This window comes from Streptosporangium sp. NPDC020072 (genome assembly GCF_040631445.1).
In the GTDB taxonomy this organism is placed as follows: Bacteria; Actinomycetota; Actinomycetes; order Streptosporangiales; family Streptosporangiaceae; genus Streptosporangium.
In genome coordinates this window covers 504,027-561,697 of sequence record NZ_JBEYAB010000001.1, presented here as the reverse complement: position 1 = coordinate 561,697, position 57,671 = coordinate 504,027, and the positions used below count along the sequence as shown (strand labels likewise).

Here is a 57,671-nt window from a genome sequence, read left to right as displayed (position 1 = left end):
GTGAGAGCCCTCGACGTGGCGGACGGGCGCCGCAGATGGGACTCCCCCCTCCCCTCCGGGTGCCTCGGGCAGACAGGCGGGGCGGACCGGTGGGTCGTCGCGATGCTGATCTCCTGCGGGCGGGAGACCCGTCTGCGTGTGCTGAGCGCCTCCACCGGCAGGTGGCTCTGGGAGCAGGAGGTCTTTCCCCTGGGCAATCCCCTGGTCGTGGTCGCCGACGGGGTGGTGGGCCTGGAGAGCGACAACGCGTTGAACGTCTACGACGCCGACGGCCGGCAACTCTACGAGCACGTCGCCGAACACGCCTGCCCGTGCTCTCTCGTCGCCACGGCCACCGGTGTGCTGGTCGTGGGGCAGGACGACTACAGAAACTCCTTGTTGACGGCGATCGTGGACCGGCGATCCGGCCGCGTCATCGAGAGCGAGGACGAGAGCGTCTCCTTCATGGCGGTTCAGGCGCTCGACGGGCGGATCTACGCGACGAGGCGGCTCGGTGAGCTTCAGAGCTCCATCGTCGTGACGGTGGATCCGGTGACGGGAGAGCAGACGCCCGTCGTCGCCTTTCCCGCTCCCGTCAGCCTGCTTGGCATGAGCCGGTACACGTTGCTGTTCGCCTCCGTGTCCACCTCGTCGCTGGCCGCTTACACGACGGTTCCGCCGTCGGCAGACCCCGGCGCCACGGCGCGCGGAGGCGTCGGTCGTGAGAGGTGGCGTGACGCGTGTGCCCTGATCCCGGCCTCCACGCTGAGGGCCGAGTTCCCGGAGGCTCACTACACTCCTGTCGCCCGGCCGGGGCCGCCGGAACTCGCCCTGGACACGCCCGTCGGCTGCGACCTGGTTCCCGGCGACGCGAGGCATCCCGTCATCACGATCGACATCAGATGGGCGGGAACGGACAAGGACGAGACAGAGGACGTTCTTCAGGATCTGATGGCGAGGTTCGACGAGAAAAAACCCATCCCTCTCGGGCATGGCGCGCAGATGTACACCAACAGTGCGGTGCGCGATGTCGCAATCCTACGGGCGGGTGACACGGTGGTCCGCATGGACGGCGCGGGCGGCCACGAGGTCACCGTGAGACTCGCCCGCCAGGTGGTTCGTGGCCTTCGGGCGACGAGATGACCCGTCATCCGCCTGAGACCGAGCCGGTCGAGCAGCCCGCCGCCGCCCCGAGCCTGCACCATGCGACGGTTGGCGGGAACAACGTCCAGATCACGTCCGCCAGGGACGTGACGGTTGTCTCCGAGTCTGCGGGAAGACCCGTCCGGCGGCGTTCACCGGTGTGGCTGTTCGTCGTAGGCGTCGTCCTGGCGGTCGGCGCGGTAGCGTTCGGCGAACGCTCCACTCTGGCCGACGTGGCTCAGGACGCTCTCGGCGCGCCGGTCCTGACCGCCGTCACCACATCGATAGTCAACGTCGGAGACTCCTTCGCGATGCCGGACGAGTTCTCGACCGCCGAGCACGCCCTTCTGCTGCGCGCTCCGAGTTACCGGCAGCTGACGGAGACGCTGTTCCGTCACCATGCGGCTCGGCTGGGGACGATGAACGTGGTCACCGTTCTCCGGGGCCGGCGCCACGGCGCCGTCAGGATCATCGACGTCCGGCCGTACATCGTCAGGTCCGGGCCCCCTCCCACGGGCACCTGTCTCACCATCCCCGCCCAGGGAGGTGGTGAGGAGTACAAGGTCAAGGCGGACCTCGACCACCTGAACCCCAGAGGCGGTCAGTCGAGGTTCCTGCCCAAGAGCATCGATCTGGCATATGGGGAGCGTGTGACGGTCGAGTTCACGGTGCATGCCAAGAACCGCTGGTACGAATGGGGTATCGAGGTGGTTTACGCCTACAAGGACAGTGGAGAAACCGAGAGCGCGTTCTTCCAACAGGCCAACGGACAGCCGTTCAGAGTCACAGGAGAGGCACCGAGATACTCGGTCGTCTACAACGACCCCAGCAGTTTCGGTGTGGGTTACCGGATCACCGGTAGGAATCAGCCGTGCGGAAGGCGATGAGAACACGGCTGCTGGCGGTCCTTCTGGTGCTGGTCCTGCCCTTGCCCCTGGCGGACGCACCGGCGGCCGCCCAGCCACGAGCGCGTCTCGTCCCTCTCTGGCACAGGGACGTCTCGATCCCCCAGGGGGAGTACGGGTACGCCCTCACGTCACGTGACTTTCTCGTGTACACCGCACGCGGTGTGCTCGCACTCGGCCTGGACGACGGACGGCCAAGGTGGAGACACCACCTCTCCACGGCGACGGCCGTGGGCTGGAGCATCGCCTCCGGCGTTTTCGTCGTCGACTACTACCAGCCGTTCGCCCAGGTGAACAGGCGGCACCAGCTGATCGCGGTGTCGAGCGTCACCGGAAAGGAACTGTGGCGCAGACGGGGGCTGTCCCTCCCGCCCCGGGGACGGAGGTCGGCGGCCCTGCAGGACCGCTCGCCGGTCTTCCTCACCAGGAAGTCGGAGAAAGGAGGGCTGATCGCCGTTTCGCCGGGCACGGCGCGTGATCTGTGGAGTTTCCGCCCTCCCGCCGGGTGCGACGTCTCCCAATCGGCGGTTCGTGCCGCCGACGTGGTGCTCCTCCTCACCTGTGGCCGGTCGCCGCGCATGCTTCTCCTGGACGTGGCCACCGGTGCGACGCGCCGGTCGGTCCGGCTTCCCACGGGGGCGGTCTCGGACTTCCAGGTCGCCGATCACGTGATCGCGCTCTTCGGTGACGGTGCGATGACCTTGTACGACGACGAGGGGCGGGCGGTGCTCCGGCGCGGGGAGTGCTGGCCGCGATGCGCGATGACGTACGAACAGGGCCTCGTGCTGACGACCTACCACAGTGGTGAGGAGGATGTCATGGAGGCGGCCTCCTGGCCCGGAGGCGCCCCTGTGTGGCAGGTGAGACCGGCGCCGGCGTACACCGGCCTGGTCGAGGGAGGCGTCGGAATCCGGGCGACGGAGGAGGAAGGCCTTCCGGTCGTCGACCTGGTCGAGCCCGGGACCGGCGAGGTGACCTCCTACGGCCTTCCGACGCCCGGCAGGCCGCTGGCGTCGGCCGGTGAGCGTCTCTACGCAGGAAGCGTCATGAGCGCGGTGGGGCAGACGCCGAGCGTACGCATCGCGGCCCTGCGACGTGGCCAGGGCGGAGGGACGCCGCTGCTCGCGGGTGTGGACCCGGGCCGCTGGCCGGACGCCTGCGCGCTTTCCCCGGGGAGGACGTTCTCCGCCGGGACGCCCCGGACCACCCTGTCCGGTTACACCATGCCCAGCCCTGTCGCCTGCCGCTACACCGATCGGAACGGCGGCCACCTCGTCGTACGTGTCCTGTGGGTCGCCGACGATCCGGGCGAGGCCGTCGGCACGATCGAGACGCTGCGGGACGTCTACGCGTACAGACCGGTCACCGGCATCGGAGACCAGGCCGTCGCGGACGCGACCCTGCCGAGCACCGTTGTCCTCAGGGCCGGTTCGGTGGTGGTCTCCGTCGTGTCGGGTGACATCTCCGTGCGGCGCCGGCTGACGGAACTCTCCGGATCCGTCGCCGACCGGCTGCGCGAAACCGATGTCGTCAGCGAGGCGCGGGCCGTCCCCGCTCCCGCGCCACCACGGCGGTTCAGGCTGCTCCGCCTGCCGGGAACGCGAACGGTGGTGGCCGAGGATGCCACGACCTCCCCCTGGCTGGGCGCCTATCTGTCCGGTGAAGACCTCTACGTCCGGGTGAAGGGAGTCTTCGCCCGGTTTGACGGGACGGTGAGGGCCCTTTCGCCGACCGGTGCCTGGGGGGCCGGGACCACGGAGAGCTACCCGGCGCAGGGCCGGGACCCTGTGACGATCGTGGACACCGCGACGGGGAAGGTCCGCGAGGTGCCGACGGTCAAGGCGCCCATGGGTGTGGTCCGCCCCGTCTGGTCGCCGGACGGACGTCTGCTGTTGACCGCCCGCACCCAGGAGGAGATCACCGGTTTTGTGATCGTCGACGTGGCCACGATGAGTTCCCGGTTCGTCCGCGTCGCCCATGGCGGCCGTTACTCAGGAGGATTCCGCTGGGGGGCGGACTTCAAGACGGTGGCCGTTCAGACCGGGCTCGAACGCGACGAGGAGGACGCCCACCGTGACGTCACGTTCTTCGACCTCCACGGTGCGGTGCGACACCGCTTCAAGAAGGTCGGGAAACTGATGGGAGAGCAGAACTGGATGTCCCCCTCCGGGAGGGTCTTCGCCACCCGTTGCGCCGGGCAGGCCGGTCAGCTCTGCCTCTGGCGAACGGCGGACGGCGCGCAGGCGGCCCGGGTTCCGGTGGATTCAGGCCGTTTCATCGCCTGGTACGGCGAGGACCGCTTCCTCGGCCGGCACACCCTGTCCTCGGGGGAACGGGTGGTCGGGATCACCGACCTTCTCGGCCGGTTGCGCGCTCAGCTCGCCACGACCCCCAAGGGTGAGGAACTGGAACCGGTCGTCGTTTCCCAGGCCGGAGCCTGATCTCCGGACGGTCTCCGTCCGGAAGATGTGAGTTCCGGTAACCGTGATGGAGAAGCCGGGTGTAGGCCCGTGTCCTTTATGGAGGGTTTCTCGGAACCTCTTCGTGCGGGAGCGGCCCGGCTGAGGCACGATGAGGGGACAGGCCGGAAGGAGCCGCATGGGAGCGACCGAGGGTGACCGCCTTGGCCCGTACCACCTGCTGTCCACGCTCGGCGCCGGAGGTTTCGGCGAGGTCCACCTGGCGCTCGACCCCGACGGGCGGACGGTCGCGGTAAAGATCCTGCATCCGCACGTCGCGGCCGACGCCACGGCCCTGGCCCGCCTCTCCCGCGAGGTCGAGACCATGCGGCGGGTCCAGGGGCCGCACGTCGCCGAGGTCCTGGACGCCTCCATGGAGGGCGCCCGCCCCTACCTGGTCACCCGCTACGTGCAGGGCCGCCCGCTCAGCGCGCTGATCTCCGCCGAGGGCGCGGTCCCCGGCGACGATCTCGTACGGCTGGCGCACGGCCTGGCGCGGGCGCTGGCGGCCGTACACGCCGCGGGGGTCGTCCACCGCGACCTCAAGCCGGCCAACGTCATCATGGCCGACGGAGAGCCGGTCGTGATCGACTTCGGTATCGCCTCGGCCCTCGACGCCGCCTCCGTCACGGCGTCGGGGACGGTCATCGGCACTCCCGGATACCTGGCGCCCGAGGTCATCGAGGGCGCGGCGGCGGGCCCGGCGGCCGACCTGTTCTCCTTCGGCGCCACACTCGCCCACGCCGCGACGGGACGGCACCCGTACGGCACCGGCCCGGCCTCGGCGGTCGGCTACCGCGTCGTCCACCACGATCCCGACCTTGAGGGGGTTCCCGGCTGGCTTGAGCCGGTGCTGCGCGAGTGCATGCGGCGTGACCCGGCCGCCAGGCCCACGGCGGCGGAGGTGCTCGGACGCCTCGGGGCCGAGGCCCCGGAGGTCGGCGAGCCGCTCGCACGGCCCCGGCGGGCCTTCGCGGTGCCGGGAGTCTCCACAGGTTCCACGGACTCCTCAGGCGGCGGGGCGGTGGAGACCGGGGTGCACGCGCTGACCACCCGGCAGTGGCGTCCGGGGCGGCGCCCGCCGCAGGGCAGGCTCTCGGCTGAGGAGGCCCTGCGGCGCCGCAGGGTCGTGGTGCACCGTCGCTGGGTCGTCGGCACGGGGCTGCTGACCGCGCTGGCGGCGGCGACGGCGCGCGGCCCGCTGCCGGAGCTGTCGCTGCTGTTGCTGACGGCCTACGGCCTGACGGTGCTCGTGGACGGGGGAGTCGCCCTCCTCGCCCGTAAGGACCGGGGCCGGGCGATCGTCGATCTGGCGGGTGGCGCGGGAGCCGTCATACTCTGGGCCGTTCTGGGCACCTTCTTCAGCACCCTTTCACTCGCGCTCGCGTTGGGTACGGTCCTGTTCGTTCTGGTGGCCATCCTCGTGTCGAGCTGAGCTATGGGACCCGGCCACGATTTCCGGAACATAGTTCGGTATGGTGGGGGTGTGTGACTGGTCGGCCAGCCCTGGCCGTCGGCGTCAGCCGTACGACCCGGGTAGGCTACCGATCGGTAACATGGTGCCGGAGGGCAGGGACGGGACATCCCGGCCGTGCCGTCCGCTGCCGTTCCGCCCACGGGGACCCGGCAGTCTTGGCATCGCGTGCACGTACCCCGCGTGCGCGTAGGGAGCATTCGGCGCTAACCGCAGCGACGCGGTGGCGCACGCGAACACGGGAGGTCGGCCACCGGCCATGAACATCGTCGTCTGCGTGAAGCAAGTCCCCGACACGGCGACCGAGCGCAAGCTGCGGTCCGATGACAAGACGATCGACCGCGACGCCGCCGACGGCGTCATCAACGAGCTGTGCGAGTACGCGGTCGAGGAGGCGCTGCGCCTGAAGGAGGCGCACGGGGGTGAGGTGACCGTCCTCACCATGGGCCCCGACAAGGCGAGCGACACCATCCGCAAGGCCCTGGCCATGGGCGCGGACAAGGCGGTCCACCTGGTCGACGACGCGCTGCACGGCTCCGACGCGCTGGGCACCTCCTACGCCCTGGCGCAGACGCTCAGGAAGATCGGGTTCGACCTGGTCGTGCTCGGCTCCGAGTCGACCGACGCCCGTACCGGAGTGCTCGCCGCCATGCTGGCCGAGCGTCTCGGCGTCCCGCAGCTCACCTTCGCCAACAAGGTCGAGGTGGGCAAGGGCACGATCACCGTCCAGCGCGTCACCGACTACGGCTACGACAGGGTCGAGGCCTCGCTGCCCGCCGTCGTCTCCGTCGTCGAGAAGATCAACGAGCCGCGTTACCCCTCTTTCAAGGGCATCATGGCCGCCAAGAAGAAGCCGGTGGAGAAGCTCGGAGTCGCCGACGCCGAGATCGACGCCGCCCAGGTCGGCCTGGCGGGCTCCTGGAGCGAGGTGACCGACTTCGCCGCGGCTCCGCCGCGCGCGGCGGGCACGATCGTCAAGGACGAGGGCGACGGCGGTGTGAAGGCCGCCGACTTCCTCGCGTCGAAGAAGTTCGTCTGAGAACGGGGGTTGCCTGATATGTCTGAGATTCTCGTTCTGGTCGAGCACGTCGAAGGTCAGGTCAAGAAGGTCACGCTGGAGCTGCTGACGCTCGCCCGAGGGCTGGGCTCGCCGTCGGCGGTCTGGGCCGGGCCCGGATACTCCGCGGAGGCCCAGGCGAAGCTGGCCGAGCACGGCGCCGAGAAGATCTACGTCGCCGACTCCGCCGAGGTCGCTGACTACGTCGTGGCCCCCAAGGCCGAGCTGCTCGCCCAGCTCGTCTCGGAGAAGGCTCCGGCCGCGGTGCTCGTCGCCGCGACGGCCGAGGCCAAGGAGATCGCGGGCAGGCTGGCCATCAAGATCGACTCCGGTGTGCTGACCGACGCGGTCGGTGTGGGGGACGGCCTCGTGGCCGACCAGTCGATCTTCGGTGGCGGGGTCAACGTCCACTCGCGCGTCACGAAGGGCACCCCGATCATCGCGGTCCGCCCCAACGCCACCCCGGTCGAGGCCGCGGCGGGCGCGGGCGCCGAGGAGCGCGTCTCCGTCACGATCTCCGAGGCCGCCAAGGCCGCCAGGATCGTGGAGCGGGTCAAGGAGGAGAAGGGGGCCCGTCCCGAGCTGACCGAGGCCGCGATCGTGGTCTCCGGTGGCCGTGGCGTGGGCTCGGCGGAGAACTTCTCGGTCATCGAGGGGCTCGCCGACTCCCTCGGCGCCGCCGTCGGCGCCTCCCGCGCCGCGACCGACGCGGGCTGGTACCCGCACCAGTTCCAGGTGGGTCAGACCGGCAAGACCGTCTCCCCGCAGCTCTACATCGCCGCGGGCATCTCCGGCGCCATCCAGCACCGGGCCGGGATGCAGACGGCCAAGACGATCGTCGCCATCAACAAGGACCCCGAGGCGCCGATCTTCGAGCTCGCGGACTACGGCGTCGTGGGTGACCTGCACCAGGTCGTCCCGCAGCTGACCGACGAGATCACCAAGCGCAAGTAGTTCACAGGACCACGGAAAACGGCGTCGCGCCCGGGTGCGGCGCCGTTTCCCGTGTGACCGTCCGGCGGCGGGCCCGCCGCCGGACGGCGCTGTCCTCACTCAGGGAGTCCCCAGGCGTCCCCCGACGGTCTGGACCTCCCGTTCACCACGGGTCGTGTGCCCTACGGCACGGTCACCTCACGCACCAGGTGCGAGCTCCACGGGCACCAGGTGTTGCCGGGAAGGAACGCGCCGCCCACCTCGGACAGGTGCTCCTCGACGTAGCCGATCGAGGCGTCGCACACCTCGGTCGCGACGTCGAAGAAGTCGACCGTGGCGGGGTCGTAGTGGTAGCTCCAGGACGGGTTGTAGCTTTCGGTGCCGGTGACGATCTTGCCGATGACGCTGCGCCTGTCGGTGGACAGGCCGCTCAGCAGATCCCTGGCGTGCCGGATCTTGGAGGTGTCGGTGAGCTTGAAGACGAACGTGTCGCTGCCGGCGTCGGCGAACTCGAAGTAGGCCACGGGTCCCAGGGAGGCCTTGGAGGCCGGGCCGGTCTGCTGCGCCTGGGCGGTACCGGCCAGGGCGAGCGTCGAGGCCAAGGCGAGTGCGGTGACCACCGGAAGGACGGGTCGCATGAGCATCTCCTGTTCTGACGGATCGTGAATACGACGTACTTGACAGGCAGTGCACTACCAGTCAGAACTGTAGATCAACGATCAACGACACGTACAGAGGGTTTTCTGCCTTGGTCTCTTATTTGGATGTTGTTCGCATTTAAGACATATATGTCCGGCCTTCCGCGGAATGCGGAAGGCCGGAAAGACGACCTGGTCAGGCGGCCATGGACAGCTCCCGCTCCCGCGTCTCCTCCACGGCGGCCGGTACGGCGGGGCGGGGCAGGAACCGGGCGGCCAGCGCGATCAGCAGCCCCAGGACGACGGCCAGGAAGAGCGCGGTCCTGAGGGTGGTCACATGCGAGACGAACCCGATGATCACCGGGCCGAGCAGCAGTCCCGCGTAGCCCATCGCACCGGTCTGGGCGATGGCCGGACCGGGGTTGGCCGTCGCGCCGCCCGCCAGGGACAGGGCCATCGGGGAGACCGTGGCGACCGCGACGCCGACCAGGAGCATGGCGCCCACGGCGACCGGGGCGGTCGGCGCGCTCAGCACCGCGCCGAAGGTGGCCGCGGTCGCGAGACCCGCGGTGACGATCATGCCTCGGGCGCCGAAGCGGGCCCTGACCCGGTCGCCGGTGAGCCTGCCGAGCAACATGCCCGCCTCGAAGACCGGGTAGCCCAGCGCGGCCACGGCCTCGGCCGCGCCCAGGGTGTCGCGCAGGTACAGGCCGTTCCAGTCGGCGATCGTGCCCTCGACCATGAACGCGCAGAAGGCGATCACACCGAGCAGGTAGACCACCGGAGGCATCCGGCGGCGGCCGGCCGCGGCGGCCTTCTCCGACAGGACGGGGTCGGGCAGGTAGGAACGGCTGATGACGACCAGTACGGGAAGGGAGACGAGCGCCACCAGGATCAGGTGGGCGGTGAACGACAGGCCCGCCGCGATGGCCGCCGTGCCGAGGAGACCCGCGGAGATCGCGCCCACGCACCAGCCCGCGTGCATGCCGTTCATCAGCGGCCTGCCGTAGGCGCGCTCGACCGTCGAGCCCTGCGCGTTCATGGCGACGTCGACCGCGCCGAACGCCATGCCGAACAGCGCCGCGGCGACGAGCAGCAGGGGATAGGTCGGCGCCAGGGCCAGCAGGGCCAGGGTGACCGCGCACAGGGGAGCGCCGACCCGCAGGACGCTCCGGCTGCCAAGCCGTGCCATCACCCCGCGCATCGACTGCATGGTGACCAGCGCGCCCAGCCCCCACACGAGGAGCGTGACGCCGATCGACGCCTCGGAGAGGCCGAGTTTGTCGGACAGCGCCGGGATACGCACGGTCATCGACCCACAGAGCAGGCCGGCCAGCACGAATGTGAGAACTGCCCCGGTTCGGGCTGTCCTCAGGTCGCGGGTCATCACTAAATCCCTTCACAAAAGGTTGTTTCAACGGTGAACGAACGGGGACACACGAGTCGGTCGCTTCCGCACGCGGAAGCGACCGCCAGTGTTCTTGGGGGAGCGCGAGCGCCGTGGGCGGCGCGGGAGGCCCGGCCGTCAGGCGGGCAGCAAGGCCAGCAGACGCCGCTTCAGCTCGGCGTGGCGCTCGTCGTCGTAGAGGGCGGGGTCGTGGGTGGCCACGTCCCACAGCCCCTCACAGGCGAGCCGCACGATCTGGGCGGTCGTGGGGTCGGGCTCGGTGTCGAGCCCCTCACGGTGCCAGCGGGCCATCGCCTCACGCAGGGGGGCGAGCAGATAGGGGTTGCCCGAGGCGCCGGTGACCACGGCCCAGCGTCGCAGCCTGCCACTGCGCACGGCGGCGAAGGTGGCGTGCAGATAGTTCTTTGTGTAGGTGTCGTGGCCCTGGGTGGCGACGAGCTGGTCGAAGTCTTCGATCAGCCGCTCGACCATGCCTTTGATCAGGGCTTCCTTGGTGGCGAAGTGGTAGAGCAGCCCGCCCTTGCTGCAGCCCGCGCGCTCGGCGACGGCCGCCAGGGTGAGCGCCTGGGAGCCCTGGTCGCACAGCAGACTCTCCGCCGCGTCCAGCAACTCCTCCCGCCTCATGCAGAGGACTGTACCGTCCGGACGGTACAGTGGTCAAACCGAGGATGGGCTTCCCGCCGGGCACGGATACCCTTGGAAGGGACAAACGATCTGGGGAAGGGAAGTGCGGCAGTGGAGTCCGCCTATCTCGATCACGCGGCGACCACGCCGATGCTTCCCGAAGCGGTAGAGGCGATGACGGCTCAGCTGGGGCGGGTCGGCAACGCGTCGTCACTGCACACCGCGGGCCGCCGTACGCGCCAGGTCGTCGAGGAGGCCCGCGAGAGCATCGCCGAGGCGCTCGGCGCCCGGCCCAGCGAGGTCGTGTTCACCTCGGGCGGTACCGAGGCCGACAACCTCGCCATCAAGGGCCTCTACTGGTCGCGCAGGGCCAAGGGCGCCAACCGCATCCTGATCAGCGCCGTCGAGCACCACGCCGCGCTCGACCCGGCCCACTGGCTTGGCGACCACCAGGGCGCCGTCGTGGAGTCCCTTGAGGTGGACGAGTACGGCAGGGTGCACCCGCACACCCTGCGCGCCGCCATCGAGCGCGACCCCGGCAGCGTCGCCCTGGTCAGCGTCATGTGGGCCAACAACGAGGTCGGCACCATACAGCCCGTCAGGGTGCTCGCCGCGATCGCCCGCGACCACGGCATCCCCTTCCACACCGACGCCGTCCAGGCCATCGGGCAGCTTCCCGTCGTCTTCGCCGACTCGGGGGTCGACGCCCTCACGCTCTCCGGGCACAAGGTCGGCGGCCCGATGGGCACCGGCGCGCTGCTGCTGGCCAGGGGGATCGACCCGGTCCCCGTGCTGCACGGCGGCGGGCAGGAGCGCGACGTGCGCTCCGGTACCCTCGACGCCCCCTCGGTCGCGGGCATGGCCGCCGCGGTACGGCTCGCGGTCGCCCGGCAGGCCGAGACCGCCGCCCGGCTGACCGCGCTCCGCGACGACCTGGTCGCCAGGATCCGCCAGGCCGTACCCGATGTGATCCTCAACGGAGATCCGGCCAACCGGCTCCCCGGCAACGCGCACTTCTCCTTCCCCGGCTGCGAGGGCGACGCGCTGCTCATGCTCCTGGACGCCAAGGGGGTCGAGTGCTCGACGGGCTCGGCGTGCTCGGCGGGCGTCGCCCAGCCCTCCCACGTCCTGCTCGCCATGGGCGCCGACGCGGTCAGGGCACGTGGTTCGCTGCGTTTCACCCTCGGGCACACCTCGACGCCGTCCGATGTGGACAGGGTCACCGGCGTCATCGCGGGCGTCGTCGAGCGCGCCCGCCGGGCGGGCCTGATCTGACGGCGCCGCCCGGCCCGGCGGAGAGGGCTCCCACGCGGGTACGCTCAAGGGTGTTATGAGACTTCGCGTGCTTGCCGCCATGTCCGGCGGCGTCGACTCAGCGGTGGCGGCGGCCCGCGCCGCCGAGGCCGGTCACGATGTCACCGGCGTCCACCTCGCCCTGTCCGCGAACCCGCAGTCGCATCGCACCGGCGCCAGAGGGTGCTGCACGATCGAGGACTCCCGGGACGCCCGCAGGGCCGCCGACGTGATCGGCATCCCCTTCTACATCTGGGACATGGCCGAACGGTTCCAACGCGACGTGGTCGAGGACTTCGTCAGCGAGTACGCCGCGGGCCGTACGCCCAACCCGTGCCTGCGCTGCAACGAGAAGATCAAGTTCGAGGCGGTCCTCGACCGGGCCCTCGCGCTCGGCTTCGACGCCGTGGCCACCGGCCACCACGCCCGGCTCGTGGACGGCGTGCTCAGCCGCAGCCCCGACGAGGGCAAGGACCAGTCCTACGTGCTCGGCGTGCTCACCAGGGAACAACTCGGCCACGCGATGTTCCCGCTGGGCGACTCGACGAAGGCCCAGGTGCGCGAGGAGGCCGCCAGGCGCGGGCTCATGGTGGCCGACAAGCCCGACAGCCACGACATCTGCTTCATCGCCGACGGCGACACCCGGGGCTTCCTCGAAAGGCGTCTCGGCACGGCCCCCGGGCCGATCGTGGACGCCTCGGGCGAGGTGGTCGGCAGCCACGAGGGTGCCTACGGCTTCACGGTCGGCCAGCGCAAGGGCCTGCACATCGACCGGCCCGCCCCCGACGGGCGTCCGCGCTACGTGCTGTCCATCGAGCCGGTCTCCAACACGGTCACCGTCGGGCCGCGCTCGGCCCTTGAGGTCACCTCCGTCGAGACCGTGCGCCCGGTGTGGAACGGGCCCGTCGCCGAGCCGTACGAGCCGCTGGCCTGCACGGTCCAGCTCCGGGCCCACGGTGAGGTGTACGGCTGCCGCATCCAGGTGTCCGGCGAGGAGGTCCACGTCGCCCTGGACACCCCCGCGACCGGGGTCGCGGCGGGCCAGGCCGCCGTGTTCTACCTGGAGGACACCGTGATCGGATCCGCCACGATCGCCAGGGCCGTGTGACCTTCGCGGGAGGCGAAGGTCACTCCTCGATGGCTCCGCCGACCGCGCGCAGATGGGCGCGGAAGGTCAGGGAGGGGTCTTCGGCGTGTCCTGCCAGGTAGGCGCCGAAGGCCACCTGCTCGCGCAGTGAGGTGCCCGCGTGGATGTGGTCGGCCTGACGCCGTTCGACGTCGCGGATCGCCTCTGCGCGGGTGAACACCTCCTCGGCGCGTCCGGCCGGGATGAAGATCACGCCGTCGTCGTCGCCGAGGACCAGGTCGTCGCGGCCGACCGTCCACTCCCCGACGGCGGCGAACTCCAGCGCGCCCTCAGGACGCTCGTCCAGGCTCAGGGGGCCGGTCGGGATCGAACCCAGGCTGAAGACCGGCAGCCCGATCGCCCGGATGTCGGCCGTGTCGCGGTGCAGCCCCCAGATCACGACCCCCGCGAGCCCGGCGGCCCGGGCCTCAAGGACCACGAGGTCACCGATGCAGCTCTCGTCGAGCCGTCCCCCGTTGTCGGCGACGAGCACGTCACCGGGCGCGGACAGCTCGCACGCCTCAAGGAAGACGTCGACGCTGCCCGCGTGCCTGGCCGGGCACACCCGTCCGGCCAGACGGCCACCGGGCACCGCGGAGCGGGTGCCCGCCGGGGCGCAGCGCACCGCAACCCCGGCGCGCAGGCAGCCGTCCGTCAGATGCGCGGTGGTCAGAGTCTCGAACCGCCGCCGGAGCTCCTTGGGGTCCATGCCGCCCTTCCTCTCGCCGGGGAGATCACGTCGCCTCCCACGGTAGGGCCGGGCCCCCGGCTAGGACAGGGTGACGGACTCACCCGGCGCGAGGCGGCGGATCTCCGCCCCCTGCTTGTCGGCCTCCATCGCCAGCCACCTGTCGACGAGGCCGAGGCCGACGTCGTTGAGCAGGCCGTCATGGGTGGAGAAGGCCCTGGCCGGTCGGACCTGGCGGAGGTAGTCCACCGTCTCGGAGAGCTTCAGCCATGGCGCGTTGGTCGGCACGAGCAGGGTGGGGACCTCGGTCTCCGGCGGGGTGAACGCGTCGCCGGGGTAGAAGACCTCCTCGTCCACCAGGAAACCGACGTTGCTCACGATCGGCGCGTCCGGGTGGTTGGGGGCGTGCCACTCTCCGACGACCCGTACGGCGAAGCCCGCCGTGTCGAAGGTGTCGCCGTGCCGTACGACGTGGATCTTGGCCGGGACGTCGGTCAGGTCGGCCGCCACGGCCTCGTTGGTCCAGATCTCCAGTGACGGCTCGGCCTCGGCCGCCCCGCGCAGCCGTTCCACCTCCACGTGGTCGAAGTGCTCGTGGGTGATGAGCACGGACCGCGCCCCCTGGAGGGCTGACTCCTCGCTGAAGGCCCCGGGGTCGATCACCAGGGCCGAGCCGTTCTTCTCAAGGCGGACACACGCGTGCGTGAACTTCGTCAGCTTCATCGTCCCAGCCTAGGCAGGCCGCTCAGTAGCCGACGTAGCCGGTGCCGGTCTTGGCGCCGACGACGCCGGGCACGTTCGAGACCGAGCCGTAACGGCTGATCGCGTAGCGGACCCCGGCGATGATGTTGTCGACCGGGTTGTAGATGTCGTCGTACCCGCTCAGCTTGTAGCTGCCGAAGGTCGGGTCGATGGTCTGCATCAGCCCCTTGGACGGGGTGCCCGCGGCGGCGTTGGAGTCCCAGAGGTTGATCGCGTGCGGGTTGCCGCCCGACTCGTGCTGGATGATCATGGCGATGTCGGCGGGGTTCATCTTCTCCGGCGGGTAGCCGTGGGACCTGAGGATCTCCAGCGCCTGGTCGATCCACTCCTTGAGCTTCCCGGTCGGTGCGGGGCCGCCACCGGGCGGGGGCGCGCCGCTCGGCCCGTAACCTCCTGAGGTGACCGGGTTCGGTGTCCCGGTGTCGCCGTGCGGCGCGAGGTGCGGCCGGTAGCCGACCGTCCTCTCCCACACGACCGTACGGCCGGCGCCCGGTACGAACGTCTGGTCGAGGGGGGCCGGGATGTCGGCGAAGGAGATCTTCCTTTCGGCCATGTGCTTCTTGACGGCGGCCAGCGCCTGGGTGACGGCCTTGTCGGCGGCCTCCATGTGGGGGCGCGCTCCGGTGACGGCGCCGTTCACCAGCGAGGTGATGTGCGGCTGCAGGTCCTTCTCCTCGGCCTTCGGGTTGGCCGTGCGGTAGGCGGACACGTCGTCGAGGAGGGTCGAGCAGATGGAGCGGACCTTCGCCTCCGCGCCACGCAGCACCCCGGCCGCCGTGTCGAGGGTGTTGGCGCAGCCCGCCAGCGCGTCGTGCAGGGCCTCCGCGGCGCGGCCGTACTTGCGCATGTAGGTGTCGAAGGCGTCCGCGGACTCGCCCTGCCAGGCGTCGTTGACCGTGTTGACGACGGTGCCGAGCCGCCCGGCGTGCTCGTTGAGTTTGCCCGCCGTACCACGCCAGCGGGTCGCGACGGCGCTGACGGCGTCGGCGTCGGCGTTCACCTTGTTCAGGAGGTCGGAGAGCGTACCGCCGCCGGGGAGACCGGAGATCGCCTCGGTCGTGTCCGCGGTCACCGCTCCCCGCCCGCGCGGTTGGCCGTACGGACGTTGTCCTCGATGTCGTTCAGGGCGCGCTCGACGTCCTTGAGCTTGCCGGTGACGTTCGTCAGCTCCCCGTCGACCGTCTTCTCGATCCCGTCGAGGAACTCGGCCAGGGCGGATGAGTCGGTCAGCCTGCCGAAGATGGTGGAGTCGGTCGTCTTGGCCGGATACGGACCACCCAGTTCGCCGAAGTTCTTCATCAGTTCGTGCACGGTCGTACGGCACTGCTCAAGCGCGTCGTAGCTGTAGTCGATCCCCGCCACTTCTACCCCCTATGCGAGACCGGCTAATCGATCATAAGGGGCAGATCGCTCAATGTGTCGGGGCGGCCCTCCCGGCACCGGGTGAGGGCCGCCCCGAGGTGGGCTACTTGGCCGGAGTGATCGCGACCGTGGTGGTGTAGGTCCGGTACGGCGTCACCAGCTCGGTGGCCTCGATCTGGTAGCGGCCGGGGACGCACCCCCTGCCCAGCACGGGCAGCGCGAAGCGGCCGTTGTTGTCCGCCCTGAGCCGGGTGCCGTCCCTGAGACTGGTGGCGATGCAGGCCTCGTTCAGGCCGTTGCTGGTGAACCGGACGTAGCCTTTCTCGGCGAAGCCGTAGCCGTTGACGACGAAGGCGATGTCGCCGTCGGCGTCGGCGGTCGCCGGGGTGGTCCTGAGCGCGGGGACACCGGTGCCGGGCAGCGGATGGCCGATGGTCACTCTGGCGAAGTAGGTGCGGTAGGGCGACTCAAGCTCGGTGGCCTCGACCCGGTAGACGCCGCTGACGCACCCACGGGCCGCCCCGACGAGGTTGAAGTAGCCGTTGCGGTCGGCCCGCAGGACGACCCGCCTGAGGTTGGTGTCCTCACACGAGGAGTTCAGCGACGTGCTGTTGACGGCGACCTTGATCAGGGAGGGGAAGGACCGGCCCTCGACGGCGAAGGCGACGTCGCCACCGGCGGTGGGGGAGACGGTCGACGGGGTCGTCGTCAGCAGGGCGTCGTCCGCCTGCGCGCCCGAGGCCGGTAGACCGCCCAGCAGTGAGGCGGCGGCGACGGCGGCGGTGAACATGAGGCGTTTGACATTCATGGATCAGGTTTCCTCGCGTTGTCCTCGGTGGTTCCCCTGTGCCCTTTGAGGCGCACAATTTGATCTTCTTGGTGGCCACCGGTTCAGGCCTTCGTTCGGCGGCAACGAGAACGGAAAGAACCGTAAATCAATCGCCTGTTCCCTGGTCTTTCTGACAAAGCCCGTCAATTTCATGGGGGAGGTGGGCCCGCCTCGCCGAATCTGTCCGTCGCCGCGCATGTCGATCGGCCACTCACGCGGGGCCGTTCTCGTCGCGCCGGGGCGGCCGCCGGTGCCGCGGCCTGGGGGTCTGGCAGATCCGGCCCCTGTTGCGGCCCGCCATGACCTCGGCCACCGGCACCCCGGGCGGCGGTGAGCCGTCCTCGCCCGGGCGCTCGGCCACCCCTTCCGGTACCGGTTCCCGCGCGAGGCCGGACGCCTCGCGCGGGTCGGCGTTCTAACAGCTGCTGGAGGACGCGGCGTAGTAGATGGACCTTCCCTCAGGAGCGACGATGGGAGCGTAGAGCAGCGTGACGGTGGTCCGGCCAGGTATGTACTTGGGGCCGTAGTCCGCCCAATAGGGGATCTCGACGCACACGTACTTTCCGGTGCTGCACTCGTTGTAGACGTCCACCTTGTGGGTGGTGCCCGAGGAGTACCACTCCCCGTGCTGGACGCCACAGGCCGCCGCGCCGGTTGAGGAGGCAGAGGCCGCGCCGGCCGTCATTCCGGTGCCGGTGAACGCGAGCGCCGCGATCGCGGCCGCGGCGACGATCCTGCTTCTTACCGTCATGTTTTCCCCTGTTCTGAGATGTGTGCTGGTGAGGAGCGGTGAAACGGACTAGCAGTAATAGACGCTGTTTCCCTGGTTGATCGAGGTGGGGGCGTAGGCGACGTCACGCCACTCATAGGCGTTGAGGGTGTAGCGGGGGATGGGGAACCAGGCGGGCCGGTAGGGAATGGCGATGCACACCGTCCTCTTCGAGTTGCACTCGTTCTGGAGGCGGACGTGACGGTATCCGCCGATGGTGTACCACGGCTCGTGCTGGACGTTGCAGGCCGCCGCGCTGCCGGCCGTGCCGCTCGCCGTCGTGGCCGCGCCGGCGGCGGGCCCCGCGATCAGCGCGGTGGCGCCGGCGAGCACCACCAGACCGACCGTGATCTTCTTTTTCATGCGTGCTTCTTTCGTCGCATTGCCTCTGCGGCGCGGATGTGTTCGAAAACGAATGGCGCGCCGGCTGAAACGCATCGGATATCCCCGGCCGTGGTGTTTTCGCAGGCCGGGGGCTTACGGCTTCGAGTCTCGGCGGCCCGGGAATTGTCCGGAACCCTCGTTCGTCACTGCAGACAAACTTGATTGACCCGATGTGGCTGTGTATTTTGTGCTGGTTTGCCGTTTCTGATGGGAATTAGTCACATTCGGGGAGAGTAAGTTGGGGGAACGCGCAGGGCGCCGGGAACGGCCGGTCGATCCCACCGATGGTCCGGTGGCCGCATTCGCCGTGGAGTTACGCAAATTACGTGAGGAGGCGGGTGGCCCGACCTACCGCGCCATGGCGGCGCGCGCGCATTTCTCAGCCGCCACGCTGGCCCAGGCGGCGGCCGGGGACAGACTGCCGACCCTGCCGGTCACGCTGGCCTACGTCGAGGCGTGCGGCGGGGACACCCAGGAGTGGCGGGCCAGGTGGGAGGAGGCCCGCGCCGCCCAGCGGGAACACGCGGCCAGGAACGGCGAGACCGCGCGGGCGCCGTACCGGGGGCTGGCGAGGTTCGAGACCGAGGACCAGGCCTACTTCTTCGGCCGGTCGGCGCTGGTGGAGCGGCTGGTGACGCTGCTGGAGGCGCACCGGTTCGTACTGGTCGTCGGTCCGTCGGGAAGCGGCAAGTCCTCTCTCCTGCGCGCGGGACTGGTGCCGGCCCTGCGCGGGCGCGCCGTACGGGTCCTGACACCGGGCGCGCACCCGCGACTGCCCGGCGACGCCGCCGACGTGCTCGTGATCGACCAGTTCGAGGAGGCCTTCACCCTGTGCGAGGACCCGGCCGAGCGCCGGAGGTTCGTCGACGCGCTGATGGCCGCCGGACGCGACGACCGGCGCACCCGGGTGGTGCTGGCCGTACGTGCCGACTTCTTCGGCCAGTTCACCCACCATTCGGACCTGGTCGAGGCCGTCAGGGACGCCACCGTCCCGGTCGGCCCGATGAGCCCGGCCGAACTGCGTGAGGCGATCGTCAAACCCGCCACGGCGGCGGGACTGATCGTGCAACGCGAACTGACCACCCGGATCCTCGACGAGGTCGCCGGGCAGCCGGGCGGGTTGCCGCTGATGTCGCACGCCCTGCTGGAGACCTGGCGGCGCCACCACGGCAAGGCCCTGACCGTCGAGGCGTACGAGGCGGCGGGAGGCATCGACGGCGCCGTCGCCCGCACCTCGGAGGAACTCTACGAGGAACTCACCCCCGAGCAGCGGGAACGGCTGCGCCACCTGCTGCTGCGCCTGGTCACCCCGGGAGAGGCGGGCGCGCAGGACACCCGGCGCCCGGCCGGGCGCGCCGAACTGGTCACCGGAGGCCCGGACGACCCCGGCCCCCTGCTGCTGGAACGGCTGGCGTGCGCCCGTCTGATCACTATCGACGACGAAACGGCCGATCTGGCGCACGAGGCGTTGCTGACCGCCTGGCCCCGGCTGCGCTCCTGGGTCGAGGAGGACCGTGAACGCCTGCGCGTGCACCGCCGCCTCACCGAGGCGGCCGACGCCTGGCAGGCGCACGCCCGCGACCCCGGAGGCCTCTACCGGGGGCTGCGCCTGTCGCTGGCGCGCACGCACCTCGCCGAACGGGCCGGCGAGCTCACCCCGCTGGAGCGGGACTTCCTCACCGCCAGTACGGAGGGGCGTCATGGCGAACGCCGCAGGAGCAGGCTGCGCGCCTTCCTCATCGGTGTGCTGGCGACCGCCATGGTGATCACGGGTTCGCTGGTCTGGCAGCAGAATCTCGTACGTGACCGGCAGGAACGCGAGGAGCAGGCCCGCCGCGCCGCCGGCTATGCCGCGAGCCTGCGCCAGACCGACCCGCAGCTGTCCATGCGGCTCAGCCTGGCCGCCTGGCGCCTGGCCGACCTTCCCGAGACGCGGGCGAACCTCCGTACGGCGAGCCTCCAGGCCCAGCAGGAGGTCTTCACCGATCCGGACACCGGGTCCGACACCGTGCGCTGGCTCAGCTCCGACGGCCGCTTCCTGTACAGCATGGGCGCGGACAAGGTCGTCCGCTGGGACGTGGAGACCCACCGGGTCGTCACGACCACGCCGGGGCCGGCCCGCTGGCTGGGCAACGTGGGAAAGGGCCAGGGAGATCCACTCTGGCTGCCCGTGCACTACCCCACGGCCTCCGAGACGGTCGAGGTGACGCTGCGGGACATGACGACCGGTCAACGCGACCCGCGGCCTCTCGACGACGCCAACCGGGGAGTGGAGGTCGCCCCGAGTGGACGGCGCGTCGTCACCTACCAGGCGAACGGCTCCCACCATCGCGTCCGTGTCTGGGACGCTTCCGCCAGACGGTTGATCGTGCAGGTGAACGTTCGCAGAAAGGGAGGTCCCGTCCGGCGAACAGGCGATTGGTCGTCCACCCTGGCGATGTCGCGCGCGTTGCAGAACGGGCGCTACCTGACCGAATCGAATGTCCCGGACGCGACGCTCAGCGCCGATGACACGACAATGGCCCTCTGCGTGCCCGGCACGCCGGTGCGGGTGTGGGACCTCAGGACCGGCCGAGAGCCGGACGTCCCCAACATGCCCACGCCCTCCGTCGATCAGTGCCGTGAGGAGAGCCTGCGTCTGTCCCCGGACGGGCGGCGGCTGTTGATGACGACCGGCACGAAGATCCGGCTCTGGGATCTGCCGTCGGGCAGAGAACTCCCCGCCATCAAGGAAGCAGGCGTGGACGAGATCGGTTTCAGCGCGGACGGCGCTTTCCTCGCGACGGCCAACTCCGACGAACTCCTCGTGTGGCGGATCGGCGTTTCGGACGCTCCGCTGTTCCGCCATCCGTTGGCCGGTGAACGCGCCTTCGACATCAGAGTCGATCCGGCCGCGGGCCAGGCGCGCTATCTCGCCGGGGCATCCAACGCCTTTTCGTGGCCCGCGACCGTCAGGACACTGAAGCTGAACCCCGTCGTCAACGCCGACTGGCGGGACGAGAGCGCTACCTCCGCCTTTTTCAGCTCTAACGAGAACACACTCGTCACCGTCTACCCGAATCGGGTCGAACTCCGGGACACCAGGACCGGACGACGGCTTCCCGGGCCTCCTCCGGTCCCCTGCCGAGAGATGGGCACCATGATGCCGGAATGCCACGTGACCGCGGCGTTCCGTCCCGACGGAGCGGTCCTGGCCTACGGCGACACCCGCCTCGAACCTTTCGACGCCCGGATGTGGGACCTCGCCGGTCGGCGCGTCGCCGGCAGCGCCGGCCCCTTCGACAGCGCCACGTCTGTCGCCTACACCCGGGACGCGGGCACTCTGCTGGTCAGCGGGCCGCCCACGAATGGTTCGCTCGTCCTGTGGGACCTGAACCGGGGCGTCACCACCACGACGGTCCCCGGTGTCAACGGCAAGATCGTCCTGGCTCCGTCCGGGCGGTTACTGATCACTACCGGGGGGCAGGTCGTCGACCTCGTCTCCGGCCGCGCCGTCGTGCGCGAGAGCGGCCTTCACTCGGCGAGCGCGCTGTCCTTCAGCGCCGACGGCAGATTCCTGGCCGTCGGCGACGAGACGGGACGGACCGCCCTGTGGGACGGCACCGCACGACGTCAGTTGGGCGCGTTGATCTCCGCCTCGCCGTATACGTCGAGCTGGGTCAGCAGCCTGGCCTTCTCCGCCGACGGGAGCGTCCTCGCCGTGGGCACGGTCAACGGCACGGTGCAGCTGTGGGACACCGCCACCCGGCAGCCGATCGGCGCGCCCATCTCCACCCCGAGCGGATTCGTCACCGCGATGACGTTCGACGGTGACACCCTGTACGTGGCGGGCGAGCACATCCCCCTGCGGCGTTACGACCTCACCCCGGAGGCCGCCGCGCGGACCGTCTGCCAGAGGGCGGGCCACGGTCTCGGCCCGGCCGAATGGGCGACCCACTTCCCCGGCTACCCCTACCAGGCCACCTGTGCCTAGGGTCGCCGACGGTGGAGGACGACCTCCGGGTAGCGGTTCGACGGCCCATCGAGGAGGGGTTCCCGCGAACCGCGCAGATGCCTGTCGAAGAACGCCGTCGAGTAGGCGTTCACGATCTCGTGCACCCGCCCGGGGTCGGCGGGGCCGGTGACCCCCAGGTACGGGAACAGCGGTGACCAGGAGGGGACGTCCGTCAGGTTCACATGGAACATGTCCGGCACCTGGACGAAGTAGCCGTCGCCCTTCAGGTTGCCGAACGCGGTCCGCATGGAGGTCTGGTGCTGGGCGATGTCCACCTTGTTCCACTTCTCCTGCCGCATCGTCCGCGCGTCCCGCGTGATCCACAGCACCGGTCGCCCGAGCCCGGGGGACACGACGTCGTCGGGCATCGGGGCGTCCATGACGAGGCAGGCGCCGAGCCGTGTCTCGGTACGGCACGCCTCACCGGCCACGATGCCGCCGAGGGACACGCCGAACGCGCCCACCCGCCGCATGTCCAGTTTCCCGGTCAGCAGGCGCTCGGGGTCGGAGGCGTTCAACGCCGTCAGCCGGTCGAGGACGAAGGAGACGTCCCGCACGAGATAGGGAACGATGCCCTCCGGATAGGACCTGCCCTGGAACGTCGGGGCGGTCCTCGCCGGGCTGACGCTCTGCTGTACCAGGGCGTTCAGTTCGTTCTTCCGGAAACCGGTGACATGCCGGCCGTCGGGGAAGGTCACCGAGGCCGCGATGTAGGGGTGGTCCACGGCGACCACGACGTATCCGTGGGAGACGAGCTCCTCCACCTGGAAGGTGTTCATCTGGCGGAAGCCGTTGAAGCCCTCAAGGAACACGAGGACCGGATGGACGCCGGCGGACACCGGCACCGACTCCCTCGCGTTCGTCGTCACGTACCGCAGGTGGTCGAACGTGAACGACGGCAGGTCGATCATCCTGGCCAGCGCCGGAGCGAGCGCCTCGACGCCCTCGGCGTAGGCCGCGCGCTCCCCGCCGGAGGAGCGCGCGGCCGGGTACCAGACCTGGGTCATGAGCTCACGGCGGGCGGCGGGGTCGGCGCTGAAGGTCTCCTGGCGGGAGGCGTCCGTCCAGTGGTACGTCACGGTGCCGACGCCGTACGGGCCCGTGGGCTCGGGGAAGGTGAAGACCGGCAGGACGACGGGTGGCGGGAGGACGACGAGGAGTCCCAGAACACCGAGACTCACACCGAGGAGGCCCCTGAGCCGCCGTCCCCACAACCACACCAGGAAGAACGAGAGGGCCAGCGCGTACGCGGGGAACAGCTGCCAGCGCGCGCCCTCGACGACGACCTGCGCCACGGCGGCCAGGAGCGCGACGGGCGGCACGTGGTTCACCGGCCTCATCCCGCGCAGCCGTGGCAGCGCCAGGGTGAGGAACGACAATGTCGTGGTCGCGAGCGCGACGAACTCAAGCGGCCGCACGGCCTGGCCTCCCGTCCGTTCCAGGTGAACCCCGCTCAGCCGGCCCCGATCACCGCCGGTGCGGGCTCCTCCGACCGCCGGGAGAGGCTCTCGCCCTCGATGTCGAGGTTGGGCAGCACGCGGGACAGGGGGCGGGGCAGCCACCAGGCGGCGCGGCCGAGCAGGGACATCACGGCGGGCACCAGCGTCATGCGGACGACGAAGGCGTCGATGAGCACGCCGACGGCCAGGGCGAAGCCCATGGACTTGATGATCGGGTCGTGCATGAAGACGAAGCCGCCGAAGACGGAGGTCATGATGAGCGCGGCGGCGGTGACGACGCGGGCGTTGTGGCCCAGGCCGTTCACGGTCGCCCGCTGGGCGGTGTCACCGTGGACGAAGTCCTCCCGCATGCGCGAGACCAGGAAGACCTCGTAGTCCATGGCCAGGCCGAACAGGATGCCGATGAGCAGGATCGGCAGGAAGCTGACCAGCGGCCCCGGCCTGCCGACGCCGAGCAGGTCCGCCAGGTGCCCCTGCTGGAAGATGGCCACGGTGATGCCGAACGTGGCGCCGATCGTGAGCAGGAAGCCGAGCGCGGCCTTCAGCGGGACCAGGATCGACCGGAAGACCAGCAGGAGCAGCAGGATGGACAGCCCGACCACGAGCAGCAGGTAGACGGGCATCGCGTCGGCGAGCTTGGCCGAGATGTCGATGCCGATCGCGGTCACGCCGGAGAGCGCGACGCGGGCGCCCTGGATGTCGTCCATCCGTTCGCGGATGGCGTGCACGGTCTGCTCGGTCACGGCGTCGGCGGGACCCGTCTTGGGGATGACGGTCAGCAGCGCGGTCGTGCCCTGGGCGTTGGCCTGCGGCGGGGTGACGGCGAGCACTCCCGGGGTGGTCTGGATGGCGCCCGCGGCCTGCTTGGCGGCGTTCGCGGTCGCCTGGGCGTCGTCACCGGTGACGACGGCGATCAGACGGCCGTTGAAGCCGGGGCCGAACCCCTCACTGATCAGGTCGTACGCCTTGCGGGCCGTCGAGCCCTCGGCGGCGGTGCCCGCGTCGGGCAGCGCCAGGCGCATGTCCCTGGCGGGCAGGGCCAGCGCGCCGAGCACGACGACGGCGACGACCAGCACCGGGACGCGCAGACGGGTGACGAGCCGTCCCCAGCGGAAACCCATGGCCTCGCGGTCGTCGCCGGTGCCCGTGTCCGCACCCGCGCGCTGCCTGCGGGGCAGCACCCGCGCGCCGGCGAAGCCGAGGATGGCGGGCAGCAGGGTCAGCGCGACGAGTACGGCCAGCGCCACCGTCGCCGCCGCGGCCAGACCCATGACGCTCAGGAACGGGATGCCGACCACGGCCAGGCCCGCCAGGGCGATGATGACCGTGGCCCCGGCGAAGACGACGGCCGATCCGGCGGTGCCGGTCGCCCGTCCGGCGGCCTCCTCGGCCTCCATGCCCTCGGCCAGGTACTGGCGGTAGCGGGAGGTGATGAACAGCGAGTAGTCGATCCCGACGGCCAGGCCGAGCATCAGCGCCAGGACGGGGGCGACGTTGCTCAGCTCGACCACGCCGGACAGGGAGAACAGGCCCGCCATCCCGGCGCCGACGCCGATCAGGGCGTTGAGCAGCGTCATGCCCGCCGCGACCAGGGAGCCGAAGGTGACGACGAGGACGACGGCGGCGATCAGGACGCCGAACGCCTCGGTCGAGCCGATCTCGACCTCGGCCTTCATGATCTCGCCGCCGTGCTCGACCCGCAGGCCGGGGGTGGTGGCCCCGGCCCGTTCGTAGGCCGCGCGCTGGGCGTCGGTGATCTTGTCGAGAGGGCTGTCGAACTGGACCTGGACCAGCGCGTGGCGGCCGTCGGGGGAGACGGCGCCGACCTGGAAGGGGTCCATCGCGGCCAGCACCCCGGGTACGGCCGCCGCCTCACGCACGATCGGCGCGAGGGCGGCCGGGTCCAGTTTGCCGCCCTCGGGCGCGGCGACGACGATGGTGCCGGTCGTGCCGCCGGCCTGGGGGAACTGTCGCCGCAGGGAGTCCAGCGCACGCTGGGACTCGGTGCCGGGCATGGTGAAGTTGTCGGTCGTCGGCCCGGAGAACGCGGCGGCGGCCCCGCCGAGCAGGGCGAGCAGGATGAGCCAGGCGGCGAGCACGCGCCCGCGCCTGCGGAAGGAGAACCGGCCGAGCCGGTACAGCACAGCAGCCATGGAGAGGGAGGGGTCCGTTCAGGCGAGGTCCGGCGTCCGGCGGAGGCCGGGCCGGTCCGGGGTGGTTCAGGGGTGGTCGGGCTCGCGGCCCAGGGTGCGCAGCGCGCCGCGGATCATCTCGGCGCGCAGGACCTCCTCGGGCACGCCGAGATCGTCGGCGGCGGTGACGGAGACGGCGCCCAGGACCATGTAGGCGGCGATCGTGTCCGAGGGCGCGGTCGAGCCCCCGGCCAGTGCCGTGAGTAACCGCCTGATGGCGGCGGGGACGGCGCCGAGCGCCGGGTGGACGGTCATCGTGGGGATGTCCTGGAACAGGATCCGGACTTCCAGCCGGAACCGCAGGGCCAGGTCGACGAAGCCGGTGACGGCCGCCCGTGCGGCCTGCTCACCGTCCAGTCCGACGAGCCGGGTCCGCAGCGCGGCCAGGCCCTCGCCCGCCGGGGTCAGCAGTTCGGTGAGGATCGCGTCCTTGCTCGCGAAGTGGTAGAGCAACGCCGCCTTCGAACAGCCCGCGACCTGGGCGATGTCGTGCAGTGAGGTGCCCTTGTAACCGCTGTCGGAGAACAACCGCAGCGCCGAGCGCAGGATGTGCTCACGCAGAGCGGAAGGGGGACGTGCCATGCCCCAATGATAACTGTCCGATCGGTCAGATCTGACCGATCGGACAGGAATGGAGACGTTCGGGCCCTCGGTGTGGTCACGAGGAGGCCGGGAGGTCTCCAGAACGCCGATGGAAGTACGGCGTGCCGGGGGTGGAGATCGACCCGCGCGGGATCAGGGGGCCGGAGAGGGGGCCGGGGTCCCGGGAGGCGTGGTGGGGAACGGCGGGAAGGGTCCGCCGGGCCAGTCCTGACCGTCGTGGACGGCGTCGGGGTCGACACCGAGGGTGATCGAGGCGCTGATGCCCCTGGCCACGTGCCTGGGGTCGTAGCGCACGTCGAGCATGCCGTCGGCGGTGGTGTCGCCGGTGTAGAGCATGTCCTGCTCGTTGGTGGTGCGGGTCTTGGTGTTGGTCGAGTACGGCCTCAGCACGGAGACGGCCTCGATCAGCTTCTCGGGGAAGTAGAGCTGACCGGTGTGGCAGTCGTTGCCGCCCAGGTAGGCGCCGTGCCGGAAGACACCGTTGACGTGGACCTTGACGTGGATGTGGATCGCGCGGCCGATGTACCAGCCGGGGAAGGCGCTCCTGAAGGTGACCCAGCCGTTCCTGTCGGTCATCTGGAAGCCGCGGAAGTAGGTGGTGTCGCTGTCGGGCTCGGCGTGCATGCCGCCGCCGGGGGCGCCGGTGGGCATGTCCGTCGGGAAGGCGGTGGGGAACGCGGTCGGGAAGCCGGGGCCGTCACCCGAGGAGGCCTTCTCGTAGCTGGAGTAGATGCCCAGCGCGTCACAGTGCCAGATGTCGACGGCCTTGTTGCGCAGCGGCCTGCAGTTCTCCGAGTCGACGATCCGGATGCGCAGCAGCAGCGGGACGCCGGGCTTGTGCTCGGTGATGTTCGAACGGTACTTGTCGTAGTCCAGGTAGTAGGGCCCCTCGATGGTCTCCTTGGAGAGCGGCAGGCAGAGCTTGCTCGTGGGAGTGGGGACGGTGGGGGTGGGGGTGTGCGCGGCACCGGCCGTCGTGCTCGCGGACGCGGTCGAGGCCAGGTAGCCGGTGCCCAGGCCGGCGGCGGCGATGCTGACCCCGCCCGCGATGAGGAGCTGTCGGCGGTTCGGTTTCGGTGCGCTGGTTTCTTCCATGCGCACGAACATTAGGGGCGCCGTGTGAAAAAAGTCTAAGAAAATGGGCTGGATTCTGATGTTACGTAACGGAAATGTGATCCACGGGGGAGCGGTTGCGTCACGGGTATTAACCAAATCTTATATGCGAAAGATATGGTTCGGACGCCGGTGGTTACTCTCTGTAAATAAATCGGTTTCCCGTTGACGGTGTGACGGGCGCCCCGCCGGTGGGGCGGGGCGCCGTGCCTCGGTCAGGCGCGCTTCCAGCGCCACCGCCCGTTGGGGTAGCGCGTGCACGTGTACTTACGGCCGGTGGCCTTGGCGTAGCCGTACCTGCCGTGGGCGGCGGCGGGGCAGTAGGCGCCGGGGGTGACGCAGTTCCAGTGGTTGCCCGAGCGCTGGTAGGTGCACGAGACCGTCGCGCCCGCGGGCACGGCGGCGGCCACCAGGGCCGAGGCGGTGGTGGGTACGAGCACGGAGGCGGTCAGGGCCGCGGAGACCACGAGACGTCTGAGCAAGGAGCGCTCCCAGCGTGTGGGGATGAACGGTGAACACCGAGGAGACGCGCCTCATATATCCGCAGGTTGACCTATAAGTGTGTCCTTATTAGGACAATTACCGGGGTTCGATCAGGTCTCCTCGGAAGGCGGGAAGAAGGCCGTCTGGGTCAGGCGGGAGCCGTACCGGCGGTCGACGTAGTAACCCCGTCCCGGCGGCAGCGGATGGGCGCGGACATTGCCGAACAGGAAGCCCTCGTCCTTGTTGCCGGACAGGATCACCGCGGGGCTGGCCATGTCCTTGACCCGCTGGATGATCGGGTCGAACATCGCCCTGCCCACACCGCCCATCGCGCGGGACATCACCAGGTGCAGACCGATGTCACGGGCCTGCGGCAGCAGGTCGGCCAGCGGCAGCAGCGGGTTGGAGGAGGTCGCGACCAGGTCGTAGTCGTCCACCACGATGTACAGGTCGCAGCCCTGCCACCAGCTCCTGTCCCGCAGCTGTTCCGGGGTGAGGTCGGCCGGGGGCAGCCGCTTGAGCAGCGCGCCGCGGACGTCGTTGATCAGGTCGGTCGCGGCGGCGCTCGACGCGGCGTAGCCGATGCGGTGCTCGGTCGCCGCCGAGTCCAGCAGCGACCGCCGGTAGTCGATCACGATCATCATGGCCTCCTGCGGCGTCTGCCTGGCGACCAGTCCCTCGGTGATGACCCGCAGCAGGTTCGACTTGCCGCTCTCGGTGTCGCCGACCACGATGAAGTGCGGGTCGGCCTCGAAGTCGAGCAACACCGGCGACAGGGCCGCCTCGTCGATGCCGAGCGGGATGCGGGCGCGCCCGGTCTGCTCGACGCCGGGCAGCGTCCCGACGGGCAGTACGGCGGGCAGCAGCCGGACCGGCGGGGCGGGCGGCCCCTGCCAGGCGTCCCTGATCGCGTGGACCAGCGCGCGCACCCCCGTCGACAGGTCGTCGGCCTTGCGCACACCGTCGATCCTCGGCAGCGCCGACAGGAAGTGCAGGCCCTCCTTGGTGAGTCCCCGCCCGGGAACCCCCTCGGGCACGGCCAGCGCCGACTTGCGGTTGATCTCCGACTCGTAGGCGTCGCCGAGCTTCAGCTCGACCCGGGTGCCGAACAGGTCGCGGATGCCCGGCCGGAACTCCGACCACTTGTTGGTCGCGGCCACCACGTGGATGCCGTACCCGAGACCGCGGGCGGCGAGGTCGGTGATGACCGGTTCGAGCGACTCGAAGTCCTGCCGGACCGTGAGCCAGCCGTCGACGACGAGGAACACGTCGCCGTAGCCGTCGCCCTCCGCCCCCTCCGCGAGCCGCTGCCGGTAGGCGGTGATCGAGTCGATGCCCTGCTCGGCGAAGTCACGTTCCCGCCGCTGGAGCAGCGCGGAGATCTCGGCGACCGTACGGCGCACCCGGTCACCGTCCAGGCGGCTGGCCACCCCGCCCACGTGCGGCAGCGCCTCAAGCGCGGCCAGCGAGCCACCGCCGAAGTCCAGGCAGTAGAACTGCGCCTCACGTGGGGTGTGGGTGAGCGCCATGCCGGTGATCAGGGTGCGCAGGACCGTGCTCTTGCCGCTCTGCGTGCCGCCGACGACGCCGACATGACCCGCGGCTCCCGACAGGTCCAGCCAGAACGGGTCGCTGCGCTGCTCGAAGGGCTTGTCGATGACGCCGATGACGGCGTGCAGCCTGCCCCGGCCCGCCCAGCTCGGCGTGCTCAGCCCGAGCTGCGGGGTGACCGAGATCTGCGGAAGCAGGTGGGCCAGGGTCGGCGGGTCGCCGAGCGGCGGCAGCCAGATCGGGTGCGCGGGGGGTCCCTGCCCGGCCAGCCTGCCGACCACCAGGTCGAGCAGGCTGGCGGCGGCGCGCTCGACGGGGATCTCCCCCGTCGTCAGCTCCTTGGGCGGCTCCTCGATGACGGGGACCGGGGCGAAGCCGGGACCGTACTCGACGACCTGGTGCAGGCCCGCCGCCCCGCCCCGCGCCACGGAGGACAGCGGGTCGGGCTGGTAGGAACCGGAGACATAGGCGGCCTTGAACCGGGTCATCCCGGTCGTCTCGAACTTCAGGTAGCCGTTGCCCGGCGCCGACGGCAGCTCGTAGGCGTCGGCGACACCGAGCACGACCCGGCTCTCCATGGCCGAGAAGGTCCGCAGGCCGATCCGGTAGGACAGGTGGGTGTCCAGGCCGCGCAGCCGTCCCTCCTCAAGGCGCTGGGAGGCCAGCATCAGGTGCACGCCGAGCGAACGGCCGAGCCGTCCGATCATCACGAACAGCTCGATGAACTCGGGTTTGGCGGTCAGCAGCTCGCTGAACTCGTCGATGACGACGAACAACGTCGGCATCGGCGCCAGGTCGGCGCCCTGCTCGCGGGCCCGCTCGTAGTCGCGCAGGGAGGCGTAGTTGCCCGCGGCGCGCAGCAGCTCCTGGCGGCGGACCATCTCGCCGTGCAACGCGTCGTACATGCGGTCGACCAGGGGAAGCTCGTCCTCAAGGTTGGTGATGACCGCCGAGACGTGGGAGAGGGTGTCCAGGCCGAGGAAGGTCGCGCCACCCTTGAAGTCGACGAGGACGAAGTTCAGGATCTCCGACGAGTGGGTGATGGCCAGGCCGAGCACGAGCGTGCGCAGCAGCTCGCTCTTGCCGGAACCGGTCGCGCCGATGACCAGGCCGTGCGGTCCCATGCCGCCCTGGGCGGACTCCTTGATGTCCAGCTCGACCAGGCGCCCGTCGACCCCCAGGCCGATCGGCACCCGCAGCCGGTTGCGTCCCGCCCTCGGCCGCCAGGTCACCGCCGGGTCCAGCAGGGTCGGCTCACCGACGCCGAGCAGGTCGGTCAGCGAGGTGTTCACCGACAGCGCGTCCTGGGTCTCCCCGCCCTTGACGGTCGAGGCGCGCAACGGGGCGAGCTGCCTGGCCAGGCCCTCCACGCGCAGGAAGTCCAGCCGGTCCGGGTCGCCCAGACGGGTCGAGCTGCGCTTGCCCGCGTGGTCGATCTTGACCATGAAGAAGCCCTCCGGCCGCACGTCGATGCGCAGCGTGTTCTTCTCCTCGATCGGCCCCGCGGAGCCGGACAGGTCGATCACGGTGACGCCCTGGATGGCGTCCGTGCCGAGCTGCGAGTCGTGCGGCACGTGCCCGCCGTCGAGGATCAGCACGTGGTACGGCAGCGCGTCCGGCGAGGCGCCTGGCCTGAACCGCGCCCGCTCCTTCAACGCCCCGCCGAGCAGCCGGTCCAGTTCGGCCAGGTTGTCGGTCATCAGCCGCACCTGGCCCGCCGCGTCGGTCTCCTCGGGGTGCAGCGCGTGGGGCAGCCACTTGATCCACTCCCACTGGGCCATCCACTCCTCGCCCGCGCACACCATGATCCGCATGTCGTCGGGGGAGTGGAAGACGGCCGTCTGGGCGACCATCGCGCGGACCAGTTCGCGCACGGCCACCGGGTCGCCGGTCAGGTTGATCCGCGCGAAGGAGTGCAGGGCGACGGCGACCGGCAGTTCGGAGACCGTCGAGTGGGCCCTGACGAACCTGCGCAGCGCGCCCGCCGACAGGGCGTCCAGGTCCTCGACCGGTTTGGAGTCCGGCGGGATGAGCTGGATGGCGAGCTTCTGCACCCCGGTGCCGAGCCGTACGGTGCCGAAGTCGTCGTCGCGGGGGCGCCGTTCCCACAGCCGGGGACCCAGGGCCACCCACCACAGGGAGTCGGGGGAGGGGCTGCTCCATTCGAGGGCCTCGCGCTGCTGCTTGGCGGCGCGCCGTACCTTCTTGCGGACCTGGGCGAGGTAGCGGAAGTAGTCCCTGCGCAGGCCGTTCAGCCGGTTCTTGCGCTCGCCCGACTGGCGGCCGAGCTGACCGGCGGTCATGCCCATCATGGAGACGGCGAACAGGCCGCTGGCCACGTACATGATCGGGCTTCCGGTGCCGCCCGCGGTGAACATCAGGCCCATTCCGGCGGCGCCCGCGGCCATCGGCAGGTAGGTGAGCAGACCGGTCAGTCCCTGCGGCTGCACCTCGGGGATCTCCGGGGGAGACTCCAGGAGGATCTCACCTCGCGGGGGCTTGGGCGGGGGACGGCGCTCTGGGCGCCGTACGACGACGATGCTCACCCTGGAGGTGCCTTCCTGGTCGGTTTGTGCACATCTGTGGCGAAAGCGATTGCCGACGGATGTCGCGCGTGATCCCTACTCTCCCCGCTACCGTATCCGGCATATCGGTGGTTTCCGTGATGCTCCACGATGCTTGCAACCAAGAGGGAGGACGACCGTGAGGTCGCTGGCTCAGGCCCCCCAGGGGGCCGTCACACCGGGTCTCCCAGTTCAGAGCGCCGCTCCGTTGCCTCCCATGTGCCACATCACGATCGTCGCCCCCCGCAGGAAGGCCGATCTGGCGCTGCCCGCGGACATCCCGCTCCCGCACGTCCTGCCGGGCCTGTTACGCGCGATGGGCGAGGTCGGGGGTGAATCCGCGGCCGCCCCCGGATGGGTGCTGCAACGGCCGGGCGGCTCCCCCCTCGACATCGGCCAGAGCCTGGGCGCCCTCGGGGTGCTCGACGGGGAGGTGCTCTACCTGCGGCCCCGCGAGGCCGTGCTGCCGCCCGCGATGTTCGACGATGTGGCCGACGTCGTCGCCACCGGCTTCAGGGAGGCGCCGGGAGGCTGGGGCGTCAGGCACACCCGCTTCGTCGGGGTCGGCGCCGCGACCGCCCTCCTGGTGGTCGGGGCCCTCGTCCTGCTGTTCTCCGGACCACCCTGGCGGGTCTCGGCGGTCTTCGCCGGAGCCTTCGCGCTGTTGCTGACCGTCGCGGGCGGCCTGCTGTCCAGGGCGGTCGGCGACGCGCCGGCGGGTGCGATGATCGGCTGCGCGGCGCTGCCGTACGCCTTCCTCGCCGGACTGCTGGCGCCCGCCGGGGACACGGGGCTGGCCGGGCTCGGCTCGGCGCACATGCTGGCCGCGTTCGCGACGACGGGCCTGGTCGCGACCATCGGCACACTGGCCGTCGCGGACGGCGTGCAGGCCTTCCTCGGTGTGTCCATCGCCTCGGCGACGGGGGCCGTCTGCGCGGCCGTGGTGATGTTCGCCCAGGCACCCCCGGCAGGGGTGGGTGCGATCGCCGCCTCGGTCCTGCTGGCGTGCGGCCCGCTGTTCCCGATGCTGTCCTTCAGGTTCGCCGGTCTGCCGATGCCCTCGATGCCGACCAACGCCGAGGAACTGCGCCTGGACAACCAGCGGATCGACGGCCCGGCCATCATGGAGCGCACCGCCCAGGCACAGCGCTACGCCACCGGCTTCGTCGCCGGAATCGGCCTGACCTCGGTGGTGGCGCAGGTCTACCTGGCCTTCGACCCCGGCTGGGTCGCCCTGGCCACCTCGGCCACGCTGTCACTGACGCTCCTCATGCGGGCCCGTGTCTTCCAGGGAACCGGGCAGCGACTGTGGCTGCTGCTTTCCGGCGTCTTCGGGCTGGCCGTACTGGCGTTCTCCAGGGCCCTGGCCGGCGGCGGCGTCGCCCTGGCCGTGGCGATGGGCCTGCTGTGCGTCGCGCTCGTACCCGCGGGCATGGGCCTGTGGCTGCAGTCGGGCAAACCCTCCCCCTTCTGGGGCAGGGCGGCCGACATCCTGGAGATCGTCCTCATAGTCGCCCTCTTCCCCCTGGCCCTTGGTGTCCTGGACCTCTACACCTGGATCCGAGGCCTGGCCGGCTGACCTGCGATTCTCCCCGGCGCCAGGTGTGAGGGGTTTGGCTTTTTATGCCTTACCGGTGCCGTGCGTGAGGGGTTTCGGTTCGGGCGCGCCGGCGCTTGGACTGAGGAGCGAAGGAGCGAAGCGGATGAGCGACGAGGGAAAGCGTCGGCTCGGAGCGCCCGAACCCGCGGCGCCGAAGGCGCCGCAAAGAGACAGGGGATGAGATGGAATTCGGTGAGTTCGCCAACATAGATGTGGAAAAGCTGCTCTCTGGAAACAGTTCGCAATTCGCGAAAATGGAGGAGCTGCAGAGGACGATCACCACGCTCGTCGGTCGTGCCCAGGACGAGGACGGCCTGGTCGCGGTCGAGTACGCCGCGGAGGGGCTGCGGGGGCTCGAACTGCACCCCAAGGCCATGCGGCTCAGTTCGGGCGAACTGGCTGAGCGGATCAAGGAGGTCTTCGCCGAGGCGTCCAGGGACCTGCAGAGACAGCTCGCCGAGGCCGCGGATCAGGCGTTCGGCGAGGGGGACAATCCGCTGAGGACGTTCGGCGGTCCGGACGGGCCGCTGGAGCAGGTCCAGGAGGCGGGGGTCGCCTACGACCGTGCCTTCCAGGACGTGATGGGGGAACTCGACCGCATCCGGCGCCGTCTCGAACTGTGAGTTCACGTAGACGGCTTTCCAGATCACGGAACGTCGCCGTTTTTTCGCCGACTTCTTTCCGTGATGGAGGAGTCACGCACTCGTCTGGCCTGCCCGTTTATAGATAAGACGCTAAATGTTTACTTTTCCGTAATATGAATGCATGTTAGCTATGTGATCCCTGATGGCTAGCATGCCGTCTGATGATGTTCGTCGGGGTAGTCCTTTCTGTCCGCTCGTGTGGCTTCTCTGGCCATCCGGGTGGCATCGCGTGGGCCGTACGGTCCGCACGGGGGCGTGACACCACCACGGACAAGCAGGCCTTATGTCACGGAGGTGTGACCGGTGGCGGAGTTTTTCGGTGCGAGCCCCGCACAGATCAAGAAGGCGTCCGAGCTCGTCGTGGACACCGCGCAGTACGTCGAGGGCCTGCGCAAGGGCGTCGAGACGACCACGCAGGAGCTGACGGCCTCGGGCTGGCTGGGCACTGCTTCGGCCAAGTTCCTGGGCGCCATGCGCGAGTGGGACCGGCAGATGACGATCGTACGGAGTGACCTGGAGAAGATCGCCCAGAACCTGGGCGACAGCTCCGTCACCTACGACGCGGCCGACCAGGACGTGCAGTCCGGTATGAACCGGGTTGACGCGCTCATCAACACCGGCGCCAGGTAGTACGGCCCCATCCCGCAGTCGAGGACGGAGAACAGAGTGTCCGACTATACGAAGGTCAACTTCGTGGAGATGGAGAAGGCCGAGCTGGGCCTCCTCCAGGTCGTCACCGCCATGGACAAGGCGACCGACGACCTCATCACCAAGCTCCAGCAGGTGCTCGGGGAGCACTGGGCCGGTGACGCGGCCAACTTCTTCGAGGAGCACAGGAAGGTCTGGGACGCCGCGGAGCAGGAGATGGGGCGTCAGCTCAACGAGGCCGCCAAGGCCCTGGGCATCGCCAGCGAGAACTACAAGGCCGCCGAGGCGCGGAACAAGGCCATCTGGAGCAACCACTGACACGGTCGCCGTGTGAGCGGGTGCTCTCCGGCCGCCGCCGTACGCGGCGGCCGGGGTGGCGCCGGGCGCGCCGAGGAGAGGCATGAGCGCATCGGAGTGGCCGAGTCTGGACGACGTGGCGAACATCACCGAGTTCGACACCTTCCAGATGAGAAAGGTCGCGCAGGAGCTTGAGGAGTACGCCGCGGGGTTCGCGGGCCCCGCGTTCTTCGAGGGCTACACGACGGGTTCCGCGGCCAGCGTCGAGACCAGCGGAAACCTGAGCGGCCAGGAGGTCGGCGAGTGGCCCGCCGCCCGGACGTTCGGGCAGACGGTCGCCGGGGGAGCCTCCACGGACGGCAGGATCGCGGTCCTCGCCCAGGTCTACGCGGAGTTCGTCGCGCAGTACGCCCAGGTCATCAAGACGATCAGGGACAGCGCGAAAGAGTACGACGGCGCCAACACCGCCAACGGCGCCGGGAACGGGTGACAGGGGGAGCAGTGGACACCCAGAAACGGACCGTGCGGGTCCGTTCGGCCGCCGCACCGGTCCAGGGGGAGGTCGGCGACTCCTTCACGGCGATCGACGACTGGCTCAAGGGCACCTCGCCGGCCGAGATCGAGAACGCCGGCTTCGGGTTCACCAACGGGGCCGCCGTCATCGAACTCGTCACCGGTGCCCTGGAGGGCAACGCGGCCAGGCTGGCCCAGGTCTGGGGCGGCCCGGCCGCCGTCGAGACGCACAAGGCCATACGCATGCTGCACACGACGGGCACCGAGCTGGCCGCGGTGATGAAGGAGGTCGGCACCGTCCTGCGGACGTACGGGGGCGTTAACCTGCCCGCGGCGCGCCAGGAGATGGAAGGCCTGCGCACGAAGCGGGCGAAGGCGCTTCAGGTGGGCCCGCAGCCCCCCGAGGCGGACGGGACGGTCGACGCCCGCAACCTCCTGAAGAAGCTCAACGGGCAGATCGTCGAGCTCTACGCGAAGATCCCCGAGGAGTTCACCTACACGCTTCCGGCCGCCGCGGAACCCGCGGGGACCGGCGGTTACACGACCACGGACTACTCCTCGGTGGGACGGCCGACCGGTTCGCGGGGCAACGGGAGCACCTCGCGGACGGACACCGGCCCCTGGCGGGGAAGCGGCTCACCGGCCGACGGTCCGTACGGCACCGGCGGCACGAACGGCGGACACAGCGGCACGGGCGGCCCGGACGGCCCGGACGACGGCTCCCAGGGCGCCGGCACCCCGGGTCACCCCGGCGGCACCGGCGGCACCGACGGTTCGGGCACGACCGGCCCCGGTTCGGGCACCGGCGGCCAGGGCTCCCCGGGAGGGCCGGGACCGACCGGCCCCGGCGGACAGACGGCAGGCCCGGGTTCGGGCGGGGACGGCACGGCCCCGGCCGTGATCGGCGGGCACGAGACCACGTCCGACGGCACCGGCGCCACCCACGGCTCGGGAAGGACCGAGGTCGCGAGCTTCGCCCCGACCAACCTGGTCGCGCCGCCCACGATCCAGCAGCACACGGTCCTGCCCGTGTCCCCGGTCACGACGTCCGGCCCGCCCCTCGCCCCCACGGTGATCGGCGGCCCCGGATTCGGCGGTCCCGGCCTCGGGACAGGCGGGGCGGGAGCCGTACCCGGGGCGTCGTCCCCGGCGAGCAGGGGCGGCTCCCCGATGATGCCGTTCATGTCGCCGGGCGGAGGCGCGGGCGGCGGGGCCGAGGAGCAAGGCCAGGAGCGCACGACCTGGCTGTCCGAGGATCAGGACGTCTGGAACTCCCGTGGAGACGTGATCCCCCCGGTCATCACCTGACTTTTCCGAACTTTCCGAAAGGTGCGGCATGGCGATCGAGCTCGATCCTGACTGGCCCGGTCTGACCGTCAAGAGCGACAGCAGCGGCAAGGGCGGTCCGGACCTGAACCGCGCCACGATCAAGGAGATCGCCGGGCTGCTGGAGAAGGCGCTGCAGAAGCTGACGACCCCCACGCCGCCCCCCGCGACCGCGGTGGCGACGGCCAGGGGAGAACGCGCCGAACTGCCGGGGCCTCCCCCGGGGGGCGGGTCGCTTCCCGACCTGCAACTGCAGTGCGCGCTCAGCGACGAGCACCTCGGCAAGTGGCTGACCGCCCAGCAGTTCACCATGGCGATCAACACGTCCTACTCGGTCCTCGTCGGAGAGCGGGGCCAGAAGGGCGGCGGCCTGTACTCCTCGACGATCGAGCAGTACAAGGCCGTCATCGACACGCTCTACGAGATCGCCAAGGCCTACGACGGCGCTGAGGTGGCGAACGAGGGCACGGCTCCCAAGACGGGCGCCTGATAGGGAGGCCATCATGGCGGAAACAGGCTCCAACCGGCTCAAGTACGGCATCGAGCCGCAGGAGACGCACCTGTCGGTCACGCTCTTCGACAGCATCAAGGACCAGGTCAGGGAGTGGGTGGACGCCACCCAGCCGAACTCGGTGAAGCGCGCGGGTGACTACTACGTCGCCGCGCACGACCTGCTCCAGGAGGCCGCGGCCACCCTCAAGCAGCGGGCGACCGATCTGGCCGGGACCTACAAGGGAGCCGAGAGCGTCGAGGCCCAGAAGGAGCTCCAGCGACTGCACGGGAGCATCCGCGAGCTGGCGGGCAAGATGCGGCAGGTCGGCACCACGCTGCGCGGCTACTCCGAGACGCTCAACTGGGCCCAGCGCAACATCGTCACCAAGCGGGGCGAGGACTCGCGCTCCGACCACGACACCGACTGGGCGGACCAGATCCCGTTCTACGGCGCGTACCGCGCCGAGGACAGGGCGAGGGACCGGTTCAACGAGATCAACGAGAAGATCATCCAGCACTACAGGGAACTGCCCGAGGACGTGCAGCACTCGCTGCCGACCCCGATGCAGCTCCCCATGCCCGACTACGGCGGCGTCAACCTGCCCACGGGCCCCGGGGGAAGGGTCACGGGGCCGGGCGGGGGCGACTACAACGGCACGCCCACCCGGCTGTCCGTCGACGACCCCACCAACCGCCTGGGCCTGAACGGCTCGGACCCCTACGGCCAGGGTGACCTGGGCGGCCTGGACGGTTCAGGACAGGGCGGCAAGGACCTCCCCGGGCAGGGGCCCGGATCGGTGGACGGCTTCCCGCCCGGTTCGGGGACGGGCGGCCCGGGCTCCGGCGTCGACGGCTCCGACCCGAACCTCACGAACCCGGGAACCGTGAACGGCTCCCTCCCCGGCACCGATCCGAACGACCGGTTCGGTACCGGCTCGACCTCCCTCGCCGGCCTGAACCCCAACGACCTGGGCAACGGCACGCTCGGTCTGCCCAACGGCCAGGGAGCGGGCACCTTCGGCAACGCCAACGGCCTGATCGGCACCGGTACGAACGCCGGCACGGGAACGGGAACCGGCGTCGGGGTGGGGGTCGGCCTGCCGGGCGGCACCGGGGGCCTCGGCGGCACCGGGGGCCTCGGCGGCGCCGGAGGCCTCGGCGCGGGGGCCGGGGGGCTTCGGGGCGCGGGAACCCCGGGGATGCCGATGATGCCGATGGCTCCCGGTGGCGGCGCGGGTTCGGAGGAGAACCAGGACCGGGAGAGCAGCACCTGGCTCCTGGAGGACGACGAGGTCTGGGGCAACGGTGGCGACACCACTCCCCCCGTGATCGTCTGATGTGATGGTCTGTCGTGAGGATGTCGTGAGGAGAGGAAATGGGCGATTCGCCACTGGACGGGATCTCGCTCGGGGTTGGTGGTCCCGCCAAGGTCGTCTCGTTCACCGATGACCAGCTGAAGAACCTCGGCACCGAGTTCGGCAGCCGGGCCAAGGACGTCGACGGTCTCATCCACGGCACCGGTTCGATCGGCATCGCCCCGCCCGCCTTCGGCGTGCTCGGGATAGGGCTGAACACCGCCCACGACACCGCCCGCGACGGCGCCGTCAACGCCCTCAAGGCGGGCAAGGCGGCGATCGACTCGTGGAACGCGGCTCTCAAGGCCGCGTCCGAGAACTACGCGGCCGCGGAGAAGGCGAGCACGACCGAGGAGAAGCCGGGCCCCGGCAATCTGGGGGGTCCCGGCAAGCTGGGAGGCCCCGGCAAGCTGGGAGGAGCCGGTCTCCCCAAGATGGGCGGTGACCTCGACGGTGGGGCCGGTGACGACATGAAGTTCCCCGGGTCGGGGACGGATCCGTTGGACAAGGACCTGCTGGACCGCAAGTTCCCCGACGACACCAGATCCCTCGAAGGCACCAAGCCTGACGACGTCAAGTTCCCTGACAACACCAATTTCCCCGGCCAGAACGGGACGAACCAGAACCTGCCGGACTCCAATCTGCCCGGGGCCAAGCTCCCCGACCCGAACGGCATCGGGGGTGACCTCAACAAGCCCGGCCTCGGGCTGGACGACCCCACGAAGACCGCCCTGTCGTCCTACAACCCTCCCAACGTGGGCAACCTGGGCAATCTGGGTAACGTGCCGGCCGGGAATTCGGGACTGCCGGGCGGTACCACCTGGACGGGAGACACGCTGGGGCCGGGCTCGTCCGGCCGGGGCGGCGGGTTCTCCGGGGTCGGCGGCAACGGGTCCCTCCCGGGCGGCCTGTCCGGCACGGGCACGGGCGGCGCGGGTGGCATGGGCGGCATGCCGATGATGCCGATGGCACCCGGTGGCGCGGGCGGCGAGCAGGGCAAGGAACGCGAGAAGACCACCTGGACCTCGGAGGACGAGAGCGTCTGGGGCGGCGACGAGGACATCGCCCCACCGGTGATCGGCCAGGAATGACTGACCCCCTCGGGCCGCGGCCCGAGGGAGACGGAACGCTGAGGCGTATGAGCGGGAACCGGATGCCGGAGAAGGAGACGAGCCGTGGCCTACGAGAGTGATCGATGGGGATACATGTCGTTGATCCCGACGGGGCTCGCCGCCGCGGCCGTCCTCATGCATCCGGGGGCCTACCTCATCGTCGCGGCCATCGGGACGATGGTCTCCAACCCCGGCGACATGGCGAAGGCGGCCGGTGAGTGGCGTGACCCGAAGGGGGCGGGCGGGGTCGACATCGACACGCTCAAACAACAACTGATCGACCTGAAGGGGAGGGCCGAGAAGGAGGGCAAGTGGGAGGGGGACGCGCAGAAGCTCTTCGCCGCCACCATCGACGAATTCGTCACCCAGCTGGACGGCGTCAAGAGTTTCCGCGCGGGAACGGCCGACACCCTCGACCAGACCGCGTCCCTGTACCACAGGACCTTCCAGTTCGCCACGCTCGTGATCGGCGCCATGACCGTCGCGGCGGCCGCCTCCCTCGCCCTGTGGGCCTTCCCACCGCTGCGGGCGGGTCTCATGCTGCAGATCAACACTTTTCTCAAGGGACTCGACGCCGTCGTCAGAGCCGTGCTCAAGAAGAAGCTGCTGGCGATCGGGGCGGTCTCGGTGATCCTGATGATCGTCAACGACATGGCGAAGGAGCACGGGCGGCTGTTCTACGGCATGCAGTCGATGCCGGAGCTGGAGACGGACTTCACCCAGGTCAACCTGCAGTACGAGAAGAGCACCGGGCTCACCGTGAAGCCGGACACCTCCGCGCTGAAGCCTCCCAAGCCGAAGGGCGGAATCATTCCCGGCGTCTTCTGACCGGTCACTGTCGCTGCTGCGGCCCGGTGGTCCGGGGCCGGTCGGCCTGCACCGGTTTCCTGGCCGCCGGGATGTCGAGCGCCGGTCCCTCGGGGATCAGGTGCACCAGGTGCGCGGGCAGCGGGGCGATGTCCTGCGTCGTGTAGCCGAGGGCGGTCAGCGCCTGCGGTGAGGTGACGGCGTGCCGCCGTCCCTGGTCGTCGACCAGGTAGAGCGACTGGATCGCGTCCAGCCTGCCGTCCCCGGGCAGCAGCCCGGCCAGGGCGCCTCCGCCGTACGGCAGGACCACCTGGTCGACCACGTCCTGGTTGAACCAGCCCTTCGGCGGCGTGGGGACTGCGACCGTGCTGCCGACCGTCAGCAGCGCCTTGGCCGAACCGCGCTCGGTGTCGGCGTAGACGGCGCAGACCGGGCTGGTCGACGGCGGGGTGATGACCGCGGGCATGGTCCGCGGGAGGTCGCCGCCGCCCATCGAGGTCGCCGAACGCCTGGCGCCGGTCGCGGTCGCCGGGTCAAGCTCGATCGCCTTGACCGGGGCCCGGCCGTACGCCTTCTTGCTGCCGGGGTCCTGCAGCAGCAGGGCGGCCTGGGCCGGCGTGAGGGGCGCCAGGCCGTCGGCCAGCTGGACGTACCACTTGGCGCCTCCGCCGGCGACCGGCGCAACGGTGAACACCCTGCCGACGATCGACGCGCCGCCGTCGGGGCCACGCGTCTGGCGGCCGAGGCCGGGGACGGAGGGAGAGCGGAAGTCGGGCCCGGCGGGCAACGCGTTGAGCCAGGCCAGCGGGACCTGTCGGGGCCGCTCCTCGGTCAGCGCCCGTGCCCCCTCGGTGGAGACGCGCATCCGCTGGTTCGACCAGAGCAGCCAGGCCTGCCCGTCCTGTTCGACGAGCATGGCCTTGTCCTGCCCGATCGGTTCGCCGCCGACGGCGAACCCCCCGACCAGGGTGGTGTACGGCCTGCGCTCGCCGTTGGCGTCCGCCCCCTCGACCACGCAGGCCGACCAGGGGGAGCGGACCAGGCGGTCGCGGGCGGGCAGCGACTCCGGGGCGCCGGGGATGCCGACCAGCGTGCCGCGGGGGTAGCCGGACAGCGAGGCGGAACTGACCACACGCACCTTCACGTTCTCCTGGCCGACCAGCAGCCGCGCGGAGGCCATGTTGACGACCGGGATCATCGTGCCCTGGGGGGCGCTGTAGACGAACGTGGCGCCCGTCTCCTCCTCGACGATCACGGTTCCCGGGTCGGTGAGCGCGGTCGCGTTGCCCGGCCGCAGCAGGCCGATCACGCCGAAGACGGCCGCGACCAGTACGGCGACCAGTACGCCGCCGAACATCGCCACGTTGTGTCTGCGCATGGGCGACTCGGGCAGGTCTGGTTCGCCCTGGAGCAGGGCGGTGCCCAGGCGCTGCGTCATCAGCCTGTACGCCTGGTAGAGGTCACGCCGGGTCTGCATCCCAACCCCCGTATCGCTGGATGCGTTACCGCAAGCATAGAAGGACGATCTTGAAAATGGTCCTTTTTGTGGTGGATGTAAACGGTTGCCGTCCAGAGCGTTTCCGATCATCGAAAGCCCGCTGAACAAGGTCCGGGAAAGCCGGGACGGCGGGCCGGGCGGTGATAGGAGATACAGGAACGACCGTTGATCAAGGAGGGGCACATGGCGCTGGACATTCACGTCACGTCCGACGCGATTCGAGCACTCCACGCCGAGGTGACGGACACCACCATCCCCAAGGTCAGGGAACTGCGGGACATGGTGGCGAGCACCCACGTGTCCTTTCCCGGCTGGGGGGCGGCCGGTGAGGTGGCGATCGGGATCAGGTACCGCCAGATCCAGCGCCAGATGGAGGAGAGGTTCACCGAGGCCCTCGACGTCCTGGCCTCCTGGCAGGAGGGGCTGCTGACGGCCGAGGGCAACTGGAAGACCGCGGAAGCGGCCAGCGGCGTCGTCGTCCGCCGATGACCGCCTCGAACAGGCCCCAGTGGAGGACCGCGACACGCAGCGCCAAGGGCGTCGTCGCCAACTCCTCGAAGATCATCAGCAGCCTGGAGAAGGGCGCGCGGCTCGCGCCGACCCTGTGGGCGGGCGTGGCGATCGCGGGGACGGCGGTCGCCAACGTGCCGGGGATGGCCGACGCCTACAACAACTGGGAGTCGATCCACTCGCGCCTGGACACCCTCAACAAGAGCTTCCTGGCCTCCCTGCGGGACAAGGAGAAGGACGGGTGGATCGCCAAGGACCGTGAGGCGTTCAACCACGCGGTCCAGCAGTACCAGGAGGCGGTGGAGAGCCTGCGCGCCTACGTCAAGGCCGTCGCGGGGATCGTGGACGAACTGGGCGACGCCTACCGCGCCTACTGGGCCGCGCTCGCCGCGCTGGCCGCCCGGCTGATCTCCCTGCTGCTGATCGCCGCGGCCATGCTGACGACGCCGTTCGCCGGGTCGGCCATGCTCAACCTGAGAATGCTCGGCACCCTGGCCAGCAGCATCATCGGCGCCTCGACCGCCGCGCTGGTGAAGATCATCGCCGCGGGGGCGAGCAGCGTCTCGCTGTTCTTCTCGGGCAAGGCGTTCTGGCAGATGTTCAACCTCTCGCCGACCGGCGCCGCGAAGATCGACTTCACCCAGGCGATGATCGTGACGGGGAACCTGCCCTCCTTCCAGAAACCGCCCCCCTCGCAACCCGGGCAGCCGACCCGGCTCCCGCCCTCGGCGGGTTTCCAGTGGCTGGCCCCCAAGAGAGAGCTTCCGGCGCCATGACACAGATGAACCGCGACTTCGACGACCTGCGCCTGGACACCCCGGAAGGTCTCGACGAGTTCGTACGGCGCAGCGACGAGATGCTGAACAGGCTCGGCGGCGTCCAGTACGAGCTCGGCGCGATCACGGGAGAGGGCGAGGCGGCCGACGGCATGGCGCGGGCCGTGGTCGACTCGACGGGACGCCTGGAGCGCGTCACCCTCGACCCCAGGATCGCGCGCCTGGACACCGCCACGATCGCCGAGGCGGTCACCGAGGCGGTCCGCGCGGCGCAGGACGACGCGCGGCGCCGTAGCGAGGAACTGATCAGCGAGGCGACGGGCGGCGAGCCGATCACGCTGGACATGGCCGCGGCCCGCCGCCAGCTTGAGGAGATCGGCGAGGACCTGGCCCGCACCCTGCGGGACCTGTCCTCGGGTTTCTGACCCGGCGCTACCTGCCGTTGATCTTGTCGAGTGTCGCGTCGACCTTGGGGTCGGGCTTGTTCGAGGCGGGCTCCCCCACCTCACGCTTGGGGGCGACCCAGGCCGAGGGCGGCTCCGTGGAGATGACGGCCTTCTTGAAGTCGATCTTCATGGCGCCGGTCGGCATGATGTTGTTCAGGTCGAGCATCCGCTGCGTGAGGGGAAGCAGGGTGGTGCCTATCAGGGCGAGGTAGCCGCCCAGAAGCGCGGTCATCTTGGCCGCGAGGCTGTTGACGATGGGGCCGATTCGCTGGAGCGCCACCTGCGCGGCGGCGGCCGTGGCCGGATTTCCCCTGCTCGCGAGCCGGATGGCCGTTATGTAGAGGGCCACCGCGGAGGAAAGGACGAGGATTCCCTTCCAGTAGTCGTAGTACGCCTGGTGGACCGCGTCCACCTTGCCCTCCAGGGTGTAGCAGACGCCGCTGAGCTTCTGCAGCTCGCCACTGAACAGGGCGGTCGCGTTCAGGAACTCCTCGCGGTCGTCGGCCTGCCAGTCGGCACGGGACAGGAAGACCGCGTTGCCGATGAGAGAGGGGTAGGCGACCTCAAGGGCCTTGGCCAGGGCGTTCCAGTTGGCCTTGGCGTCGTTCATCCCCGGGGTGTTCGCCACGGCCGTGCTCACGATGGCCACCGCGGTGGCCAGGGCCGGAACCGGCCTGGCGTTCGCCCTGAGCGCCTTGAGGGCCTCGTCCGCGAAAGCCGTGAGCTCCCTGCGCGCCGCCGTCGCCGCCCGACCATGGTGGGTGAGGTCGACCTTCGGTCCCGTCACCTTCTCCGCCGCCTTTGCTGTCGCTGCCGTCGTTCTTCTCGGATTTCCCGGACTTCCCGGATTTCCCGGATGGAGGAGCCGGCGCCTTCCGGCGGAGCCGTCATGAGTAGGTGACCTTGCTCGCGTCCTCGGCGTCCCTCCAGTTCTGCTTGATGGTCTCCAGGGCGCCGACCCAGGCGTTGATCGCGGCGGTGGCGTCCTCGACGGACTTCTTGACGTCGCGCTGCGTGCTCTCGTACGCGCCGCCGAAGGCGAGACCGAGCAGGCCGAACCCGGGGCTGTCGACGTTGGTCTCGTCGATCTTCGTCTTGAGGTCCTCGAACGCCGGTACCACCCGTTCGTTGAGGTTGCGCTGGATGTTCGCGATGCAGGTCGAGGTGACGTGAATGTTCTGACTCATCCGCCGACGTACCCCCGTGTAGTTCAGCTTTTGGACATCTGGTGGTTTCGCGTGTGAACAGCGGTGTTTAAGTGATCTTTACGGTACCGTGTGGCTTTTCTGGTGTCAGGAGTGATTTCGGTTATCTGTTGTCACTCATCGTCAGGAGGAGGCGCGTGGTGTTCGATCCCACCAACTTCGGGCTGGAAGACCTGGAACGCATCAGTAGAGACGCCGAACGTCAGACGGCGCGCCTGGCCGAGATCGAAGGCGAACTGGACGAGGTACGCGGCACGGGAACCGGGGCGGACGGGCTGATCGGCGTGACCGTCGACCCCTCGGGCAGGGTCGAGAGGATCGACCTCAACCCTCGCGTCATGCGCCTGGACAGCCACGTCCTGGCGGAGGAGCTCATGCGGGCCATCGGGGTCGCGCAGGACGACAGGGAGCGCAGGACGAAGGAGATCCTCGAAGACGCGGGGCTCCCGGCCACCCCCCTGGGCCTCGACGACGCGCGTGAGCGGATGGAGGCCGCCTACGAGTTCTTCGCCCACTCCGTCGGCGCCGAGGACGGGCGTTTCGAACGGCGCTGAGGAAGCCTGGAAGGCGTCGGCCCCCGCCGGGGTGAACCCGGCGGGGGCCGACGTCGTCGTTGCGAGGCACTCAGAGGCGCGTCATCCGCAGTTGGCCGGCGGGGCGCTGGCGCTGTCCGCCGAGTTGCCACCGCTGATGCTCACGCACTTGCCCTTCGCGGGCAGGATCACCGGGCCCGCGTAGTACTTGAACTCCCCGCGCTCGGTCTTGCTCCCGCCGTCCTTCACCTGAAGGGTGGCCCAGACGGAGGTCGCCTTCCCGATGTCGGTGGTCTTCATGGTGACCACGCAGTTCGAGCCGGTCGAGGAGTTGTAGAGCTGGTAGACGGCTCCGCCGGTGAAGGGCACGGACCGCTGCACGTAGTAGCCCGCCCCGCAGGCCTGCTGCGGCGTGTAGGGGTTGGTCTGCGGCCGGGACTCCTCGGCCGGGGGCTTGGCCGTCGAGGGCTCGGCGGTCGGCTGGAGCGGCGGCCTGACGTTGCCGGGCTCGATGGGCTTCTCCGAAGGACGCTCCGTCTCGGGCTTCGTCTCGGGCTTCGCGGTCCTGGTCGGAGTCGACCGTACGGTCTTGGTCTCCTCGGGGGTGCGCGCCGTCCGGGTCGGAGTCGGCGACGGCGTCGGCCTCGCGGCGTGGGTCGGCTGTGCGCTCGCGCTCGCCGCGGGCGTCGGGGTGGCCGTCGGCGCCGGTGAGGGGGAGGCCGTCTGGCTCGGCTCGGGGCTGCCGTTCGGCGACGGGGACGCCGTGGAGGTCCCGCTGGGAGAGGCCGTGGGAGATCCGCTGGGGGACGCGGTCGCGGGCCCGCTGGGCGGGACGGTGGGAGTCACGGTCACGGTGACGGTCGGCGTCGGCGTGTGGGCCTGCGTCGGCTCGGCCGTCTGGCTCGGCTTGCCCGTCGGCTTCCCGGTCGGCTTCGCCGAGGTTTCCGCGGTCGGCGCCGTGCTCGGGGGCGCGGGGACGTTGGTCGGCGGAATCGGGGGCGTGGTCGGTACGGCGGGCGGCGGGGTGGTGAACGAGGTCAGCGTCGGCACCGGGGGCTCACCCGTCGGCGCCTCCGTGGTCAGCTGGAGCGGGGCGACGTCCGGGACGTTCGGGTCGGGCGTCGTGCCCCACGGCACGGTCACCCGGTCCGAGGGGTCGTCGGTGCCCTGCTGTCCCTGACCCCCCGTGCCGTTCGTCGGGTACGGCTGCCGCCCCTTGCCCTGGTCGACCAGTTCGAGGGGGTTCGCGACCTTCCCGTCGGCGGAGGCGCGCTCGACGTTGTTGAGCGAGGTGTAGTTCCCCGCGGCCCAGATGCCCGCTCCGGCCAGCACGGCGACCGTGCCGACGCAGGCGGCCAGCAGAAGCCCGCCGGGCTTCTTGCTCCCCGTGGTCGTGGCCGCGACCTGCAGCACGATGGGCGGCTGCGTCGAGGCCGAGGTGTCCTTGGGCAGCGGCGGCGCGCTCCATCCCGCGGACGCCGCAGGCTGCGAGGCGGCGGCGTCCTGCTGCTGGGGCACGGCCGGTGCGACGGCGTCCCCGGTGACGGCGCCCCCCGTGACGGCCGTGCCGGTGAGGGCGGGCCGGTCGCCGAGCAGTTGCAGCATGGCGGCCTTGGTGTCGGGACGCTGCTGCGGCTGCTTGTCGAGGCAGGAGACCAGGAGGGCGGTCAGCGCGGGCGCGAGCCCGGTGAGGTCGGGGGAGCCGTTGAGCACGGCCTGCGGGTCCCCGCCGAAGGGGGCGCGGCCGGTCGCGGCGTAGGCGATGGTCGCGGCCCAGGCGAACAGGTCCGCGGGCCTGCCGGGCGCCGGTGCCGGACCGCCGGTGAGGTTGGCGTGGACCAGCTCGGGGGCGTGGTAGTCGGGCTCGGGTCCGGTGACGCCGAGGGCGGTGTCGCGCACCCGCGGACCCTCCGCGCTCAGCACCACGGTGTCGGGGTTCAGCCCGCCGTGGGCGAGGCCCGCCAGGTGGATGGCGGTCAGGGCGGCGAGGGTGCCGGAGGCCAGCCGCTCCAGGGCGTCGGGGTCGAGCGGTCCGTCCGCGGTGACCGTCTCGCGCAGGGAGCGGCCCTCGACGTGCTCGTGGACGACGTAGGGGGAGTCGTCGAACCAGCCGACCTCGACAAGCTTGGCGGTGTGCGCGCCGGAGATCCGCTTGGCGGCGTGCAGCCGGTTGGTGATCCGCTCCCGCGTCTGGGGGTCGGCACCGGGAAGCGCGGGCAGCAGGCGGATGACCCGGGTGGTCTCCTGATCGGGAAGACGCCCCAGGTAGACGGTCTGACCGGAGGCGTCGCCGAGACGTCCGGTGAGGAGGTAGACACCAATCCGTTCCGGATCTTCAGGTGTCAATGGGTTGAAATCCCCCATCGGCCATCCTTCCAACTCAACTATCGATAAAGACTGCTATAGGTATATCTAGGGCTATCAAAGCAAATCTGATCAGTGAAGTTCACATGTTTCACAGCTCTTTCATGTCTGTTCTCCCGGATGCCCTGGCTGCCATCCCCGACGCCGGCCTCGCGGCACGGCGAATCTGAACACCACGGCCAGCAGGACTCCGGCGAGACAGAGCAGGGCGACCCACAGCGTGATCGAGACGCTCAGGGCGTCCTCGGGAGGCGTGCGCCGGATCGCGTCGGCGGGCAGCGGGGCGGGCTCCTGCGGCGCCAAGGCCACCTCGTCCGAGGCCATGATCGTCGAGACGGCCAGCAGCGGGTTGACCATCCCGGCGCCGCTGCCCGTCCCCGAGGCGCCGTCGGCGGTCCGCGCGATGCGCCAGCGCACCTGGTCCTTGTTCAGCTCCGGGTAGCGGGAGCGCACCAGAGCCGCGACACCCGACACATAGGCCGCCGCGAAACTGGTGCCGTTCTCCTTCTCGACGTAGGACCGCCCCGGCCAGGTGCTGGTGATGTCACTGCCGGGCGCCAGCACGGTGACGGGGGTCATGGAGTTCGAGTAGTCGGCGACGCTCCCGTCGGAGTTGGCCGCGCCGACCGAGATGACCCCGGGATAGGCGGCCGGATAGGCGGGGGCCGGAGTGCCGTCCTCCTTGTTCACGTTGCCCGCCGCGGCGACCACGACCGCGTCCTTGGCCAGCGCGTACGCGACCGCGTTGCGCAGGTCGGGCTGGTCGCTCGCCTGGATGGAGACGTTGATCACGTCGGCGCCGAGCTGGGCCGCCTTGACGATGCCCAGGGCCAGCCTGCCCAGGTCGCCCTCGTCGCCCAGGGGCTGCTTGATGGAGATCAGCCTGGCCTCGGGCGCGACCCCCGCGAAGGGCACCCCCTTGAGCCTGGCCCCGCCGATGATGCCCGCGACCGCGGTGCCGTGACCGACGCAGTCGGCCTTGCCGGTTTCTGTGAGGTCGAACGCGGTCACCCGGGTCAGCTGGGGATGCGTGACGTCCACGCCGCTGTCGACGATCGCCACGGTCACCTTGGCGCCCCTGGACAGCCGCCACGCCTGCGGCAGGTTGAGCCGCCGCTGCCCCCACGGCTCCGCGATGCTCGTCGTGCCGCGCTTCGGCGCGCACCTGGTGGGCGCGGCCACGGCGGGAGCGGCGGTTACGGCCCCCGCGGTCACGATCGCGATGGCCGCGGCCGTCAGCCTTCGCGTGAATCCGTTCACCTTCTGTCCCCCAAGACCGGTGATACCGGGCAGAACCCTACTGAACCCGATCAAGCGCCGTCACGGTGTCCGGCGGTCCTAAGCTGACTGCCGTGACCGGGCGAGGCGGGCGGGTGCCCGGGGTTCGGTGAGAGGGCGGGGAGCGGACATGGGAGAACACACGGCTGGGACCGCGGCCGGATACGCGTGGGGCGAGGCGACGGCGACGGGCGTCGGGTCGCACCCGGGGCAGGACCACGAGGAGGCGATCAGGGTCGTCTTCGGGGAGCTTTCCGCTCTGCCGTACCTCCCCGAGCTGCCCGGACGAGGCGTCGGCGCCGACATGATCGGGCGGTCCGCCTCGCTGCTGGTCGAGCTGGCCGTCGAGGTCCAGCCCTCGGGATGGCGCTTCGCCGACCGGCCGGGACGCGACGCCAGGCGGGCCCGTGACCACCTGCTGCGCGACCTCGACGCCCTTGAGGAGGCGGCCCAGGGGTACCGGGGGCCGTTCAAGATCCAGGTGGCCGGGCCGTGGACGCTGGCGGCGACCGTCGAGCTGCGCCACGGCGACAGGACGCTCGCCGACCCGGGGGCGGTGCGCGACCTGGCCGCCTCCTTCGCCGAGGGGCTCGCCGCGCACGTCGCCGACGTGCGCAAGAGGGTGCCGGGCGCCACGGAGATCGTGCTGCAGCTCGACGAGCCCGGCCTGCCCGGGGTGCTGGCGGGTACGGTCCCGACCGCGTCCGGCTTCGGGCGGCTGCCCGCCGTCGAGGCCCACGACGCCACCGAGCTGCTCGGCTCCGTGCTGCCCGGGGGAGTCTTCCCGATCGCCCACTGCTGCGCGCCCAGGGTGCCCTTCGGCGTCCTGCGCGAGGCGGGCCTTCGCGGCCTCTCGCTGGACGCCTCCCTGCTCAGGCGACGCGACGAGGACGCGATCGGCGAGACGGTCGAGGCGGGGATCGCGCTCTTCCTCGGCGTCGTGCCCGGCACGGACGCGTCGTTGCCCGACATCGGGGTGATCGCCAGGCCCGCCGCGGAGCTGTGGAGCAGGCTCGGCTTCCCCGCCTCGACGCTGGCCTCGCAGGTCGTGCTCACCCCCGCGTGCGGGCTGGCCGGGGCCTCACCCGCCTACGCCAGGACCGCCCTGGCCACCTGCGCGCGGGCGGCCCGCGTGCTGCGGGAGGACCCGGGCGAGTGACCTCCCCGGCGGCGGGGCCGTACGGCGGTCGCGTGACCAGGGCGGGCTCGTCCGCGGAGCTTGGCCATGGGCGGGTAACGGCGCCGCGCACTGTCGGTGGTCGGCGATAGCGTTCTCCTCGTTTCCGGTTGACGAGGGGAGAGCCTGCGATGGGCGCTGAGGTCGAGGGTGTGCCGGTTGCGGCGCTTGAACGGCACGCGGAGCTGGCCGAGCTGGCCGACGAGGCCAACTGGCGTTACTACGTGCTCGACTCACCGACCGCGAGCGACGCCCAGTACGACGCGTGGATGCGCGAGCTGCGCGCCCTTGAGGAGGAGCATCCGGCCCTGCGCACGCCGGACTCCCCGACGCAGAAGGTCGGCGCGCCGATCTCCAGCGACTTCACGGCGGTCGCCCACCTGCAGCGGATGGAGAGCCTGGACAACGCCTTCAACGCCGACGACCTGCTCTCCTGGCAGGTCAGGGCGGAACGGCTCGCCGAGCGCGAGACCGCGCCCTACCTGTGCGAGCTGAAGATCGACGGCCTGGCCATCGCGCTGGTCTACGAGAAGGGCCGCCTGGTGCGGGCCGCGACCAGGGGCGACGGCCGCGTCGGCGACGACGTCACGGCGAACGTGCGCACGATCGCCGACGTCCCCCAGCGGCTCACCGGCCCGGACGTGCCCGACCTCGTCGAGGTCAGGGGCGAGGTCTACATGCCCGTCGAGGGCTTCAGGAAGCTCAACGAGCAGCTGGTCGAGGCGGGCAAGCCCCCCTTCGCCAACCCCCGCAACTCCGCGGCGGGCTCGCTGCGGCAGAAGGACCCCAGGATTACCGCGCAGCGACCACTGCACATGATCGTCCACGGTGTCGGCAAATGGGAGGGCGAGCCCCTGCCCCCGACCCAGTCGGCGGTCTACGAGCGGCTCAGGGCGCTGGGCCTGCCGGTCAGCGACCTCTACAAGGTCGTGGACGACCTCGACGGCATCAACGCCTTCATCGAGTTCTACCGCGAGCACCGCCACGACCCGGTCTACGAGATCGACGGCGTCGTGGTGAAGATCGACCGCATCGAGATCCAGCGCAACCTGGGCTCGACCAGCAGGGCGCCCCGCTGGGCCATCGCCTACAAATACCCCCCGGAGGAGGTCAACACCAAGCTCCTGGACATCCAGGTCGGGGTCGGCCGCACGGGCCGGGTCACGCCGTACGGCGTCATGGAGCCGATCGTGGTCGCGGGCTCGACGGTCGAGCGGGCGACCCTGCACAACGGCTCCGAGGTCGCGCGCAAGGGCGTGCGCATCGGCGACACCGTGGTGCTGCGCAAGGCGGGCGACGTCATCCCGGAGATCGTCGGCCCCGTCGCCGACCTGCGCGACGGCACCGAACGCGAGTTCACGATGCCGACGCACTGCCCGGAGTGCGGCACGGAGCTGGCCTACGAGAAGGAGGGCGACGCCGACCTGCGCTGCCCCAACACCAGGGCGTGCCCGGCCCAGCTGCGTGAGCGCATCTTCTTCGCCGCCGGGCGCAGGGCCTTCGACATCGAGGGGCTCGGCTACGTCGCGGCGACCGCGCTCACCCAGCCGCTGCCGCCCCAGGAGCCGCCGGTGCGCACCGAGGCCGACCTGTTCGACCTGACCGTCGAGCGGCTGCTGCCGATCAGGTCCGTCGTCCGCGATCCCGACACCGGCCTTCCCAAGACCGACCCGGAGACCGGTGAGCCCAGGGTCGTCACCTTCTTCGCCAACCAGAGCGGCGAGCCGAGCAAGAACGCCGAGAAGATGCTGGAGGAACTGGAGCGGGCGAAGGACCAGCCCGTCTGGCGGGTGCTGGTCGCGCTCTCGATCCGGCACGTCGGCCCGCCCACCGCGCAGGCCGTCGCCGCCGAGTTCCGTTCGATCGACGCGATCGAACGGGCGACCGAGGAGGAGCTGGCCGCCGTCGAGGGGGTCGGCCCCCGGGTGGCGGCGGCGATCCACGACTGGTTCCAGGTCGACTGGCACAAGGAGATCGTGACCCGCTGGAGGCAGGCCGGGGTCCGCATGGAGGACGAGCCTCCCGCCGACCTGCTTCCGCGGACGCTCGAAGGCCTGACGTTCGTGGTGACCGGGACGCTGGCGGCCTTCACCCGTGACGAGGCGGGCGCGGCCCTTTCAGCCAGGGGCGGAAAGGTGTCCGGTTCGGTGTCTAAAAAGACCTCTTTCGTGGTCGTTGGGGAGAACGCGGGCTCCAAATATGACAAGGCCGTCAAGCTCAAAGTGCCGATTCTCGACGAGGATGGCTTGCGGGTCCTGCTGGAGGAGGGGCCGGAGGCGGCTGCCGCGGTGGCGGTGACGCCGGAGGAGTGACCACGGGGGCGAGAGGCCGACCAGGGGAAACGACGAGCGGGGGGCCGTTCCGTGACGGGTGCTTCGAATGGCCGGTGACGGAACGTGCGCAATTGGTTCCGCGAAGTGGCCCAGAGGCCGTACTCTCCCATAGTGAACTAATGGGGGTTTTGTTACTCATGGCCGACCCAAATGACACACGCGACACAGGTCCGCGTGCGGGCTCACCGCTGTGGGCCTATCTCACCACCGTCATCACGCTCGGGTTCACGGCTCTCCTGCTGGCCCAGTGGCTGACCGGCCCCGCGCAACTGGCGGGGCTCGCGCGCAGCCCGATGTTCTGGATGCTGGCCGTCCTGGTCGTCCTGGGCGAGCTGCGGCCGGTGATGCTGTCGTCGTCGATGACGGTCGGGGGCACCTACCCGTCGACGATGTTCACCTTCGCGGCCCTGCTCCACTACGGGCTGCCGGTGGCGGTGCTGACGCAGGCGGTCGCCATCGTCGTCAACAGCGCCGTCACCCGTAAGGCGTGGCACCGGGTCATGTTCAACATCGCCCAGACGACACTGGCCCTCACGGCCGCGGGGGCCGTGCTCGCCGTGCTCTGCCGCCACTCGGCCCCGGCGATCTCCTGGGTGCCCGACGGGCGTGACCTGCTCGCGCTCGCCCTGGCCGGGCTCGCCTACTTCTCGGTCAGGGCGCTGCTGGTCTCCGGCGCGGTCGCGCTGCACGAACGGCGCTCCCTGCACCGGGTGATCAAGACAACGATCGGCCACCAGAGCCTGGTCTACGCGGGACTGCTCGGCCTGTCCCCGCTGGTCGTGGTCGTGATGAACGACTCCCCGGCGCTGGTGCCGCTCTTCCTCGCGCCGATGGCCGCCGTCTACTTCACCGCGACCCTTTCCGTACGGCGCGACCACCAGGCCACCCACGACGGGCTGACCGGCCTGCCCAACCGCAAGATGCTCGTCGGCCGCAGCGAGGAGGCCATCGCCGAGGCGAGGGCCGGGGAGAAGGTCGGGCTCTTCCTGCTGGACCTCGACCGGTTCAAGGAGGTCAACGACACCCTCGGCCACCCGGTCGGCGACCGGCTGCTGCAGATCGTGGCGCACCGGCTCACCCACAGCGTACGGCCGGGCGACGTGGTGACCAGGCTCGGCGGCGACGAGTTCGCGGTGCTGCTGCCCTCGATCAGGGACGCGGCGGCGGCCAGGGAGGTGGCCGCGCGGCTGCGGGTCGCCCTCACCGAACCGGTCAGGCTGGAGGGCATGACCTTCGACCTGGACGCCTCGGTCGGCATCGCCCTCTACCCCGACCACGCCCCCGACTTCGAGATGCTGATGCAGCGTTCCGACGTGGCGATGTACCTCGCGAAGGAGGCGCGCACCGGCGTCGAGGTCTACGTCGCGGAGAAGGACCGCAACAGCCCCGAGCGGCTCAACCTCATGGGCGACCTGCGCAGGGCCATCGACCGCCGTGAGCTGCGTCTTCACTACCAGCCCAAGCTGGAGCTGGCCAGCGGCCAGGTGCGCGGGGTCGAGGCGCTGCTGCGGTGGCGCCACCCCGAGCGCGGGATGATCTCGCCGGGGGAGTTCGTGCCGATGGCGGAGCAGTCCTACCTCATCCGGCACCTCACCCAGTACGTCATCGACGAGGCGCTCGAACAGGCCGCGCACTGGTGGCGGATCGGGCTCAACGAGCAGATCTCCGTCAACGTCTCCGCCCGTGACCTGCTCGACTCGACCCTTCCCGACCTGCTGGGGGCCGGGCTCGCGCAGTACCACCTGCCGCCGGAGGCGATCCAGCTGGAGGTGACCGAGCGCGTCCTGATGACCGACCAGGCCTACACAGCCGACGCCGTCCGCGCCCTGAACGCGCTCGGGGTGCAGCTCGCGCTGGACGACTTCGGCACCGGCTACTCCTCACTGGTGCGCCTGCAGCGCCTGCCGGTCTCCGAGGTCAAGATCGACGCCTCGTTCGTCAGGAGGCTCGGCGAGTCCGTGGACGACGAGCGGATCGTCCGCTCCATCATCGACCTGGTCCGCTCGCTGGGGCTGCGCTCGGTCGCCGAGGGCGTCGAGTCGGACGAGGTGGCCGCCCGCCTGGCCGAAATGGGCTGCGAACTGGCCCAGGGACGGCTCTTCACCGAGCCCATGTCCGCCGCCGACGCGACCGTCTGGCTGAGCGAGCACCGGGACAGGGCCGTGCCCGACCTCGGATTCCTGCGCGGAAGCGAGGTTCTCGACCCCCAGACGGCCTGATCCCCGGCGAAGGCCGGCACGCGCGCTCCCGGGCGGTTCGGTGACGGCCGCCCGGTGACGCGGGGGTCCGTGAAGACGCCGGAAAGGAGGGCGCGGGTTATTGGGTCAGGTACGTCAGGTCACGAGCCCTAGGATGACAGTGTCCAATTGCCATTCACGAAACGGGTTCAACGACTCATGTCCGCCATAACCCGCGACGAGGTCGCTCACCTCGCCAGGCTGTCCCGGCTGGCGCTGGCCGACGAGGAACTCGACCACTTCGCCGCGCAGCTCGATGTGATCATCGGTGCGGTCGCCCGCGTCGCCGAGGTGGCGGCCGACGACATCCCGCCGTCCTCGCACGCGCTTCCGCTCACCAACGTCTACCGCCCAGACGAGGTACGGCCCGGCCTGACGCCGCAGGAGGCGCTGGCCGCCGCCCCGGCCGTCGAGGACGACCGCTTCCGTGTTCCGCGCATCCTCGGGGAGGAAGCATGAGCCTCGTCCACACCTCAGCCGCCGAACTCGGCGCGCTGGTCGCCGGCGGCGAGGTCTCGGCCGTCGAGGTCGCCCAGGCCCACCTCGACCGGATCGCCGAGGTGGAGCCGAAGGTCAACGCCTTCCTGCACGTCGACGCGGAGACGACGCTCGCGCAGGCCCGCGCCGTCGACGCCCGCCGGGCCGCCGGGGAGCGGCTCGGCCCGCTCGCGGGTGTGCCGATCGCGCACAAGGACGTCTTCACGACCACGGACATGCCGACGACGGCCGGTTCCAAGATCCTTGAGGGGTACCGCCCGCCGTACGACGCGACCGTGACCAGGCGGCTGCGTGAGGCGGGCCTGGTGATCCTCGGCAAGACCAACCTCGACGAGTTCGCGATGGGCTCCTCCACGGAGAACTCGGCCTACGGGCCGACCCGTAACCCGTGGGACCTGTCGCGCATCCCGGGTGGTTCCTCGGGTGGTTCCTCGGCCGCGGTCGCCGCCTACGAGGCCCCGCTGTCCACCGGCACCGACACCGGTGGCTCGATCCGCCAGCCCGCGGCCGTCACCGGCATCGTCGGCATGAAGCCGACCTACGGTGGCTCGTCCCGTTACGGGCTGATCGCCTTCGCCAGCTCCCTGGACACTCCCGGCCCCTTCGCCCGTAACGTGCTGGACGCCGCGCTGCTGCACGAGGCCTTCTCCGGGCACGACCCGATGGACTCCACCTCCGTGGACGCTCCGGTGCCCTCCGTCGTCGAGGCGGCGCGCAACGGCGACGTCGCGGGGCTGCGCATCGGCGTGGTCAGGGAGTTCGGCGGCGACGGCTACCAGCCCGGGGTGCTCGCCCGCTTCCACGAGAGCGTCGAGCTGCTCGAATCACTCGGCGCCAAGGTCGTCGAGGTCTCCTGCCCGTCGTTCACCACGGCGCTGCCGGCCTACTACCTGATCGCGCCGTCCGAGGCCTCCTCCAACCTGGCCCGCTTCGACGCCATGCGGTACGGCCTGCGCGTCGGTGACGACGGCACGCGCAGCGCCGAGGAGGTCATGGCGCTGACCAGGGCCGCCGGGTTCGGTCCCGAGGTCAAGCGGCGCATCATCCTGGGCACCTACGCCCTGTCCAGCGGCTACTACGACGCCTACTACGGCCAGGCGCAGAAGGTCCGCACGCTGATCGCCCGCGACTTCGAGGCGGCCTTCAACCAGGTGGACGTGCTGGTCTCGCCGACCACGCCGACCACGGCGTTCCCGATCGGCGAGCGCGCGGACGACCCCATGGCGATGTACCTCGCCGACCTGTGCACCATCCCGACCAACCTGGCGGGCAACGCGGCCATCTCGGTGCCGTGCGGCCTGGCGGACGAGGACGGGCTGCCCGTCGGCCTGCAGATCATGGCCCCGGTGCTCGGCGACGACCGCTGCTACCGGGTCGGCGCCGCGGTGGAGAGGGCGCTGGAGGGCCGTTGGGGCGGCAGCCTGCTGTCCAAGGCCCCGGTGCTCTAGGGCACGGGTAAGGCGAGAAAGGAAAACAGGGGGAAAGGCGGCATGATCACTCGGATCGAGATAGACGGGTTCAAGTCATTCTTGAACTTCGTCCTCGACGTGCCGCCCTTCCTGGTGCTGGTCGGCCCGAACTCCAGTGGCAAGTCGAACCTGTTCGACGCCCTGGACTTCGTGGCCGCCGAGGTCACCGGCCAGGGCGGTCTGCTGGGCGCCTCCAGGGGCCTGCCCGCCGAGCAGTTCCACCGGGTCGCGCGGGGGACGCCCGTGCCGGGGTTCGTCGTCTCCGTCGAGACCCTGGTCACCCCCGAGCCAGGAGCCCTGCTGCCGGTCAGGTTCGACGCGGGCGCGGAGATGGTCCTGAAGATCCCGAGGTCGAGCGGGGTCGTCGTCAGCCACGTGGCCAGCGACCTGCCGGAGGAACTCCTGGAGCTCATGGTCGAGGACCCCGAGCCCGAGGAGACGCCCCGCCGTACGGTCACCACGTGGCGGCGCTACGTGCCGGAACCGCGGGTCATGCGCGGGCGCTGGACCGCCGAGGACCGCGGGCCGCTGGCCGCGGACGGCCGCAACCTCGCGGCGGTGCTCGGGCGGATGGCCGGTACGGCGGCGCTCGCCGACCTGACGGCCGACCTCGCGGGAATCGTGCCCGACGTGGTCGCGCTGGTGCCCAGGACCGAACGGGAGGAGTGCTCCTTCGAACTGGTCGTCGACGGCCAGGGAAGCGTCCCGACGCCCCTGCTGTCCGACGGGACCCTGCGCGTCCTGGGTCTGCTGGCCGCCC

Annotated in this window: 51 protein-coding genes (2 of these 51 cut by a window edge); 29 read left to right on the top strand and 22 right to left on the bottom strand. The window is 70.5% G+C overall.

Translation table 11 applies throughout. The features are described from left to right. From ABZ470_RS02675 to ABZ470_RS02650, 6 genes are all read left to right on the top strand, one after another. Positions 1-1,122, top strand: partial view of a PQQ-binding-like beta-propeller repeat protein gene (locus ABZ470_RS02675; protein WP_362909507.1) — the 3' portion only. It extends 447 nt beyond the left edge of the window; 1,122 of the gene's 1,569 nt are visible here — the last part of the coding sequence; its start codon lies off the left edge, out of view; it ends in the stop codon at positions 1,120-1,122. Continuing rightward, positions 1,119-2,009 carry a hypothetical protein gene (locus ABZ470_RS02670; RefSeq protein WP_362780568.1) on the top strand — a complete coding sequence of 297 codons (891 nt, stop codon included), beginning with the start codon at positions 1,119-1,121 and terminating at the stop codon, positions 2,007-2,009. The genes ABZ470_RS02675 and ABZ470_RS02670 overlap by 4 nt, the downstream gene beginning before the upstream one ends. Beyond that, the gene (locus tag ABZ470_RS02665; protein ID WP_362909505.1) at positions 1,994-4,468 is read left to right on the top strand and encodes a PQQ-binding-like beta-propeller repeat protein; all 2,475 of its coding nucleotides are present in this window, start codon (positions 1,994-1,996) and stop codon (positions 4,466-4,468) included. Before ABZ470_RS02670 ends, ABZ470_RS02665 begins: the two co-directional genes overlap by 16 nt. A 157-nt stretch (positions 4,469-4,625) precedes the next feature. After that, positions 4,626-5,921 carry a serine/threonine-protein kinase gene (locus ABZ470_RS02660; protein WP_362909503.1) on the top strand — a complete coding sequence of 432 codons (1,296 nt, stop codon included), beginning with the start codon at positions 4,626-4,628 and terminating at the stop codon, positions 5,919-5,921. 298 nt (positions 5,922-6,219) lie between these two features. Further along, complete coding sequence (locus tag ABZ470_RS02655) at positions 6,220-6,999, top strand: electron transfer flavoprotein subunit beta/FixA family protein (protein WP_362780575.1); 780 nt, start codon at positions 6,220-6,222, stop codon at positions 6,997-6,999. Between the two features lie 18 nt (positions 7,000-7,017). Then, positions 7,018-7,971: an electron transfer flavoprotein subunit alpha/FixB family protein gene (locus ABZ470_RS02650; protein ID WP_362909501.1), complete on the top strand. Its 954-nt coding sequence runs from the start codon at positions 7,018-7,020 to the stop codon at positions 7,969-7,971. 161 nt (positions 7,972-8,132) lie between these two features. On the opposite strand, the gene ABZ470_RS02645 is transcribed toward ABZ470_RS02650, so the two are convergent. From ABZ470_RS02645 to ABZ470_RS02635, 3 genes are all read right to left on the bottom strand, one after another. Beyond that, on the bottom strand, positions 8,133-8,588 hold the full coding sequence (locus ABZ470_RS02645) for a calmodulin-binding protein (RefSeq protein ID WP_352015204.1): 456 nt from the start codon (positions 8,586-8,588) through the stop codon (positions 8,133-8,135). A gap of 196 nt (positions 8,589-8,784) precedes the next feature. Further along, positions 8,785-9,975: an MFS transporter gene (locus ABZ470_RS02640; protein WP_352015205.1), complete on the bottom strand. Its 1,191-nt coding sequence runs from the start codon at positions 9,973-9,975 to the stop codon at positions 8,785-8,787. 138 nt (positions 9,976-10,113) lie between these two features. Beyond that, a complete protein-coding gene (locus ABZ470_RS02635; RefSeq protein WP_352010178.1) occupies positions 10,114-10,620 on the bottom strand; it encodes a TetR/AcrR family transcriptional regulator in 507 nt (168 codons plus the stop codon). 111 nt (positions 10,621-10,731) lie between these two features. On the opposite strand from ABZ470_RS02635, the gene ABZ470_RS02630 reads away from it, so the two are divergent. After that, a complete protein-coding gene (locus tag ABZ470_RS02630) occupies positions 10,732-11,895 on the top strand; it encodes a cysteine desulfurase family protein (protein ID WP_362774279.1) in 1,164 nt (387 codons plus the stop codon). 55 nt (positions 11,896-11,950) lie between these two features. Continuing rightward, positions 11,951-13,021 (top strand): tRNA 2-thiouridine(34) synthase MnmA, encoded by a 1,071-nt coding sequence (gene mnmA / locus ABZ470_RS02625; RefSeq protein WP_362774276.1) that lies wholly within the window; start codon positions 11,951-11,953, stop codon positions 13,019-13,021. A gap of 19 nt (positions 13,022-13,040) precedes the next feature. Here mnmA and ABZ470_RS02620 read toward each other — a convergent pair whose 3' ends face one another. The 8 genes from ABZ470_RS02620 to ABZ470_RS02585 all read right to left on the bottom strand — a co-directional run bounded on the left by ABZ470_RS02620 (position 13,041) and on the right by ABZ470_RS02585 (position 17,812). Continuing rightward, positions 13,041-13,748 (bottom strand): RraA family protein, encoded by a 708-nt coding sequence (locus tag ABZ470_RS02620; protein WP_362909499.1) that lies wholly within the window; start codon positions 13,746-13,748, stop codon positions 13,041-13,043. A gap of 60 nt (positions 13,749-13,808) precedes the next feature. Further along, positions 13,809-14,450 (bottom strand): MBL fold metallo-hydrolase, encoded by a 642-nt coding sequence (locus ABZ470_RS02615; RefSeq protein ID WP_352010182.1) that lies wholly within the window; start codon positions 14,448-14,450, stop codon positions 13,809-13,811. Positions 14,451-14,472: 22 nt separating this feature from the next. Then, positions 14,473-15,561 (bottom strand): WXG100 family type VII secretion target, encoded by a 1,089-nt coding sequence (locus ABZ470_RS02610; RefSeq protein ID WP_362909497.1) that lies wholly within the window; start codon positions 15,559-15,561, stop codon positions 14,473-14,475. Next, positions 15,558-15,851, bottom strand: coding sequence for a hypothetical protein (locus ABZ470_RS02605; RefSeq protein ID WP_352010184.1), 294 nt, complete (start codon positions 15,849-15,851; stop codon positions 15,558-15,560). Before ABZ470_RS02605 ends, ABZ470_RS02610 begins: the two co-directional genes overlap by 4 nt. Positions 15,852-15,954: 103 nt before the next feature. Then, a complete protein-coding gene (locus tag ABZ470_RS02600) occupies positions 15,955-16,659 on the bottom strand; it encodes a hypothetical protein (RefSeq protein WP_362909495.1) in 705 nt (234 codons plus the stop codon). A 232-nt stretch (positions 16,660-16,891) separates the two neighbouring features. After that, complete coding sequence (locus tag ABZ470_RS02595) at positions 16,892-17,041, bottom strand: hypothetical protein (protein WP_362909493.1); 150 nt, start codon at positions 17,039-17,041, stop codon at positions 16,892-16,894. A gap of 54 nt (positions 17,042-17,095) precedes the next feature. Continuing rightward, positions 17,096-17,431 carry a hypothetical protein gene (locus tag ABZ470_RS02590; protein ID WP_362909492.1) on the bottom strand — a complete coding sequence of 112 codons (336 nt, stop codon included), beginning with the start codon at positions 17,429-17,431 and terminating at the stop codon, positions 17,096-17,098. 48 nt (positions 17,432-17,479) lie between these two features. Continuing rightward, a complete protein-coding gene (locus ABZ470_RS02585; RefSeq protein ID WP_362909490.1) occupies positions 17,480-17,812 on the bottom strand; it encodes a hypothetical protein in 333 nt (110 codons plus the stop codon). A gap of 313 nt (positions 17,813-18,125) precedes the next feature. On the opposite strand from ABZ470_RS02585, the gene ABZ470_RS02580 reads away from it, so the two are divergent. Beyond that, positions 18,126-21,806: a hypothetical protein gene (locus ABZ470_RS02580; RefSeq protein WP_362909488.1), complete on the top strand. Its 3,681-nt coding sequence runs from the start codon at positions 18,126-18,128 to the stop codon at positions 21,804-21,806. Here ABZ470_RS02580 and ABZ470_RS02575 read toward each other — a convergent pair. From ABZ470_RS02575 to eccCa, 6 genes are all read right to left on the bottom strand, one after another. Further along, complete coding sequence (locus ABZ470_RS02575; protein WP_362909486.1) at positions 21,803-23,245, bottom strand: hypothetical protein; 1,443 nt, start codon at positions 23,243-23,245, stop codon at positions 21,803-21,805. The genes ABZ470_RS02580 and ABZ470_RS02575 overlap by 4 nt on opposite strands. Before the next feature lie 35 nt (positions 23,246-23,280). After that, complete coding sequence (locus tag ABZ470_RS02570) at positions 23,281-25,440, bottom strand: MMPL family transporter (protein ID WP_362909484.1); 2,160 nt, start codon at positions 25,438-25,440, stop codon at positions 23,281-23,283. Between the two features lie 66 nt (positions 25,441-25,506). Continuing rightward, entirely contained in the window at positions 25,507-26,061 is a 555-nt protein-coding gene (locus tag ABZ470_RS02565) for a TetR family transcriptional regulator (protein WP_362909482.1), read from the bottom strand. Between the two features lie 153 nt (positions 26,062-26,214). Then, positions 26,215-27,177 (bottom strand): intradiol ring-cleavage dioxygenase, encoded by a 963-nt coding sequence (locus tag ABZ470_RS02560; RefSeq protein ID WP_352010192.1) that lies wholly within the window; start codon positions 27,175-27,177, stop codon positions 26,215-26,217. A 233-nt stretch (positions 27,178-27,410) separates the two neighbouring features. Continuing rightward, entirely contained in the window at positions 27,411-27,677 is a 267-nt protein-coding gene (locus ABZ470_RS02555) for a hypothetical protein (RefSeq protein ID WP_362909479.1), read from the bottom strand. 111 nt (positions 27,678-27,788) lie between these two features. Next, positions 27,789-31,775 (bottom strand): type VII secretion protein EccCa, encoded by a 3,987-nt coding sequence (gene eccCa / locus ABZ470_RS02550; protein WP_362909477.1) that lies wholly within the window; start codon positions 31,773-31,775, stop codon positions 27,789-27,791. 235 nt (positions 31,776-32,010) lie between these two features. Between eccCa and eccD the strand changes: the two genes are divergently transcribed. The 10 genes from eccD (at position 32,011) to ABZ470_RS02500 (ending at position 40,608) form a co-directional block, all read left to right on the top strand. Then, positions 32,011-33,372: a type VII secretion integral membrane protein EccD gene (gene eccD / locus ABZ470_RS02545; RefSeq protein WP_362774243.1), complete on the top strand. Its 1,362-nt coding sequence runs from the start codon at positions 32,011-32,013 to the stop codon at positions 33,370-33,372. A gap of 275 nt (positions 33,373-33,647) precedes the next feature. Further along, a complete protein-coding gene (locus tag ABZ470_RS02540) occupies positions 33,648-34,016 on the top strand; it encodes a YbaB/EbfC family DNA-binding protein (protein WP_352010196.1) in 369 nt (122 codons plus the stop codon). 324 nt (positions 34,017-34,340) lie between these two features. Continuing rightward, positions 34,341-34,667 (top strand): WXG100 family type VII secretion target, encoded by a 327-nt coding sequence (locus ABZ470_RS02535; protein ID WP_352010197.1) that lies wholly within the window; start codon positions 34,341-34,343, stop codon positions 34,665-34,667. 36 nt (positions 34,668-34,703) lie between these two features. Then, on the top strand, positions 34,704-35,003 hold the full coding sequence (locus ABZ470_RS02530; RefSeq protein WP_352010198.1) for a hypothetical protein: 300 nt from the start codon (positions 34,704-34,706) through the stop codon (positions 35,001-35,003). Positions 35,004-35,085: 82 nt separating this feature from the next. Further along, on the top strand, positions 35,086-35,472 hold the full coding sequence (locus ABZ470_RS02525) for a hypothetical protein (RefSeq protein WP_352010199.1): 387 nt from the start codon (positions 35,086-35,088) through the stop codon (positions 35,470-35,472). A gap of 11 nt (positions 35,473-35,483) precedes the next feature. After that, complete coding sequence (locus ABZ470_RS02520; protein WP_362909475.1) at positions 35,484-36,803, top strand: hypothetical protein; 1,320 nt, start codon at positions 35,484-35,486, stop codon at positions 36,801-36,803. Positions 36,804-36,831: 28 nt separating this feature from the next. Then, positions 36,832-37,311: a hypothetical protein gene (locus ABZ470_RS02515; RefSeq protein WP_352010201.1), complete on the top strand. Its 480-nt coding sequence runs from the start codon at positions 36,832-36,834 to the stop codon at positions 37,309-37,311. Between the two features lie 13 nt (positions 37,312-37,324). After that, the gene (locus ABZ470_RS02510) at positions 37,325-38,650 is read left to right on the top strand and encodes a hypothetical protein (protein ID WP_362909473.1); all 1,326 of its coding nucleotides are present in this window, start codon (positions 37,325-37,327) and stop codon (positions 38,648-38,650) included. 38 nt (positions 38,651-38,688) lie between these two features. Next, complete coding sequence (locus ABZ470_RS02505) at positions 38,689-39,759, top strand: hypothetical protein (protein ID WP_362909471.1); 1,071 nt, start codon at positions 38,689-38,691, stop codon at positions 39,757-39,759. 84 nt (positions 39,760-39,843) lie between these two features. Continuing rightward, a complete protein-coding gene (locus ABZ470_RS02500) occupies positions 39,844-40,608 on the top strand; it encodes a hypothetical protein (RefSeq protein WP_352010204.1) in 765 nt (254 codons plus the stop codon). A gap of 4 nt (positions 40,609-40,612) precedes the next feature. Here ABZ470_RS02500 and eccB read toward each other — a convergent pair whose 3' ends face one another. Then, complete coding sequence (eccB, locus tag ABZ470_RS02495; RefSeq protein ID WP_352010205.1) at positions 40,613-42,064, bottom strand: type VII secretion protein EccB; 1,452 nt, start codon at positions 42,062-42,064, stop codon at positions 40,613-40,615. Positions 42,065-42,268: 204 nt separating this feature from the next. Between eccB and ABZ470_RS02490 the strand changes: the two genes are divergently transcribed. The 3 genes from ABZ470_RS02490 to ABZ470_RS02480 are packed head-to-tail and all read left to right on the top strand — an operon-like array spanning position 42,269 to position 43,796. Continuing rightward, positions 42,269-42,574, top strand: a complete 306-nt coding sequence (locus ABZ470_RS02490; protein ID WP_362909469.1) for a hypothetical protein — start codon at positions 42,269-42,271, stop codon at positions 42,572-42,574. Then, on the top strand, positions 42,571-43,371 hold the full coding sequence (locus ABZ470_RS02485) for a hypothetical protein (RefSeq protein ID WP_362909467.1): 801 nt from the start codon (positions 42,571-42,573) through the stop codon (positions 43,369-43,371). The genes ABZ470_RS02490 and ABZ470_RS02485 overlap by 4 nt, the downstream gene beginning before the upstream one ends. After that, the gene (locus tag ABZ470_RS02480) at positions 43,368-43,796 is read left to right on the top strand and encodes a YbaB/EbfC family nucleoid-associated protein (RefSeq protein ID WP_352010208.1); all 429 of its coding nucleotides are present in this window, start codon (positions 43,368-43,370) and stop codon (positions 43,794-43,796) included. The genes ABZ470_RS02485 and ABZ470_RS02480 overlap by 4 nt, the downstream gene beginning before the upstream one ends. A 7-nt stretch (positions 43,797-43,803) precedes the next feature. On the opposite strand, the gene ABZ470_RS02475 is transcribed toward ABZ470_RS02480, so the two are convergent. Next, on the bottom strand, positions 43,804-44,604 hold the full coding sequence (locus tag ABZ470_RS02475; protein WP_362774219.1) for a hypothetical protein: 801 nt from the start codon (positions 44,602-44,604) through the stop codon (positions 43,804-43,806). A 100-nt stretch (positions 44,605-44,704) separates the two neighbouring features. After that, entirely contained in the window at positions 44,705-45,004 is a 300-nt protein-coding gene (locus ABZ470_RS02470; protein WP_352010210.1) for a hypothetical protein, read from the bottom strand. Between the two features lie 155 nt (positions 45,005-45,159). Between ABZ470_RS02470 and ABZ470_RS02465 the strand changes: the two genes are divergently transcribed. Next, positions 45,160-45,576 carry a YbaB/EbfC family nucleoid-associated protein gene (locus ABZ470_RS02465; protein ID WP_352010211.1) on the top strand — a complete coding sequence of 139 codons (417 nt, stop codon included), beginning with the start codon at positions 45,160-45,162 and terminating at the stop codon, positions 45,574-45,576. Positions 45,577-45,657: 81 nt separating this feature from the next. Here ABZ470_RS02465 and ABZ470_RS02460 read toward each other — a convergent pair whose 3' ends face one another. Then, complete coding sequence (locus tag ABZ470_RS02460; RefSeq protein ID WP_362909465.1) at positions 45,658-47,901, bottom strand: serine/threonine protein kinase; 2,244 nt, start codon at positions 47,899-47,901, stop codon at positions 45,658-45,660. A 120-nt stretch (positions 47,902-48,021) separates the two neighbouring features. Continuing rightward, positions 48,022-49,179 (bottom strand): type VII secretion-associated serine protease mycosin, encoded by a 1,158-nt coding sequence (gene mycP, locus ABZ470_RS02455; protein WP_362909463.1) that lies wholly within the window; start codon positions 49,177-49,179, stop codon positions 48,022-48,024. A 148-nt stretch (positions 49,180-49,327) separates the two neighbouring features. On the opposite strand from mycP, the gene ABZ470_RS02450 reads away from it, so the two are divergent. The 6 genes from ABZ470_RS02450 to ABZ470_RS02425 form a co-directional block, all read left to right on the top strand. Further along, on the top strand, positions 49,328-50,356 hold the full coding sequence (locus ABZ470_RS02450; protein ID WP_362909461.1) for a methionine synthase: 1,029 nt from the start codon (positions 49,328-49,330) through the stop codon (positions 50,354-50,356). Positions 50,357-50,505: 149 nt separating this feature from the next. Continuing rightward, a complete protein-coding gene (gene ligA, locus ABZ470_RS02445; RefSeq protein WP_362909459.1) occupies positions 50,506-52,686 on the top strand; it encodes an NAD-dependent DNA ligase LigA in 2,181 nt (726 codons plus the stop codon). 158 nt (positions 52,687-52,844) lie between these two features. Continuing rightward, on the top strand, positions 52,845-54,926 hold the full coding sequence (locus tag ABZ470_RS02440) for an EAL domain-containing protein (RefSeq protein WP_362909457.1): 2,082 nt from the start codon (positions 52,845-52,847) through the stop codon (positions 54,924-54,926). Positions 54,927-55,103: 177 nt separating this feature from the next. Next, entirely contained in the window at positions 55,104-55,403 is a 300-nt protein-coding gene (gene gatC / locus ABZ470_RS02435) for an Asp-tRNA(Asn)/Glu-tRNA(Gln) amidotransferase subunit GatC (RefSeq protein WP_352010217.1), read from the top strand. Next, entirely contained in the window at positions 55,400-56,890 is a 1,491-nt protein-coding gene (gene gatA / locus ABZ470_RS02430) for an Asp-tRNA(Asn)/Glu-tRNA(Gln) amidotransferase subunit GatA (protein WP_352010218.1), read from the top strand. The genes gatC and gatA overlap by 4 nt, the downstream gene beginning before the upstream one ends. 42 nt (positions 56,891-56,932) lie before the next feature. Beyond that, positions 56,933-57,671, top strand: partial view of an AAA family ATPase gene (locus ABZ470_RS02425; protein WP_362909455.1) — the 5' portion only. Its footprint extends 350 nt past the window's final position; the window shows 739 of its 1,089 coding nt (coding positions 1-739); its start codon is at positions 56,933-56,935; its stop codon lies off the right edge, out of view.

Excerpts from the sequence above, each read along its gene's own strand:
- ABZ470_RS02480 (WP_352010208.1), top strand. The coding sequence starts at position 43,368 with ATGACACAGATGAACCGCGACTTCGACGACCTGCGCCTGGACACCCCG.
- ABZ470_RS02490 (WP_362909469.1), top strand. The coding sequence starts at position 42,269 with ATGGCGCTGGACATTCACGTCACGTCCGACGCGATTCGAGCACTCCAC.
- ABZ470_RS02505 (WP_362909471.1), top strand. The coding sequence starts at position 38,689 with ATGGGCGATTCGCCACTGGACGGGATCTCGCTCGGGGTTGGTGGTCCC.
- ABZ470_RS02515 (WP_352010201.1), top strand. The coding sequence starts at position 36,832 with ATGGCGATCGAGCTCGATCCTGACTGGCCCGGTCTGACCGTCAAGAGC.
- ABZ470_RS02600 (WP_362909495.1), bottom strand. The coding sequence starts at position 16,659 with ATGAATGTCAAACGCCTCATGTTCACCGCCGCCGTCGCCGCCGCCTCA.
- ABZ470_RS02525 (WP_352010199.1), top strand. The coding sequence starts at position 35,086 with ATGAGCGCATCGGAGTGGCCGAGTCTGGACGACGTGGCGAACATCACC.
- ligA (WP_362909459.1), top strand. The coding sequence starts at position 50,506 with ATGGGCGCTGAGGTCGAGGGTGTGCCGGTTGCGGCGCTTGAACGGCAC.
- ABZ470_RS02620 (WP_362909499.1), bottom strand. The coding sequence starts at position 13,748 with ATGGACCCCAAGGAGCTCCGGCGGCGGTTCGAGACTCTGACCACCGCG.
- ABZ470_RS02540 (WP_352010196.1), top strand. The coding sequence starts at position 33,648 with ATGGAGGAGCTGCAGAGGACGATCACCACGCTCGTCGGTCGTGCCCAG.
- ABZ470_RS02670 (WP_362780568.1), top strand. The coding sequence starts at position 1,119 with ATGACCCGTCATCCGCCTGAGACCGAGCCGGTCGAGCAGCCCGCCGCC.
- gatA (WP_352010218.1), top strand. The coding sequence starts at position 55,400 with ATGAGCCTCGTCCACACCTCAGCCGCCGAACTCGGCGCGCTGGTCGCC.
- ABZ470_RS02660 (WP_362909503.1), top strand. The coding sequence starts at position 4,626 with ATGGGAGCGACCGAGGGTGACCGCCTTGGCCCGTACCACCTGCTGTCC.
- ABZ470_RS02585 (WP_362909490.1), bottom strand. The coding sequence starts at position 17,812 with ATGAAAAAGAAGATCACGGTCGGTCTGGTGGTGCTCGCCGGCGCCACC.
- ABZ470_RS02590 (WP_362909492.1), bottom strand. The coding sequence starts at position 17,431 with ATGACGGTAAGAAGCAGGATCGTCGCCGCGGCCGCGATCGCGGCGCTC.
- gatC (WP_352010217.1), top strand. The coding sequence starts at position 55,104 with ATGTCCGCCATAACCCGCGACGAGGTCGCTCACCTCGCCAGGCTGTCC.
- ABZ470_RS02510 (WP_362909473.1), top strand. The coding sequence starts at position 37,325 with ATGGCGGAAACAGGCTCCAACCGGCTCAAGTACGGCATCGAGCCGCAG.
- ABZ470_RS02655 (WP_362780575.1), top strand. The coding sequence starts at position 6,220 with ATGAACATCGTCGTCTGCGTGAAGCAAGTCCCCGACACGGCGACCGAG.
- eccD (WP_362774243.1), top strand. The coding sequence starts at position 32,011 with ATGTGCCACATCACGATCGTCGCCCCCCGCAGGAAGGCCGATCTGGCG.
- ABZ470_RS02615 (WP_352010182.1), bottom strand. The coding sequence starts at position 14,450 with ATGAAGCTGACGAAGTTCACGCACGCGTGTGTCCGCCTTGAGAAGAAC.
- eccB (WP_352010205.1), bottom strand. The coding sequence starts at position 42,064 with ATGCAGACCCGGCGTGACCTCTACCAGGCGTACAGGCTGATGACGCAG.
- ABZ470_RS02635 (WP_352010178.1), bottom strand. The coding sequence starts at position 10,620 with ATGAGGCGGGAGGAGTTGCTGGACGCGGCGGAGAGTCTGCTGTGCGAC.
- ABZ470_RS02645 (WP_352015204.1), bottom strand. The coding sequence starts at position 8,588 with ATGCGACCCGTCCTTCCGGTGGTCACCGCACTCGCCTTGGCCTCGACG.
- ABZ470_RS02565 (WP_362909482.1), bottom strand. The coding sequence starts at position 26,061 with ATGGCACGTCCCCCTTCCGCTCTGCGTGAGCACATCCTGCGCTCGGCG.
- ABZ470_RS02440 (WP_362909457.1), top strand. The coding sequence starts at position 52,845 with ATGGCCGACCCAAATGACACACGCGACACAGGTCCGCGTGCGGGCTCA.
- ABZ470_RS02570 (WP_362909484.1), bottom strand. The coding sequence starts at position 25,440 with ATGGCTGCTGTGCTGTACCGGCTCGGCCGGTTCTCCTTCCGCAGGCGC.
- ABZ470_RS02560 (WP_352010192.1), bottom strand. The coding sequence starts at position 27,177 with ATGGAAGAAACCAGCGCACCGAAACCGAACCGCCGACAGCTCCTCATC.
- ABZ470_RS02650 (WP_362909501.1), top strand. The coding sequence starts at position 7,018 with ATGTCTGAGATTCTCGTTCTGGTCGAGCACGTCGAAGGTCAGGTCAAG.
- ABZ470_RS02640 (WP_352015205.1), bottom strand. The coding sequence starts at position 9,975 with ATGACCCGCGACCTGAGGACAGCCCGAACCGGGGCAGTTCTCACATTC.
- ABZ470_RS02450 (WP_362909461.1), top strand. The coding sequence starts at position 49,328 with ATGGGAGAACACACGGCTGGGACCGCGGCCGGATACGCGTGGGGCGAG.
- ABZ470_RS02485 (WP_362909467.1), top strand. The coding sequence starts at position 42,571 with ATGACCGCCTCGAACAGGCCCCAGTGGAGGACCGCGACACGCAGCGCC.
- ABZ470_RS02470 (WP_352010210.1), bottom strand. The coding sequence starts at position 45,004 with ATGAGTCAGAACATTCACGTCACCTCGACCTGCATCGCGAACATCCAG.
- mnmA (WP_362774276.1), top strand. The coding sequence starts at position 11,951 with ATGAGACTTCGCGTGCTTGCCGCCATGTCCGGCGGCGTCGACTCAGCG.